We start from the raw sequence: 57,671 nt of genomic DNA, 5'->3' as shown, positions 1-57,671 counted from the left end.
GCCGAGGCCATAAATAGATGCCCCCTCTGACCGCATCATTAGCATCATTAAACGAAACCGCAATCATATTAATAAAGGGATACAAGGTGACGATCATTAAGCAGATCATGGCAATCATATTGCAGGTATCAAACACACGATCCCCCAAGCTGACATGACGGGAACGTCTCTTTTTTACTCCTTTCATTGTTCAGGGCCTCCTTGTTAAAATAATCTATTTTCACCCATCTTTTTAGCGATCGTATTGGCTGAGAATAGAAAGATAAAGCTGACTACCGTTTTAAATATACCTGCGGCGGTCCCCAAGGAATAATTGCCCATCCCCAAACCATACTTCAATACAAAAATATCTAGGTTTTCGGAGTAATCCAGATTCATGCCGTTGCCTAACAGGTATTGTGGTTCAAAGCCTGATTCCAAAATGCTGCCCATATTCATAATTAACAAAATAATGATGACCGGCTTGAGCCCTGGCAATGTAATTTTTAACATTCGTTGAAAACGATTTGCACCGTCAATTTCTGCCGCCTCGTATTGAGCAGGATCAATGGACGTAATAGCCGCCAAATAAATAATCGTATTCCACCCGACATTTTTCCACACCTCAGTGAGCCCGAGAATACCCCAAAAATATTCTCCTTTGCCCATCCACAAAATTGGCTTATCCAAAATACCAAGCTTTAATAGTAATAAATTAATGATGCCGTCAGGAGATAATACCGTAAGCACGATGCTTGATGCGACTACCCAAGAAATAAAGTGTGGTAAATAGCTAATCGTTTGCACCACGCGCTTAAAAATAATATTTTTTAACTCATTTAACAGAAGTGCTAGCGTAATTGCAGTCACAAAACCTAAAACAAGGTTAATCATACTCATTACTAACGTATTTCTTAATACCCGATAAAACGTATTGTCTTCAAATAAAATGTTAAAATGCTGCAAGCCTACCCATTCCTGTTCAAAAAAGCTTCTGGAGGGCTTAAATTTTTGAAAGGCCATGCTCCAGCCCCATAAAGGGAGATATTTAAAAACAAATGCCCAGATAACAAACGGAATACACATAAATGCTAATGCTTTTTGACCTCTTAATCGTTTAAAAAATAGTTTTCTCTTCTCTGCTTTTGTTATAGCATAGCTAACCTTCGTGCCTGCAGGATTTAGTTGTTGTTTCATTTCACATGCTCATCCTCCTCTCCGACAACAAAATTACCATTTCCCTTGCACACGATCCTTCACTGCCTTTGTAATCGTATCTTCATACGTTTGTTTATCTAAGCGATTAAATTCAGCGATATACTGATCCCACACCTTTTCAAAATTAGCGGGGGGCTCCATAATCATTAACGGTAAATATTTTCGTTGTAAATCGTCCGATTTCGTAATAAAGATTTGCTCTGGTGAGCCTTGCTCTAATGCAATTGACCAAGCTGGGAACCATGGACGTGGATCAGGCTTACTAAAAAATTCACTGAACACGTTGTGCTTATATTTTTCTAGTAATATTTTATCGCCTTCGGTATAACCAAAGGTGGCAATCTCAGGCTGGTTACCAGGTCCATAAGCATTCCCATCTGACAATAACGATGAGCTACCATAGCGAGGCCAACTGTAAACAAAGTAGTCAAATCCGAATTTTTTGCTTAAATCAGGGTCATCATGCATTTTCCGTTGGTCATCATTAGCATAATGAAACCGACCTTGCTCATTTACCGCATACGTTTTGTCCTTAATGCCCCACTGCACCAAAATTTGATTTTCTTCCTTGAGCAAGTTATCAATGTATTTCACTATCCGCACAGGATCTTTGGCTTTAACGGTAATCCCTACGCCATAATTGTTAACAAAACCTGGGGGATCGATATATTGATCCTTGATGTCCTTATCAAAAACAATCGGCATGGCGATATAACGCTTATCATCGATACCTGCTTTCTTTAAGTTGTTGGTGGCATCCCCAACCTGCCAAGAATAGCTAAAATAACCTAACACACGCCCCGACGTTAATTTCGCTAAATATTGATCTCGATTCATTGTAAAGGATTCAGGGTCAAGCAAACCTTCGGCATTAACTTCATTTAGCTTTTGCACCCATCTTTTTTGGTTGTCTGATCCCGCGACCAATTTTGCCTCATGGGTATTCATATCTACGGTAACAGCACCATCATTAGGGTAACCTGCTAAATGCATCGCTGGGTTTTGTAACGTAAAGAAGCTCCCTTGCTCTCCTGCAAGTGTGGCAAAACCAATCGTGTCCTTTCCATCCACCTGTGGATATTTTTGTTTGTATTGCTTAATCAAATCAAAATATTCGTCAAGTGTTCTAATCTGTGGATAATTAAACTCCTTCAATACGGAACGTTGAATATAAAATCCTGTAGAGGCGTTAGGCTCTGGTGTATAACCTTGGTTGGCATCATAAGGTAGGAAGTAGATTTTCCCATCCTTTTGTCTGAATTTATCCATATAGGGACCATAAACCCGTTTAATATTAGGACCATATTTTTCAATATAATCATCTAAAGGAATAAAGGCATCTCCTTCAAGCAATTTCGCCATCTGACCACTAGAGTCAATAATATCGGGATAATCACCACTGGCGATCATTACACCTGCTTTGGTTGCCCCATCTCCCACTAGAAATTCCATTTTCCAGTCCACACCCGTTTGGCGTTGAAGCTCCTTACCGATATCTGTATCGCTTGCAAGGATATCCTTTTTACCACCACCAAATGTAAAATATTTGAAGGTTACAGGTGAAGTATCATTTTCATTTGCAGCTGAGTTTTTCTTTGTATCATCACCTTTTCCACATCCTGCTAACGCCGCAATGAGTACAAAAACCATACCAAGCAATAACATCTTTCGTTTTAGCATTTTCATTTGTTCCCCCTTTAAAGTTGCTCAACTTATTTAGCAATTTCAATATATCAGGAAAACGCTTTCAAAATTACCCAACAAAGCATACCTTTTACTTTGAAAAACATATTCCTTCTTTAATTATCCTCTAATTTCCCTTGTGCTAATGGAATTGTAATTTGAATCCTTGTTCCTTCCCCCTCTTGGCTATGGATCGAAAAGGTAAAGCTTTGGTGATAACTTAACTTCAGCCGATTCAGCGCATTTTTCATCCCTACTTTTTCTCCCATGTCATCATTCTCCTGTAAATAGCGCTTTAGCTCCTCTAATTTTTTAGGGGTAATGCCAATCCCATTGTCCTCTACGGTAAAATGAAGCCGCTCCTGCTGCTGCGATACATGGATGGTAATGATGCCCTTAGTTGGACTCGATTCCACTCCATGTATACTTGCATTTTCGATAAACGGTAAAAAGATCATTTTCGGAATCTTGTGCTGTAAAATTGCAGGGTCTGCGACAATGCTAAACGTCAGCTTATCACCAAAACGATATTGCTGAATATCTAAAAAGGTGCTAATTAGCTCCAATTCCTCCTGAACAGTTACAACATTGCGATTCCAAGAAATCGACTTACGAAAAACTGTCGCCATATTTTGAATAATTTTAGCCGTTTCCTTTTCCCCCTTGATGATACTTCTCATTCGAATCGATTCTAGTACATTAAATAAAAAATGAGGATTAATTTGGCTATACAAGGCATGAAGCTGTGCCTGCTGTTGCTTAAGCTCCAAATCCTTTTTTTGAATATCCGCGACATACACTTCGTTAATCAAATTTTTGATCGTTTCCGTCATTCGATTGAACTCGATCGTTAATTGACCAATTTCATCTCTAACATCCTCAGCGGGAATCACTTGAAAGTCTTGATTTTTCACTTTTTTCATATATTTCAAAATACGGACAAGGCGGACATTTAAGGATCTAGATACGTAAGCGATAATAAGAGTAGGAACGATAAAATTAATACAGGCGAGCCAAACGACAAAGGCGCGTGATTTTTGCACCTCTTTCAGTACGATACTTTCATCCAAAATCCCTTGTAGCTTCCACCCCTCTAAATAATTAATGTCAGTATAAGGGACTTCTAATAGTAAGGCATTTTTAGGGAGATTTTGTGCGTCAAATTGCATGGCAGGCTCTAGCTCTGCGCCCTCCACATTATTTACAAATTGAATGTTCCCCCTTGGGTCAACGAGATAAACTTTTCCGTTAAAATTGCTGTTCCTCAGTTTTTGCTCAATTAAATCCATATTAAGATCAATTTTAATGAGTTGTTCAATGCCACTGGTTGGATAATTATTTAACCATTGAATAAGACTTAATTTTTGATCGGAGTACACAAATGCGGGGTAAGGGGCAAAGGATGCCTTTGACTGAACATACCAATCTGCTTGCCGTATCTCATCACTTAAGCGATCGATGTAACCTGAAGTGAGTAGCGTAGCATTGTCGCTATAAATTTGATACCAGCGTATGCCTTGCTCATTAGAATCTCTTAGTGCACCTCGCAGATAAGAATTATATGTATCCACGTATTCTCTCTGACTGCCAAACCGTCTTGAAATCGTTTTATTGAATACGGGATCGGCATAAAGGGAGTAGGATAAGCCAACCGCTTGGTCGATCGTCACACGTAGATCATTTTTAATATTGTCTAATGCCATTTTTGCGTCACGAATTTTTTGATTCCGGATATTGTCTGTAGTGACATTGTAAAAAATAATATTGGTCGCCACAATCGGGATAAATACTGAAAATATATACATAAATAATAGCTTGTCGCGAAGCTTCATATAATTAAGTCGGCTTTTCAGTTTCATCTAATCCCCTCGCTTTTCCTTGTCGATTAGCATGTGTCGATATTCTGTAGGTGACTTGTGTTCAAGCTTTTCGAATTGCGTCACGAAATAATCTACGTTTTGAAAACCAATTTTCGCGGCAATCTCATACATTCGCAAATCAGTTTGCCTGAGCAGCTTTTTCGCTTCCTCCACCCTTATTTTTAATAAATATTCATTGAAATACATGCCGTAGCTCTTACGAAACAATCGTCCAAGATAAACGGCATTCATATAAAAGTCAGCTGCTATGCTTTTAAGGCTAATATTATCTCCATAATGTGCATCGATATATTTTTTGACTCGCTGAATTCCTCCCTTAAGCTGATCCCTCCGTAATGAAGTAATATATTGCTCCGCTTCACTCATTGCCCCTAGAAACTGTTGTTTGAGCATTTTTAAGCTACAGTGGTCATAATCTTGTTCAACAAATGCCTTTAGGCTTTTAATTTCATCCTCCAACCCTTCCATATTTTTAATCACTTTGATCACCTCTGTCACACACCTAGTCAAAGAGCGAATAACAGCTTGGGGCGCAAAGCGTTGAGACTGAAACATATCAAATATACTATCTACCGTTTGAACATAACCTGAATGCTTCCCCTCTTCTAATTGGAGGATCAATGTGTTAATTAAAGCAGGATCGATGTCAAACAAATACAGGGGTTTCTCTTTCGTTTGTTCAAATAAAATAATGTTATTGTGCTCCGCATATTTATGTTTTGCTGCTTCATTTGCTTCCATATAAGATTGATGAAGAAGATGTAGACTCTGGACTACACTTCCTGCATATAGGCTAAATTCAAACTCGAAATGGCATGCAAGGGTTGTACGAATTTCTTCTATTTGATGTAAAAAGCACGCTGTCTTCTTTATCTCCTTTTCCTCACTAAGCAACATACCAACCATACTCTGAGTCTGCTCAAAAAATAACACATCACAATCAGCCTCATAATTACAATCAAAAATCTGCTGTAGCTGTTCAATATTAACTGGTTGCATGGGGATAATTCTCTGTTCACGAATGTAGGTGTGAATCTCCAGCAAGACCACTAAAAAACTTGATTTTTGTTTAAGCTCTAGCTGATGTGCGTATTGTTCCACTTTGTCCAAGTGGACATTTTGCTGTAACAGAGTCTCTAACACGAGGCTATTTGATTGTAGCTTGTTTAAAAGGGTTATCGCTTTATTATCATTAAGCTTGCATACTAAATTGCGTAATGCCTCAGTCATTTCTTCCTCATCTATCGGTTTCAAAATATAATCATACACGCCGTATCTTAATGCCTGCTGCGCATACTTAAAATCATGAAATCCGCTAATTACGACAAAAACGGGAGTGCTGTCACTATTTTCATTGACCACGCTTTGAATGAGTCCTAGTCCATCTAAAATCGGCATACGAATATCAGTAATAACGATATCTGGCTCAAGTTGCTTGATCATAGCTTGGGCTTCCTGTCCATTGTCCGCTTCACCCACGATGGTCAAATTTAAATCACACCAAGGAATAATTTCTAACAATCCTTTACGCACAAAAATTTCATCATCTACGATTAACACTTTAAACGTCAAACTCATCGTTGTACCCACATCCTTCATTAGAAAAATATTAAGCTCTTATCTATCATTTTAAAACGCTTTCATATTTGGTTTAACATAGGTTACAACTTGACGATAAAATTGGATTTCGTTAACATATTGAGTTATAGTCATCCACCCTTCTCCAAACATTAATGCTTAAAGTGCATTTTTAGCTATTTTACTAGATACGAAAAAGGAGATATTTCATGGATTTTATAAAAAAAACTCTTGAAGATTTTGGCGTTCAAGCACCGGTTGGAGATTATTTATCCACAATCATTTTTGTTACATTCGTCATTGTAGTGAGTCTTGTTGCAAAATACATTGCAAAAAAAATTACACTAAAATTCGCTACTCGATATGTTAGTAAAGGTTCAAATCGGTGGAGTCGCTACTTTTTACAACGTAAAATATTTCAACGGCTTACCCACTATGTTCCTGCAATTATCCTTTATTATTTTTCATATAGTTTTCCTTCATATCAGGGGCTAATCATTAAGCTTGTTATTATGTATATGATTATCGTGACCATAATTATTTTAGATGCGCTTCTTAATGTAGCCAATGACATTTATACAACCTTTGAAGTTTCAAAAGTGAGACCCATACGGGGATATATTCAAGTCATAAAAATTTTCATTTTCATGATTGGTGGCATCCTTGTTATTTCTAACCTAATGGGGCAAAGTCCTGTCATATTACTGAGTGGGATTGGTGCATTATCGGCTGTAGTTATGTTAGTATTTAAGGATTCGATTTTGGGCTTAGTCGCAGGGATTCAATTAACCTCAAATGACATGCTGCGGGTTGGGGATTGGATTGAAATGCCGAAATATGATGCAGATGGAAGTATCACTGATATTTCTTTAAATACAGTTAAGATTCAAAACTGGGATAAAACGATTACGACGATCCCAACTTACGCAATGATCTCAGACTCATTTAAAAATTGGCGGGGGATGCAAAATTCCGGCGGGCGACGGATCAAACGTTCTATTCATATCGATACAAATAGCATAAGCTTCTGTACCCCAGAAATGCTCGAGGAGTTTAAAAAAATTCAATACCTACAAAGCTATATTTCAACAAAACAAAAAGAAATTGAGGACTATAACTTTAGGTATGAAGTTGATCGTTCTAGTCTTGTAAATGGTCGAGCGCTAACTAATATCGGGGTATTTCGTGCGTATATTCAGGCTTATCTTGAAAAGCATCCTGGTATTCATAAAGAGATGACCTTAATGGTCAGACAGCTAGCCCCTGGGGAGACAGGGTTGCCTATAGAGATCTATGCCTTTACCAATAAAACCGAATGGGCAGTTTACGAGGGAATTCAAGCGGATATTTTTGATCATATTTTAGCGATTGCACCAAGCTTTGGATTACGTATTTTCCAGAATCCCACTGGGCATGATTTTAGGTCGGAAAATAGAAGCGACAGTGCTTCGTTCAACAGACGAATTTAACATAGCCACCAATAAAAAAGTGACTTGTCTTATTGAACAGCATCTCATCTCTACTGTCCAATGTACAAGTCACCATTAAATTTAATAAAAATTACTATAGGCGCAATCTTGAAATCAGTGCTTGACCGCTAACCCACACTAGTGAAGAGACAGAGCGATTCTGACGATTGTCTTTTAAAAAGGAATATGATTTTAACACAATCGCAACAACGCTCTGGATCGTAGCTACCACTTTCTAGTCACTGTCAAGTACTGATTTATAAATAGAGCCATAATTTAATTCTTTAAATTTTTTTATATAACACAACTATTAAGCTTGTGACACAATATACCCTTCTGCTTTTAACAGTTCAGCAATTAAGACCGCACCACCTGCAGCACCTCTTAACGTGTTGTGAGACAATCCAACAAATTTATAATCATATAAGGAATCCTCACGCAAACGCCCTACTGATACACCCATCCCTTTTTCCATATCACGATCAAGTCTTGTTTGAGGTCTGTTTTCCTCTTCAAAATACGTAATAAATTGTTTAGGCGCACTTGGCAAATCAAGCTCTTGAGGACGTCCTTTAAAATTACTCCATAATTCTAATATTTCTTCCTTCGATGGTTTTTGTTCAAAGGAAACAAATACAGCAGCCATATGTCCATCCTTCACAGGGACACGAATACATTGTGTTGTAATGTGAGGTTCAGAAGCTTTAACGATTTTACCCTCTACAGCATCTCCCCAAATACGAAGTGGCTCCTGCTCACTTTTTTCCTCTTCGCCACCAATGTATGGGATCACGTTATCTAGCATTTCAGGCCAATCATCAAAGTTTTTACCTGCACCAGAAATCGCTTGATACGTTGTAGCTACGACAGTTTTAGGCTTAAATTTTAACAAAGGATGAAGCGCTGGGACATAGCTCTGAATAGAACAGTTTGGCTTTACTGCGATAAAGCCTGTAGATGTGCCAAGACGCTTACGTTGCTGTTCAATTACCTTAATATGATCTGGGTTCAACTCAGGCACAACCATTGGGATATCTGGCGTCCAACGATGCGCAGAGTTGTTAGAGATCACTGGAATCCCTGCTGAAGCATAAGCTTCCTCTAGGGCTTGGATTTCTTCTTTTTTCATATCTACGGCACAAAAAATTAAATCTACATTAGATGCAACTTCCTCTACCTTAGATGCATCTTGTACAATAATGGACTTCACGCCTTCAGGCAGTGGAGTTTCTAATTTCCATCTTCCTTTAACTGACTCTTCATAGGTAACGCCTGCGGAACGTGAACTTGCTGCAATTGAAGTCACTTCAAACCAAGGATGATTCTCCAAAAGCGCAATAAACCGCTGACCTACCATGCCGGTTCCACCGACAATTCCTGCTCTAAGCTTTCCTGACATTGCGATTCATTTCCTTTCACATCTCGAACCTTGCTCCGGTATGTTCTGACAGGCCTCCTGAGAAACGGACCTTCTGAATAACCTCAACAAGTCGATTTATATTATACCGATTATATAGGATATGTAAGTACCAAGCAATATGATTAAACAAGGTTTTTATCGTATTTGTGTTGCATGATATTGACAAACCCTAGGGAAATATATGAAAATATGTTTAGCACTCATTTAACCAGAGTGCTAACACTACAATTAATATAACTATATATGGTTTACAGACTCAATTTCTAAATTGGCGTTCTCGCTTCTATAAAATACAAAATCAAGTTCAGAGCAATAGTGGAACATTGAAATGGACGCCTTAAAATTAGTGGTTGACAACCCACTCCAAATAGCGAAGGAACAGAGGGATGGTGGAAAAGCGAAGAGCGTCCGCCTTTAAGGTCCCATTTCTATCACATATAAACAAGTTAAATAAGAAAATGGGACCTTAACAGCGGTTTAAACCACCCTCTGTTTCGTAGCTTCCACCACCAATGTTGTCAACCACTAAACAACGACATATTTAGTTTGAGTCTTTAACCTTATGCTCACGAGGAGGATTATTTGCATGGCTAAGAAACAGTTTAAAGCTGAATCGAAACGATTGCTGGAGATGATGATTAACTCCATCTATACTCAAAAGGAAATTTTTTTAAGAGAGCTTATTTCTAATGCGAGTGATGCCATTGACAAAATTTACTATAAGGCATTAACCGATGATACGCTTGTATTTAACAAAGAAGATTATTTCATTAAAGTAGCTGTAGACAAAAACAACAGAACCTTAACGATCACCGATACCGGAATTGGGATGTCCCAAGAGGATTTAGAAAACAACCTAGGTATTATTGCAAAAAGTGGATCTTATGCTTTTAAAAATGAAAATGAAGCAAAAGATGGACACAACATTATCGGACAATTTGGTGTTGGCTTCTATTCTGCGTTTATGGTTGCGGATACAGTAACCGTGGTTACAAAACCGCTTGGAAGTGATGAAGCTTATAAGTGGGAATCTACAGGTGCAGACGGCTATACGATTACACCTTGTCAAAAAGATAGTGTGGGCACAGAAATTACGCTTCATATTAAAGAAAATACAGAAGATGAGCAATACGATGATTATTTAAACGAATATACGTTAAGAACGATCATCAAAAAATATTCTGACTTTATTCGTTATCCGATCAAAATGGATGTAACAGGTCAACGTCCTAAGGAAGATAATGCGGAAGAGTTTGAATCCTACGTTGAGGAACAAACGATTAACAGCATGGTTCCAATCTGGCGTAAAAATAAAAATGAGCTGACAGATGAAGACTACAAATCGTTTTATTTTGAAAAACGTTATGGCTTTGACGAACCATTGAAGCATATTCATATTAGTGCAGATGGTGCTGTTGTATACAACGCGATTTTGTATATTCCTGAAAAAACACCATTTGACTACTACACGAAGGAATATGAAAAAGGACTAGAGCTTTATTCCAATGGCGTTTTAATTATGAATAAATGTGGTGACCTTTTACCAGATTACTTTAGCTTTGTGAAAGGGCTAGTAGATTCAGAGGATCTATCTCTTAATATTTCAAGAGAGCTATTACAGCATGATCGCCAGCTTAAATTGATTGCGAAAAATATTAAAAACAAAATTAAGAGCCAATTACAAGCTCTTCTTAAAGATGAGAGAGAACAATATGAGAAGTTCTATGAGTCCTTTGGTCGCCAATTAAAATATGGTGTATATAGCGATTATGGCGCAAACAAAAATGATCTACAGGATTTACTCCTATTCCACTCCTCTACGGAAGACAAGCTTGTCACTTTGGACGAGTATGTCGCTCGCATGAAGGAAGATCAAAAGTTCATTTATTACGCAACAGGTGAATCAATTGAACGTATTAAGAAATTACCGCAAACTGAGCTTGTTGCTGATAAAGGTTATGAAATTTTGTACTTCACAGATGACATTGATGAATTCGCAATTAAGATGATTATGAATTACAAAGAAAAAGAATTCAAAAATGTGTCTAGTGGCGACCTTGGCATTGAGGCTGATGAAAATGATAAAAATGCAGAAGCAGAGCTAAATGAGCACAAAGATTTATTTGAACATATGAACGAGCTGCTTGTAGGTAAGGTGAAAAAGGTTAAAGCTTCCAAACGGTTAAAAACTCACCCTGTATGTCTATCTACAGAAGGTGAAGTAACCATCGAAATGGAAAAAATATTAAATGCGATGCCTAACAATCAAGAGGTAAAAGCAGATAAAGTGCTTGAAATCAATGTGAACCATGATATTTTCACATCTTTACAACAAGCATTTGAAAATGATAAGGAAAAATTAAACTTGTATACTAACCTGTTATACAATCAAGCATTACTGATTGAAGGCTTGCCTGTACAGGACCCCGTACAATTTACTAATGATATTTGTAAAATAATGAAATAATTTAGAACCTCGCTATGCATCAAGCCAGAGCAATTTAAGCTCAGTTTGATCCAGCGAGGTTTTTTATTCATTACAATTACCATTTAATCCCATGTCATTATCTTATTATTATACATTTGTAAAGGATAAAAATCTTATTATTTTTTACTTTAAAATATTATTTTTTCTCTATTTTTTCCAAAATATCTACTTTTTTTCGAAGAATCGACTGGTATATAATTAGCTCCTTTGGTATATTATGGTTAGGACCAATTTTTAACATATTATGTAACAAAGTTGTCCTTAACTACTTTATAGAAATGAGGTGATCACTTATTAATTGAGAATAAAACAAAGAAATTTAAGTAATTCTACGAATTTACACCCAGAAAATGCTATTGTGATAACTTTCCACTACGAATAGTTACTTACACGTTTAAGAAGCCAGGGTCGTTTGTAGTACAGTCTGACAACTCCTCTTGATAGAAACTTAAAATCTAATCTGTAAAGGAGCAACGTTACTGATATGAACAAATGGTTAAAGAAAAGCGGAATATTACTCATGAGTTTTATGTTGACGCTTACAAGCTATTCAGGACTGGTCTCCTCCCCTACTGCCGAAGCAGCATCAAACGATTTTAACTATGCTGAGGCACTGCAAAAATCAATTTATTTCTATGAAGCACAACGCTCCGGTAAGCTACCTGATAATAATCGCGTGGAATGGCGTGGAGATTCAGGTCTACAGGACGGCGCCGATGTAGGACATGATTTAACAGGAGGTTGGTATGACGCAGGAGATCACGTCAAATTTGGCTTCCCTATGGCTGCCTCCGCAACGATGTTAGCATGGTCTGTTTATGAATACAAAGAAGGCTATGAACAAGCTGGCCAATTAGATTACATTCTTGATAACCTTCGTTATGTTAATGACTATTTCATTAAGGCGCACACAGCACCTAATGAGTTATACGGCCAAGTTGGGAACGGGAATGCAGATCATAATTGGTGGGGCCCTGCCGAAGTAATGCCTATGGCAAGACCTGCTTATAAAATTGATGCACAAAACCCTGGATCTGATCTTGCTGCAGAAACTGCTGCTGCATTAGCTTCTGCTTCTATCGTATTTAAAGATGTTGATCCTGCCTATTCTACTAAATTGTTAACGCATGCAAAGCAATTATACGATTTTGCTGATAAATACCGTGGTAAATATAGCGATGTCATTACAGATGCGCAAGCCTTTTACAACTCTTGGAGTGGTTATGCGGATGAGTTAAGCTGGGGTGGCATTTGGTTATATTTAGCTACTAATGATGAAACTTATTTAGATAAAGCGATTGCAGCAAGTGAGTTATGGGGTACAGACCAAGATGGTAGTTGGGGACAAAAATGGACACATGCTTGGGACGATAAGCATTATGGCGCCCAACTTCTACTTGCTAGAATTACAGGAGAAAAGCGTTTCGTAGATGCTACCAAACGTAATATGGAATTCTGGACAACAGGCATAAATGGTAGTGGTGAAAGAGTTACCTATACTCCAGGTGGTTTAGCTCACCTTGATCAATGGGGTGCACTTCGTTACGCTGCTAACCAATCCTTCCTTGCTTTTGTATATTCGGATTGGGTAACTGATCCTGTAATGAAACAAGTTACAAAGGATTTTGCAGTTAGCCAAATTCGTTATATGTTAGGCGATAATCCACGCAACAGCAGTTATGTTGTTGGTTTTGGAAATAATGCTCCAGAACATCCTCATCATCGTACCTCACATGGTTCTTGGGCAGATAGTCAAACTGTACCAGCGAATCACCGTCATATTTTGTATGGTGCATTAGTTGGAGGTCCTTCTAAGACGGATGCTTATACAGATTCAATTGCAGATTATGTTTCTAATGAAGTAGCTACCGATTATAATGCAGGTTTTACAGGTGCTTTGGCAAAAATGAATATCCTGTTTGGAGAAGGTCAACAGCCTCTTGCTAACTTCCCTGCTCCAGAAGTGAAGGATGATGAATTTTTTGTAGAAGCAGCTATCAATGCTAGTGGTAGTAACTTTGTTGAAATCAAAGCGGTCCTTAATAACCGTTCCGCTTGGCCAGCACGTGCGACTAGCGATCTATCTTTCAATTATTATATCGATCTAAGTGAAGCGGTTGCAGCTGGCTATGGGCCTGAGGATATTACGGTTAAAGCTGGTGGCTACAATCAAGGTGCTACTGTATCACCTTTAAAAGTGCATGATGCCGCCAACCACATTTACTACACTACAATTGATTTCACAGGTACTAACATTTATCCAGGTGGTCAATCTGCTCACCGTAAAGAAATCCAATTCAGAATGTCAGGACCTGAGGCTACAAGCTTCTGGGATAACACAAATGACTTTTCATTCCAAGGAATTGGTACTACAGGCTCTACTCCTTTAAAAGCTGTTAACATTCCTGTGTATGATAAAGGCGTTCATGTATTTGGTCAGTTACCAGATGGTGGAGGTCCAGTTGAACCAACCGTACCTTCTCAACCAAAGGGCTTAAAAGCGGTTACTGGAAATGAGAGCGTTACGTTGACCTGGAATAAAGTAGCAGGTGCAACAAAATATGTTGTAGAACGTGCAACAACTAGCGGTGGGCCTTACACTGTTGTAGACGAAACGACGGAAGCTAAATTCCAAGATACAGGGCTTGTTAACGATACAACCTACTATTATATCGTTACAGCAAGCAATGCAATTGGAAATGGAGCTCCATCCGCTGAAATAAGTGCAAAACCAACTGAGCCAGTAACTCCAGTTGAAGATGGACTTAAGGTGCAATACAAATCAAATGATTCTAGTTCAAACGATAATCAAATTCGCCCTAGCTTCAAATTAGTGAATACTTCTGATCAACCTATTTCTTTATCAGACATTACACTACGTTATTACTATACGATTGATGGTGAACAACCACAGCAATTTAATTGCGATTATGCTGCAGTTGGAAGCGCTAATATTATTGGTAATTTCGTGAAGCTTGCACAGCCTGTTGAAGGGGCCGATCATTATTTAGAAATCTCCTTCTCCTCTGCTGCTGGAGATCTTGCACCAGGCGCGGATACAGGTGACATTCAAGTTCGAATTAATAAAGCGAACTGGACCAACTATAACAAAACTAATGACTACTCCTTTAGTGCAACCCAAACAAGCTACGCAGATTGGGGTAAAGTAACAGCTTACCACAATAGTGTACTCTTGTATGGAGTTGAACCAAACTAATAATTCCTAAAAGGACGGTGCGAATGCATGAAACTAAAAACTGTGAAAAAGCGATTTTCGATTGTCATTACTATGGCATTGTTATTTTCACTAACCACTGGCTTCATTGGCTCTAACACCACCAAGGCAGCAACAACATCACCAGAGGAAACAAGATTCCTCACACTTTACAATCAGATTAAGGATCCTGCTAATGGATATTTTTCTCCAGAGGGAATTCCTTATCACTCTGTAGAAACGTTAATCAGTGAAGCACCAGATTATGGTCATATGACAACCTCTGAAGCCTATAGCTACTGGATGTGGTTAGAAGCATTATACGGCCATTACACTGGTAATTGGAGTACACTTGAAGCGGCTTGGGACAACATGGAGAAATTCATCATCCCAGTGAACGAAGGTGACGGTAAAGAGGAACAACCTACGATGAGCTATTATAATCCTAATAGCCCTGCAACTTATGCTGCTGAATACAATCAACCAGACAAATATCCAAGTGAACTAAACGGAAAATATGCTGCAGGTAAAGACCCGATAGATGCAGAGCTTAAAGCGACGTATGGCAACAACCAAACGTATTTAATGCATTGGCTCGTTGACGTAGATAACTGGTATGGCTTTGGTAACTTACTCAATAGCAGTCATACCGCAACTTATGTAAATACGTTCCAACGTGGGGAACAAGAGTCTGTATGGGAAGCGATCCCACATCCATCCCAAGATGACAAATCTTTTGGTAAAACGGGCGAAGGCTTTATGAGCATCTTCACGAAGGAAGCACAAGCACCTGCAGCACAATGGCGTTATACTAACGCTACTGATGCAGACGCTCGTGCCGTGCAAGCAATGTTCTGGGCTAAAGAGCTAGGATATAACAATCAAGTTTATTTGCAGAAAGCTGAGAAGATGGGCGACTACCTTCGTTATGGTATGTACGATAAATATTTCCAAAAAATCGGAAGTGGAGCTAATGGCTCCCCAGCGACTGGAACAGGTAAAGACGCAGCGCACTACTTGATGGGATGGTACACGTCATGGGGTGGCGGTCTTGGCCAAACTGGCAACTGGGCATGGAGAATTGGTTCTAGCCACACACATCAAGGTTACCAAAACGTAATGGCTGCATACGCTTTATCCGATCCTAATGGTGGACTTATCCCTGCTTCTCCTACTGCCAAGCAAGACTGGGAGAAATCGTTAAAACGTCAGTTAGAATTCTATACTTGGCTTCAATCCGCTGAAGGTGCAATTGCTGGTGGAGCATCTAACAGCTTCAAAGGTGATTATAGCGCTTATCCTGCTGGTTCCAGTACGTTCTATGGCTTAGTTTATGATGAGGCACCTGTGTACCGTGATCCACCATCCAACAACTGGTTTGGTATGCAAGCATGGGGCGTAGAGCGTATTGCTGAGTTGTATTACACTCTTGCTCAAAAAGGTGATACAACCTCTGAAAACTTTAAAATGGCAAAACAAGTCATTACAAATTGGGTAGACTGGTCTAAAGATTATGTATTTGCTAATGAACGCCCTGTACAAGATGCAGCAGGCTATTACTTAAATAGCCAAGGTCAACGTATTTTAGGCGGAAAAAATGCTCAAGTTGCAACAACAGCAGCTCCAGGTGAATTCTGGGTGCCTGGTAATTTGGAATGGAGTGGCCAACCAAATACATGGAATGGCTTCGCAAGCTCAACAACTAACAGCAACTTAAAGGCAGTGACTAAAGACCCTACACAAGATACTGGTGTGTTAGGAAGCTATATTAAAGCTTTAGCGTTCTTTGCTGCAGGAACTAAGGCAGAAACAGGCAGCTACACTCCACTTGGCGATCATGCAAAAACTTTATCTAAAGACTTGCTTGATACCGCTTGGAATTACAACAACGGTAAAGGTATTGTAACGAAGGAAGCACGGAATGACTACTTCCGTTACTTTGAAAAGGAAATTTTCTTCCCTGCAGGTTGGTCTGGTTTATTTGGTCAAGGTAACGTAATTCCTGGCAATAACGGTATCCCTTCTGACCCTGCTAAAGGCGGTAATGGAGTTTACATCGGATATTCTGATTTACGTCCAAACATTACAAACGATCCAGATTGGCAATACCTTGTTGACAAATACAATGATTCTTGGAATCCTGTAACTAAGAAATGGGAAAATGGTGCACCTGAGTTCACTTATCACCGTTTCTGGTCACAAGTAGATATGGCAACTGCTTATGCTGAATTTGATCGTTTGATTAACAATGGTGGTGAAACACCAGTTGATGTTGCTCCACTAGCTCCTACTAATGTTAAAGCTAAAGCAGGAGATGCTAAAGTAGAGCTCTCTTGGAACAAATCTGCTGGTGCAGATAACTATGTTGTACACCGTAGCACTACAGATGGTGGTCCTTACACAGCTGTAGATACAGTAACTACTCCATCCTATACGGATACTAATGTTGTAAACGGAACCACTTACTATTATGTCATTACTGCCGTGAATGCAGTGGGATCAAGTCCAAACTCACTACAAGTAAGTGCGACTCCAACAGCAGAACCAGAACCAGTACTTGGTGACCTTGTATTGAAATATCGTAGCAATGATTCAAGTGATAATGACAATCAGATTAGACCTGTATTCCAACTCGTGAATACTGGCTCAGAAAGTATTGATTTAGAAGATGTTACCTTACGTTACTATTACACGATTGATGGGGAAGCAACACAAGAATTCCACATTGATTATGCAGTTTTAGGTTCCAGTAATGTAAATGGAAAATTCGTTAAGCTAACAACCCCAGTAAATGGAGCTGACTATTATTTAGAAGTTTCATTTACAGCAGGAGCAGGTTCACTTGCTCCAGGAGCAAGCACTGGCGAAATCCAAGCTCGCTTCAACAAAGCAAACTGGACTAATTACGATAAAACAAATGACTACTCGTTTGATATTACAAAAACAAGCTTCACAGATTGGGAAAAGGTTCCTGTATACTTGAACGGAACATTAATTTCTGGACTTGAGCCTTAAGTTAGTTTCTAAGTTTCCTTTAATTTAGGTCTGCTTTATAAATTTAGGTCTGTATCGCAAAATCCCCCTACTCCGTATAAACGGTGGAAGGGGGATTTTTAACTTATCAAATATAACCATCAATTTGATGCTCTTCCTCTAAGGATGGCTTGTCCTCAACGATCTCAACAAAAACGCGATTGGGCAAGCATATAATAACTTGACTAGGTTTAGATATAAACCCCATTTTCATCGAAATTTTTTTGGGACAATCCGAATATACCATTTGGATACCATGATCATAAATCTTTAAAATATTGTGACCATAATCCGTTTGAATCTCAATTTCTTTTTGTACATCTTGCTTCAAAGAAACCTTCTCATATTCCTTTCCATCCACAGTAATAACTGCGCTTAGCTTAGTTGCAGTATCTACACTATTTTGTTCCCAATGCTGATAGGCTATCCATCCTCCTGCAATGAGCAAAATAACACCAATAACGATGATGTCACCTATTTTTAGTTTAATCATTGTTTTCACTCTTTATCATTTACATAGCTCCGTTATCTAAAAGTTGCTATTCATAGCTGATTTTAAAGTATAATAGAATTTAAAACATTAATTATAGCTCAATCTTGAAATTAGTGCTTGACTACTAACCCAAACTAGCGAAGAGACAAAGCGATTCTGAAGATTGTCTCTTAAAATCAAATTCCATCCATAAATAGACTTTAATTAATCGGAATATGATTTTAACAACAATCGCAAGAACGCTCTGGAGCGTAGCTATCAGACTCCTATCGTTGAAGCACTAATTTCTAAATAGAGCTTTAATTATAAAATGTAAATACTTTTATAAGGAGTTTATAACATGTCAAATATCATTTTAATTGGTCCGATTGGAACTGGAAAATCAACACTTGCTGATATTATCTCTACAAAGCTTTCTTATCCAAGATGCTGTGTGGATGATGTACGTTGGGATTATTATCAAAAGCTTGGTTATAGCAAAGAAAAAGAACAAGCACTTCGAGCAATTAGCTTTGAAGAGGTATATAAATATTGGAAGCCTTTTGAAGCTCAAACTATAATTCAAATTTTAAAAGACTATCAAAACCATATCATAGACTTTGGTGGGGGCCATTCTGTGTATGAAGACGAACAATTATTTTCAGAAGTAGCCAATGCAATGTTACACGAAAGCAACGTATTTCTTATCCTGCCTTCAGAAAACAAAGAGGAATCTTTACGTATTCTAGACGAACGAGAAAAGATAGCTATTAATGCCCATTTTATTGAACATAAATCTAATTATGAGCTTGCCAAACATATTATTTATACGAAGGGCAAAACACCACTAGAAACAGCAGAAGAGATTATTCAACTTATTAAATAAGTTTTAGACAGTATTCTCACTCATTTCCTCGGAAATAGTATGGTATTAAACTATTATTGCTTCACTTTATTTTATCTTGTCTCTCTGTGAATCGTGTATTTTTTTAATCTTGGGCTGTATTTTCTTAACTCTAAGCGTTCTGGGTGGTTTCTCTTATTTTTAGTTGTCGTGTAATTACGATCTCCACATTCAGTACATGCCAAAGTAACGACTACTCGCATTAAATTTCCTCCTAAAAAATCAATTTATGTTTAATAGTAATATTTACGATTAACAAAAATAATATACTTTCTTGTTCTTATTGTCAACCATTCAAACACTGTATATTTTCAAAACATAAAAAAAGATTGTGCCCACAAGAGACACAATCTTTTTTAACTCTTTACAGTTTTTTTAAATTTCTTTACTAATCTATATGCTTTGCGCTGAGTCACGCTTAATTACGGGTAATCGTAATCCAACCACCGCTATCAATATGCAAGCTTCCACCAAGCGCCTCTGCTAAAAATCTTAAAGGCACATAAGTAGAGCCGTCCTTGTGTACAAATACAGGTCCAGCTAGTTGCACTGTTTCTCCTCCAACTACAGCCTCATTAGAGCCTACAGTCAGCACAATTTCTTTTTGCGTAATATCATCAATAATCGTGATGACTTTAGAGCCTTTTGTCCACTTCACTTCCGCATCTAATGGATTCGTCACTTCACGTAGAGCTATAAATATTGTTCCTTGCTTCTTAATAATATTATAATAATCACTTTCTGAATCAATCATAAATGTTTGATTCGTAATTTTAAGTTTATTTTTTAGTAAGTTGTACACGTCTGAATTAGGTTCAAAGTTACGTAAAACAGTCCCTGGTGTCAAGTTAGCTCCTAAATCATAGCTATATTCTACAGCACCACCAGATAGATCTACTTTATCTGCTTTTACATCACTGCCGACATTCCAGACCTCAGTATCACTGGTCACTTTAAATGACTTTACAGGAACGTAATCACCTGCTGGGAGCATAACCTTTAACTCAACATGCTGTTTACGAATCTTCAAGCTATTATCGAAATAAACATCTGCTTTTAATACTGTATCCTTCCCGAGCACTGTATTTAATTGTGGCATTTGTTTAAATACTGTAGCCATTTGCTCATCATAATTAGCTAAAAATTTAGTTAGCGCAGGTTGAATCATCCCATAAGCCATCGCAACCGTTGTTTCTTTATTGCCTAAATTCGGTATAGCAGCGCCTGCCCCCTCCTCCATGCTATCAAGGAAATCAAAAAACACACCAATTAATTCCTTCAAACCTGCTTCATCTTTAACTAAACTTGTTAAAAACGGCTTAATTAGGCTTACAATCTCTTCCCCATTTAATTCAACATGCAGTTGAGTTAAGTTAGTAGATTGCCCATTGATATTTTCCTGAGCGGATTTGACTGAAATATTTTTAGGATTTGGAGTATGCTTTAAAATAACTTCATAAAATTTTGCAGATAAGGCCTGAACCTGTTCCTCATACTTTTTAAAATCTAAATTTGCTGTGTTACTATTTTGCAGCGACATGTAAAAAGGCTTTTTGGCTCCTTCAAGCTGAATCGCCATTCCTTTTTCATCCATGGATAAATGGAAAGGCAACTTTTTGCCTAAATAGCTAATATCGCCTTTGATAGACATTTCTTTAGCACTTTGTACCTTTGCGCTGTCAATATGAAGCTCGGTAGAATTAATAAGTGCAATCATATCTTTATCTTCTTTAGTGAGCTTATCTGATGCTGGCTCAAGTTCAAATTTGATACTTTGCTTAGATTCGCTGGATGTTGTTTTCAGGTTTGCTTGAATTGCTTTTTGAATATCTAATCCTCCCACCGCAGTACATCCAGAAATGATTAGTAAAGCAATTAAAGGAAGTGCCAACCATTTAGCTACTGATTTCATTTCAAAACAAGTCTCCTCTCAATTTAAATTTTTACATAATATAGATCATTTGTATCTGCTACTTATGACTCTATACATATATGTAAAACCCTTTCACATTATTATCTGATACCCTCTACTCTTTGTAAATGAGTATATTGGTATAATTCGCCTTGTACAAAAGTTGAATCTTCAATCCGATTGTGTGTTCATCCCTCTTTTTTGATAAAATAATATAGTGAATTAAATAACTTGAACGATTTAGTCATATTTTGTAATTAGACAAAGGAGTTATGTCCCATGAAACCCTATGTAGTGATCACAAAAAAAATTCCTCAGCATGTAGAGACATTTATTGCCGACCATTGTCGTTATATAAAGTGGGAGGATCAAGGCACTATGCCAATGGATATGATTTTAGAGCATTTACCTAAAGCTGATGGACTGCTGACCGCAAGTCATACCATTAATGAAAAATTACTTGCTCACGCCCCTCAACTAAAGGTGGTGAGCACCTTAAGCGTAGGTTATAACCATTTTGATATCGAAGCAATGAGAGCTAGAAATGTGTTAGGAACCAATACTCCTGGTGTTCTAAATGAAACTGTCGCTGACTTAATTTTTTCTCTTATGTTAGCAACTGCCCGCCGTATACCTGAAATGGATCAATACATCAGACAAGGAAAATGGACAAGTAGCTTGCCAGAATCCATGTTTGGGCTTGATGTCCATCATAAAACTTTAGGTATTGTTGGACTGGGCGGCATCGGAGAAGCTGTAGCACATCGAGCAAAATGGGGATTTGACATGAATATTTTGTATCATAATCGAAGCCGTAAACCAGAACTAGAAGACAAGTTAGATGCAAAATATTGTACATTAGAGCAACTACTAATTGAGGCAGATTTTATCGTATTAATGACACCTTTAACTAAAGATACGTATCATCTGATTGGCAAGGAGCAATTTGCTTTAATGAAACCGACCTCCATATTTATTAATGCATCCCGCGGAGCGACGGTAGATGAAGACGCATTAGTTGAAGCATTGCAAACCAAACAAATCTATGCAGCAGGACTTGATGTTTTTAAGAAAGAACCGATTGATCCAAGTCATCCTTTGCTTACACTCCCTAATGTTGTCCTTTTACCACATATCGGTTCGGCTACACAAGAAACTAGAGACGCCATGGCGTTACTAGCCGCACAAAATTTAGTCACTGCTTTGCAGGGAAAATGTCCTCCTAACCTTGTAAAAGAGCTTTACGATTTATTTGAACATCATTAGGATACTTTTACCTTACGTTTAATAACTATATTATTTTAGTGGAAATGGAAAGGATGGCATAATCAATGAATTTTAAGTGGCACAATTTAGAAAAGAAAATGTCTGAGATGGGGATACACACGCTCCTCATTACTAATCCCAAGCATGTTTATTATTTAACTGGCTTTCTAAGCAACCCACATGAACGTTTTTTAGGTGTAATTCTTCAACCTGGCAATGATCCTTTTATGATGGTTCCAGCTTTAGACGAGACTGCAGCACGTGAGTCTTCTACCATTCGCGAGATCATTACACATCAAGATACAGATAACCCTTATCATTTACTCAAACAACGAATTAAAGGACCTTTAGGAACAATAGGACTGGAAAAGGAGCATATGACTTTAGCTGTATTTGAACATCTTCAGTCTAGCTTATCCTTCGCTAGATATCTTGACGTTGGTCCATGGCTGAGAGATTTACGTGTTCGCAAATGTGAAGATGAAGTCGCTAAAATTCGTCATGCTGTAGACTTGATTGAACAAGTGTTAGGCAATGCAATCCCCCACATCGCTGAAGGTGTGACTGAAAATGAGCTAGTAGCAGAAGTAGAATACCAAATTCGTAAGCTTGGTGCGGATGGTCCCTCCTTTGACTCCATGGTCCTATCTGGCGAAAAAACAGCACTACCACATGGTGTGCCAGGAACTCGTAAGCTTCAGCAAGGCGATCTAGTCATGTTTGATATTGGTGTTTACGCTAATGGTTATGCTTCTGATATTACGCGTACCTTTGCGTTAGGAGAGCCTTCAGCAGAATGCAAAAAAATTTATGATATTGTGTTAGCAGCAAATGAAGCCGCTATACAAGCAGTAAAGCCAGGCGTGACCTTTGCTTCAATCGATAAAGCAGCACGTGATGTTATTGAGCAAGCCGGTTATGGGCAATACTTTATTCACCGATTAGGGCATGGTTTAGGGATTGATGTACATGAGTTCCCTTCTGTGCATGGTAATAATGAAGTTTTGCTAGCCGAAGGAAATGTTTTTACAATTGAGCCTGGAATCTACGTTCCAGGTGTGGGTGGCGTACGAATTGAAGATGATGTGCTTGTAACCAAAGACGGTGTAGAAGTATTAACTTCTTATCCAAAAGAGCTGATCCAATTGTAATTTGAAATTGAATACAGAAAAAGAGAGTTATATCAGCTGAAGCGCTGACTATAGCTCTCTTTTCTATCATCTATCTTTCATTAATCTATTATCCTTCTATCATCTAACAATAATCTTTTTATATTTATCTAATTCAGTACTACATACCCTTATATCCTTTAATCGTGTGCTTGTACATCCTTATCATGAAAACCTCTTGCAATGTACAAGAAGGGTGTACCTACTGCGGTTAGCACAAATTTAATGATATAGGTTGTAAACAAAATTTCTAACCAAACCGAAAAGCTATACTCTCCAATAAATGCAATTGAACAAAATATTAATGTATCTACAAAAGCACTTAGCATCGAGCTACCATTATTTCTAATCCAGAGCTGGTGTGGCTTAGGATAAAATTTTCTGATCCACGAATACAATCTTACGTCTAAAAATTGACTAACAAAATACGCTGTTAAGCTACCTAATGCAAGCCTTGGCATTAATCCAAAAATCGAATTTAAAGAGGTTTGTGCTAAATCACCAGGCTGAGGCTGAAATACTAATACCATTTGCATTAACACTGTAGTCATAATTAACGTAAAAAAGCCAAACCATATTGCTTTCTTCGCTTCTTTCCGACCATACTTTTCATTAAGTAAATCACTAGTTAAATATAAGCTAACATAAAGCGTATTTCCTAGTGTCATAACTATGCCAAACATATCTATAGTTTTCACGACTTGTATGTTCGCAATGACTGTAGCTATACCAATCCAGGCATATAATCCTTTTTTCCCAAACCACCAATAGCATGCTAGAAAAAAGCAAAAATTTACTAATACAAATAAAATTCCCCAACCAAAATTAAACACTCTTATGTCCTCCTAGTTTTGATTACGCGGGATGGTTACGAACCGCGGCTATTCATAGCAAATCCTAGAATATCACACCATACGTCAGGAATCTACAGTTTATTTCATAAATCCTCACAAAAGTAATAGGCAAGATTGGTTTTTTCTTGTAAACTAGTGCTTATAAACCATTGGTAAAATAGAACAAGAGAGAAAAGAGAGAAATTTTTAGGGAGATTGGAGTGGATTCCATGTTCAAAATTAAGCCGTTTAAATTTTTAAAACTGAAAAGGCCTAAAATCAAACAGTCCATTAGTCACAAATTCATGACTACCTTCACCGTTGTTCTTGTATTATCTTCACTTTTATTTAGTATTAGCTTTTATTATGTTGCAATGGGGATTATTTCCGAAAATGTTTTACCACAGTTTGATAATGTTCTGGCTACTAGCTCCAAAGACATTTACAAAAATTTAGACACAACAGCGGCACAGCAGCTTTCCAGTGGCAGTGAAAACTCTCGATTTAAAGTGGAATCCTATTTAACTAAAAGTGTTGAAAGCTTTGGACTTGATACCGCTTATATAATTCAATATCAAGATGATGTCGCTACTGTAATTGCAAAGGATGAAAAGTCTGTCATGAAGCCTGGGGACAAGCTTGAGATTCAAAATGCATTAAAAAGCTCACTCAAAGGCAAATTGCAAATCAGTCCGTTATACAGGGATGATTTTGGCTCTCATAAAACATCTTATACTGCAATTCCTGGCAGTTCTCTTATTTTAGCTGTAGGAATGGACGGTACCTTTATTGAAAAGAAACAGGATTTAATTTTTTCAATCTGCTTATGGATTACAATTTTAATTGTTGTCATTGGGATGGTTATTGCATATTTCAGCAGTAATCGAATTACAAAATCAATTAAAAAGCTAGTTACTGTAACGGAGCAAATGGCTACGGGGGATTTCAGCAATACAATAGAAGTAAAAGGAAAAGATGAAATCGCTCAGCTAGGACAAAGCTTTATTGTCATGACAGAACAGCTTAAAAATATGATCGCACAGGTTCGTAATACCTCTCACGCTGTAGCAGAGGGAGCTCATGAATTATCTCAATCCACCAATACATTTACAGCGGCCTTAGCACACTCTAATGAATTAGCACAACGTGTAGAGCAAGGAAGCACTACAATTGCATCAGCTTCTGTAGACAACGCTAGGGCGATGGAAGAGATCTCTCAAGGGATTCAAAGCATTGCAGTGGCATGTACCGATGTTACTGAGCAAATCGCAACCGCTTCAAGCGAAGCCATAACAGGCAATGAATTATCTGCAACAGCCATTACACAAATGCAACATGTCAAACAATCTGCGGATATCTCCCTAAACTTCATCTCTGTTTTAGGTGAGCGGGCGAATTCTATTGCTCAGGTTGTGTATAAGATTAGTGAAATTACGAAACAAATTAACATTTTAGCACTTAATGCGGCGATCGAAGCAGTTCGTGCGGGTGAGCATGGCAAAGGTTTTTCTGTTGTTGCAGAGGAAGTTCGAGTACTTGCAGCACAATCTCGTCAAGCGACCAATGAAATTGGAGAATACCTTGCTAGCATTCAAGAGGAATCATTGCAAAGCGTTTCAGCGATGAAAAATGTAACCGAAGAGGTTGATGAAGGTGCTCAGTTAGTAGAACAAGCAGGACATGCATTTGAGAAATTAGCCGGTCTGATTGAAAGCATAAATTCGGCTATACATGCTGTCTCCGCTTCCACGCAGCAGGTGTCCGCAGGAAGTCAGGAGGTTACTGCTTCTGTAGAAGAATCTGCAACGATTACCTCGCAATCCTTGGATGGAATGCAGGAAATTACTGAAAACTCTAATCGCCAATTGGCTGAAATGGAGCTGCACGCACAAACTGTAGCTATGCTACAAAAACAAGCTGCTTCGTTAAATGAAGCAATTCTTAAATTTAAAGTTTAGTTTGTTAGTTATAAAAAAGAAAACTTAGAATCACCAAGCATTGATTTATGTTTGTTGAATAGATCAAAAGAGGAGCCCTTCAAGGCTCCTCTTACTTTAATTTTCATGTGGCACTAAATCCTGAGTAGTAATCGTTAAACATAAATTTAGTCCTTACCCTGTTTCCTATTTAACATAATCTGAGGTAATTGATATTTAGGATGTATAGCAACAAGTGATGAGACATCAAAAATAGATTGAACAACTTCCGGCGAAAGGACTTCAGCAGGTGTGCCTTGCGCATAGATTTCACCTTGAGACAACAAAAGTAATTGATTGCAAAATAGGGAAGCCAAATTTAAATCATGCATGACCGCAATTACAGTCAATCCTTGCTCCTGTTGCCACTTAGCAACTAATTCCATAAACTGCATCTGGTAACGAAGATCTAAAAATGTAGTGGGTTCATCTAACAGTACTAACTTCGGCTCTTGTGCCATAACCTTGCCAAGTGCAACCCGTTGTCGTTGTCCCCCACTTAACAGGTGTAAAGGGACTGAAGCAAGCTCTTTCAAATCAAGCAAATGCAAAATTTCCTCAACGACGTCATTTTTTTGCTGTTGTTTCTCTTTTCCAAGCCAGCTTTGGAATGGAAACCTTCCCATTTCTATTACTTCTCTAACTGTATAGGACATGGGAGGAATCCCATCCTGCTTCAACACTGCCAGTTTTTGCGCTAAGCTTTTCCTGCTATATTTATGAACCGATTGTCCTTCAAGCAAAATTTGACCCTCATCCAACTTTTCCACACCTGAAATTAGATGTAGTAATGTAGTTTTACCGCAGCCATTTGGCCCAATAATACCCCAAAACTGTCCACGCTCAACAGTCCAATTCAAATTACGAAATATTTTGTTTTGCGCATATGATTTACTTATGTGCTGAACATCAAGGATAAGCTTATCTTTATATTTAACTGTAGCTTTAGCTTTGTTACCTTTATGAGTCATGGCTGAGTCAACCTTTGTTGTTTTTTATTACTGTATAATAAATAAGCGAAAAATGGCGCACCAAAAAAGGCAGTAACTACCCCTAAAGGAATTTCAGTTGGGGCCAGTAATGCGCGAGCAGCAAGGTCACTCCACATCATAAAGACTCCACCTCCTATTGCAGATAGCGGAATAATGAGCCTATAGTCCGGTCCAATCAGCAATCTTAGCATATGTGGCACAACAAGACCAACAAAGCCGATAATACCAGATACAGAAACAGCCGCCGCTGTTAACAGTGTAGCCGCAAATAGAATTTGCCATTTGGTACGCTCTACGTCAAGACCTGTGAATGCAGCTTGCTGTTCTCCGAGCGACATTAAATTCATCATACGTGCCTTACTCCACAAAAACAATCCACATACAATCAGATAGGGTAGCAAAATATAGACGTAAGACCAACCCCGCAAGCTCAAGCTGCCCATGGTCCAATATAATATTTCATTTACTGTTTTTTTGGACATGACCGTAAGGAAGGAGACGATGGCTCCTAAAAAAGCCTGCATAACTACCCCTGCTAAAATTAAACTATGAATCGGTATTTTTCCGTTGTCTTTCGCTAACCACATAACGACCCACAAGGTGCCTGCCCCCATAACAAAAGCGACGAGTGGCAATGTAAATATACCTGCAACCGAAAATTGCCAACCAAAAAATATTAAGATAGCAGCACCAGCAGCAGAACCTGAGGACACCCCGAGTGTAAATGGATCAGCTAACGGATTTTGTAACACACCTTGAAAAGAGGCTCCTGCGATAGCAAGTGAAGCCCCTACAATTAATCCCAATATTACGCGAGGCAATCGTACCTGAAGTACAATTTGTTCTGATGCAATGTCCCAGTTAGGAGTTATATAAGATCCTAACCAAGCAATGCGATGCAGTAGGATAGAAATAATTTCACTTGCGGGCACATGTATTGTACCAAAAGCAACACAAAGGGTAAAAGAAAAAAGGAGTATAACTACTCCAATTATTCCGTAAGCCGCAAATTTGTTTCTCATGTTCCTCATTGGTTTGTGACTCATGTTCCCCATTAGCTTATCACTCATGGCTGTAACAGTTGTGGATAAATAGCTTTTGTCATCTCAATTAAGCCTTGCGTAACACGTGGGCCTGGGCGACTAAGTAAATTATCATCTAAACCAACAATGCGATTTTCCTTGATCGCAGTAATTGCCTTCCAGCCGCTACGGGCTTTTATAATATCAGCTAATGATTTGTTATTTTCATCCACTGAATTTTTAGCATATAAAATGACATCAGGATTGGCCTTAATAATACTTTCCTCATTAATCTCAGCCCAACCTTCAATATCCGACGCCACATTTTCACCGCCAGCTAGTGATAAAATTTCACTCATAAAGACACCTTTACCAACGGTCCAGCCTTTTGAAAATTCAATATATACCTTTTTAACTTCCTCTGGCTTAAGACTTTTTACCGCAGCAGCAACCTCATCACGTTCTTTTTCCATTTGCTTCACCACTTCATTTGCCTGCTGCTGACGATCTGTAATTTCACCAACCGTCTTAATATTAGCTAACACCTCTGCCAATGAATTTGTACTGGATTGATATACTTTAATATTTAAATCAGTTAAGCTTTTTACCGTTGCTGGGTCAACCAAATCTCCTGCTAATACCAGGTCGGGTTGTGCAGCAACTACAGCTTCAACATTGACTGGCCAGCCTCCCATTTTAGGCTTGCTTTTTGCAGCCTCTGGGTAGTCATCGTTATCCGATACGCCCACAATTTGCTCATCTAATCCTATAGCAAACAAGCCTTCAGTTTCCGAAGGAGCTAAAGAAACAATTTTTTGTGGTGCAGCATCAAATGTTAAACTTGTGCCTTTTGCATCCTTGACGGTGATTGGATACGTCGTTTTTATTTGATCGCTTTGATTTGCTTCTTTATTTTGAGTAGCTTTATTTAAATTTTGTTGTTGCTCCTGAGCAGTTTTATTTTGGTTGTCTGGTTTTGCCCCAGGCTTACTTGTCCCACAGCCTGCTGTCACTGTAAGCACCAAGATTACGAGCCAAATTCCCCATTTTTGTTTAAAACCTTTCATTATTCCTCTCCCTTTCAACTTTCGTTCTCTTTGTATTCCTCACTTATTTTACCGAAATTGTAGGTCAAAAGCGACTGATATACAACCTAGTCAAAGACTACATCCTAGCCATGGGGTCACAACACAACCATACCGATCGAACAAACGACCCTTTCCTCACTGTACATTTCTTCTGAATATGTCCTCCTGCCTGAACAATATCTAACTCTAACTGCTCAGAAGACACAATCACTGTACGATCACTGAAGCGAAACACCGCCTTTAGCATTTGCTGACGCGTTTCTATGGACATGACAGAACACAGATTATAAGGCATATCTACAATTGCCGCATCATATTTTGCAGTAATATCACGTAAATCTCCAAGCTCTACTATTAATGAATCTCCATAACCAAAATGGTACAAATTTGTCCTTGCCCCACGAATCGCTAATGGATTAATGTCTCTACCTACAATATTCATTCCCATGGATAAGCCTTCAATCACAACATTGCCCATACCACAACATGGATCAATCACTCTAACCCCCTCAATCCGAGGTGCAGCGATATTCACTAACGCTCTAGCCACTACTGTACTTAATCCTGTAGAATAATTTTGGGGCTTGTGCTTATGAGTAAGCCAAGGTGAGGTTGCTTCCACACACTTTCCAAAATACCAGCGTTCAGGCTCTGACGCAGAGAGCACTCCAAACAGGATGTCTGGGGACTTCATGCTTGCTTTACCTTGAATAACGGCTCCAAGTCTGCGCTCTATATTACGCCGTTGATCATACTCCTTGACTTCACCTTGCTTCAAATAATGCACCTTAAAGGTCTGATGCTCCGCAAGCTCCAATGTCTGGATCACATTCAACAGTTCCTCTAGTGAAGAGGTTTCATACAAAATTTCCATTTTTGCCGAAATAAAAGGACTACGGTTATCCTCAAGGTTGATGTCAGAAAAAATATAGGAACGACTATTCTCTTTACTGGAATCCTTACTAATGCCTATCCCAACTCCTAGCAAGCTTTCTAATTCCATGTTGCATAATTCCTGCTCAGTTTCATGACAGGCATACATATAAATAAATTTAGGCACTGTATTCCTTGACTTGATTGTTTTCATTGCTATGCTCCCTTTGTAAATGGTGAGGCCAAATAATTGTATTGAATACGACACCTAGCAGTCCAATACATAAAACAAGTAATCCTAACGCAACAAATATGTTTTGTGCACCGTTAAGCTGAACTAACCCCCCACCTAATAAAGGTGCTAATAACATAACCATACTTAGTAAAGTACTTTGTATCCCAAATACACGACCAATCATACTAGAGTGGGTTTCCTTCTGTAGACAATAACTAAATGTAATAAAAAATATCCCATTTCCTATTCCTAGCACTAGACCTAATAGCAGAATCAATAATAAAGATTGTCCTACACTCAGCATACCTAAACCTACTATTGAAATGCCAATTAAAATATACCCAGTTCCTAATCGCCAGCCATAATTTAACGTCGTATTCATCTTATTCATTTTATTCATCATCAAAATACTGCCTACAGCACCAAGTCCTGAGGCCGCTACCATCCAGCCTAAAAATGACTCTTGTGTTGGTGCAATAGTTCGAAATAAACTTGTAAATTGGTAATCAATCATTTGGATCGTAATTGTGCCTATGAACCCAAATAAAAGTGTATTTCTTAATAATTTATTACCAAATATGAATGTCCAGCCTTCACGCCACATTACCCGAAAAGAGTTTTTTTGTTCAACCAAGGCATCACTATGATCATTTATTTGTACTTGTGGCTCTACTTCTGGCCCTACTACTAGATATGCTGGTGGTTTTACTAAAAATAACATTAAAAAGCAAACAAACCTTACACAGGCATTAAACAAAATACACCATTCTGGACTAAGTAAAAGTAGGGCAAATCCACCTAGCAAAGGTCCTGCTATCTTTGAACCCTGATTGACTAGACCATTAAAGGAGGTAGCCTGTAAAATTTGATCCTCCCTTACAATTACTCTCGTAAGTGCTTGTTGTGCAGGAACGTAAATTGTTGAGATCGCTGCACGCACAGCTAACAAACCAAGTAACCAGATCATATTAGGCGCAACAAATATGGTTAACGACAATACCGCAGTTAGCAGATTACAAACCCGCATTATTTTCACTTGAGAAATTCGATCTGCAACAACTCCAGCTACTGAACTAAGTAATACTCCTGGCAATGCTATTGCAATTGGAATCAACGCTAACATTAAGGGACTAACCCCCCAGCGATAACCTACAATAACCTGAATCGCTAACGCATCAAACCAATCCCCAAAGGTAGTAAGCATGTACACAATAAAAACTTTTCTAAAGGTCTGATTTTTTAATAAACCTCTATTTTTCGGTTTACCCTTCTTACCCTCTTCAGACTTTTCATAATCTTTGTACTTTTTGGGCTCTTCATAATTTTCATGCTCTTCATTCTGCTTTTCATTGTTTCCACTCTTTTCATCCATATCTTCTCCTCCATCACGACACTAAAATTACTATCGTATGAAGTGTACTTATGGATTGTCAGAGTAATATCAGAGGGTAACCAACATCCTGTGTATTTTTTCTTCAAGTTGGAGGAATAGCGCAGTGTAATCCCTTTTAACCTTCGCAGCTTCATATAGTCCAATATACTTCTTTTGTAGACTACCCTTCACTGAAAATCTCATTGTGTAGTGATATACACGATATAATGCAAAATAATATAAAGGTACAAAACCTGAAAGCTCCATAATCTGTAACCCTTTATCAACCAATAACTGTCCTGTTTCCCATTGCTTTTGCTTGAATAAGCTCAATCCTTTAATCACCTGAAAACTGCCAGTTTCTCGTAAGTATGGTTTTTCTAATAAAAGGTGCTCGATCTCTTCTGCTAGTTGGCTCAATCTTAGTTCATTTGGGTGTTCATATAATAAATGTACATACATTTCAGTGATTGCAGTCGATAAATAAAAGTTGCTCATCTCAGGTTGCTCACAATAGCTGTATGTAAGTTCAAGTCGTTTTAACGCTTCATCTTTTTTCCCACTTAAGGCATACAGATCAATAATATTTAAGATTTCCAGCTCTAAATGTTGGGAAGGCACTAATACATTCTTTTTCAAGGCAAGCTCACAATAATAAAGTGCTTTTTTAGGCTCACTTAGATACATATAATTTAACAATAGCCAATACAACCGCTCTTCAATTGCGACATCCTTAGTATACAATAACCACTGCAAATCACCTTGTACAAAGTGAATATATACAGCATAAAATTTATCAACCTCATACCCTAATAAGTCCTGTTGATCCGCGAGCACTAACATTGATTTTCCTTGACCATACTGATGATATTTCACAAAAACATCCCGCATGGCTGCATTTAACTCAGAATCTTGCAAAGTAGGCTTTAAATTTTGTGCTTTATGTAATGTATGAACTCTTAGGGAATATCCAAAGCCTCGAATCGTTACAATTTCTATTCCAGACAAAAGGCTCAATTTTTTCCGCAATCGATAAATATGATCGTCCACTGTTCGATCTGTTGGATGTTCGCCTTGCCATACTTTATCTAACAATTGCTCCCGGCTAAATGCATGTCCTTGGTTAAGATACAGAAATTGTAACAGTGCAAACTCTTTAGCAAACAACTGAATCGTCGTTCCCTCAGCAGTCAATGAAAATTCACTTTCGTTAAGCTTTAGATACATTGGGGTAATTCCTTTCCTTAAATGAATCCTGAACAAACATATGTTATTTTTATATTATCACAAATTTGGACGAGTTTATTTTAGAGAATTAATTAAAAAGTAACCCTTAACGATCAACTAATCTATTGAAATAGATGGTTTGAGTCGTTAAGGGTTATATGCGTCTTTTATAAACAATCTATGATTTATATATATGCATTTTATAAGTAATTCATGGTGTACATTACACTTTCTTCATAAAATATTAGTTTAATCAAATCAGTGAGTAATATACGAACCAAAATCATCCCGGCTTGATTTGTTTCCATGATAGAAAACAGTATCGCCCTCAATTAAGTTGAAATGGTTTCCATATGCATCTACAATTTTATTTTGGAAGCCCTCCATTAACCATTGATTTAGATATTTCTCTTTGTTTGCACCTTCTCCCACTGTCTGATTCATCATCGGTGCATGAATATATTGCAAATGAGGTTCCTTTAGATTGCCATCTCGAATCGATTCAATATTAAAGTTAACGATAATAAAACCATCTGGATCACTGTTTTGCAAAAATACCGTTGACTTATCATCTAAAGTCCCATATCGTCCAAGGTTTGTCCCCTTTTTTACGATATACGGAGCAGCAGGCAAGCTATATTCCCCATACCAACGCTGTACAGCGACATTGGCTCTCATTTGATTGACAGAGGCAGGCATTGCACCATTTAAATACCAATCTTTTGGACCAATCATTGTTCCAAGCTGTCTTGGCAATAACAACAAGCTATAGCTTCCAATTGGTGTTTTTTGTTTGCTTTGTTTATTAATAAAACGATCGATATAGGCCTCTTTCGTTAACCCTGCTGCTTTACCTCCCTGCTTAATTTCAGTTTCGTATTGATATTCATATTTAGCACTATCTATCAATTCTTGTACTGGAACATTTCTTAATCGCTCATTTAAAATGGTATATCTTTGTACAACATCTTGCTTGGAACCTATTTTCACAAAAGGCTTCTGATCAGTGCTATAATATAAATCTACGTCACCATAGTCCTTCCCTGTTTTGCTGACATAACGAAATTGCGGCGTGATCCGTATTCCATCCTGTTGTCCATACATATTTCCTTTTGTTTTTAGATCAAATTTAAAGTGATACCCTGTTTTAATGACTGCATTTTTATAACCTTGTAATGGATGACTACCAGGATAAATGGACAACATGTAAGGACTACTATTCCCTCTACGATCTCCATCAATATTTTTATCACCAATCCAATACGATACCCCGGTTGGTTGACTACTTCCCTCCGCTACTCTGAATACACGCTCCCAATTATAATCAGCAACATCTGTAATGTGAAAATCATATAGTCGCCCGATGACCTCAACGGCCACCTCATCTGCCGCAACATGATTGACTAAATCTAGGTTGGCATCATATTGATAAGGTAAATCATCCGGTGCATTTTCTGCAATATTGCGGAAGTAAACCTGATAATCTCCTTCATCTACCCATACAGGTAAGAAAAAGGTAGTTTCTAGTTGCTCGACTGGAATATCAATCCATGTATCTTTAGGATGAAAGATAGTTTGGGTTGCATCATACACATCAAATGGGAATTTAACCTGCTTCGTTCTGAAATATTTTTCATAATCACGATTCCCATAACCAGGATAACTACTTTCAGGTAGATGTTGCCCTGAGGTTGGGATTCTTACCACAAACGGTCGTTCTAAAATTAATGCTGAGCGCTTTAAATTTGGATTACTTTTCTGGTTATGTCGTTGATCATCAGAAACGGCCGAATAATTAACAACTGGCGTATGCACTGTCACTGGATTTACATTTGGAATCGGAAAAGTTGTATCTTCCCCTCCCCCTACATTATCTGGTAACAACTCGTAATTAATTTCGCCTGTTGTGGGTTGATTTGCTTCATTAGTAAGTGATCTACTAATTGTAAGTTGATTCTCATAGAGTACATCTTGATCTATGATAGACGGTCTTGGGATGGAAGTTGGTGTAGGACCTGTAGTCTCCATTTCCTCATCGTCCATAATTGTATCTCCATTAAAATTGACATAATCATTTTTGACTATATTTTCTTTAATCGACGCTTCGGCTTCTGCTTTAAATTCTGACATGTAGTCGGGTAAGGAAGGTTCTGAAGTTTCTCCTTCTCCGCCTATGTCCTCTTCTCCTAGGTCGATTTCATCACAGGGTGACGGGATGACATGGTCTTCTACATCGTCACTATGCATTGAAGCTACTCTTGGTGGGTAATACCCATAGGGATTTAATGTTACACTTCCACCCATCCCACCTAAAGCGTAATTTGATAGAATCGCATTATTTATCCCGTATACTTCTAAATTGTCAATTTGCCAATAAGCATAATCCCTTGTTACTGTAATCGTTTCTTTTACAGGTTCAGGAACTCTCATAGGTATATCTGGAGTTCCAGGGTCTGTGTCAGTAGCTTCTTCTCCTTCTATCGTCCACACTTTATTAAAAGTTTTTATTACATCAACATCATACGTGACATTCCCTCTCATGTTTGCCCACTGTTGTTTAAACAAATATTCATTAGCAAGCACATTTGCGTATAAATCCTCAGACGTGGGAATTCCCATAAGAACATTAAACTGTTCATTCCCTCGCATATCCGCTCTGAGTTTCCCACTCACAGAAGGGTCCATGACCTGGTCTGTCATGGTTTGTCCTTTAGTTGGGGAATTGATTTTAATTACACACTTGCCTGGTGGTGGAGGAGGATTATCTTCCAGTAAATACGTGATAACTAAATCGGACCCACCGGGAGGAAGAGCAAAATTCCAATTTCTGTCGTCGGCCTTTTTGACTTTTGTGTTGTCCTTTGTAGGATTCTTCTTAGGACTTAAAGAGGATTCAACCAACTGTAATTGTTTACCGTTATATTCCATAGTTTGCTCAACGACATAATTGATTTTTATAAACAATTTCTCGCTCATTTGTCCATTAACTCTTTTTAATTTCTTTGGTACTATTATTTTTCCGTTTTTATCAATAATCTGATTGTAAATGGTAAGTGGGTGTTTTCCATCTGGAACTTTTCTATCAAAATAGTTTTTAAAATCCCCTTTATGTCTCCATCCTTCTGCACCTTTAATCCCATTTAACGTATCAAATGGTCCTTTTCTTTTTTTTCCTGTTTGAGCATCATAGGATTCAAGATAGCCATGAAAATAAAAATAGTCCGTTCGATTTTTGAAGCCTTCAAACATGTTAATAACATCTTCGTACTTAAGTCTAAATACAGTGGTAAACTCTTGTCCAGGTTTGGGATTAGTAGGTATTGTTGTCGTTTTCCCCTTAGATTGATAACCAACCATTTTATAGTTCAAAGGCTTACAATCGCCTCCTTTACAAGATGGATTGGTTGTGACCATCCAATCTACAGTTCTAAATCTAATCCCAGCTTGCGCTTTATGGGAGTCAACGTAAATAAGTAAATCCCCTGTCCCTTGTTCAAATTCAATTATTGTCCCTTTTGCTGCCTTAACATCTAAACTGAAATTTTGACTACCTAACTGAAATACAATAAAAACTAATAATATATAAAATGATTGCCTTAATATCTTCATGAAGCTCTCCTTAAAATAAGTAAGCCTTTAGTACTTTATTTTATTTAGGTCGATATGTTGCTTCTTTGAACAAAGATGCTAAATTCGAAACACTAGTATAAGAATAATCATCTGCAGCAACACCAAAAGCAATTGTAGAAAGTGGTATATTAGAGTATCCGATATACTCTATATTTTTTTTGATATTAATTTTACTTTTCCAAAAATCATAAAATATAGGTTTCTTTTGATCTTTAAAACTGGTTACCTTAAAAGAAAAATATATACGCATATAAGTAGAGCCATCTATAAAAATAATTGAAGGCTCTGCTTTTACAGTTCCCTGTATTTTCACCTTGTTCGCTTTTACATCCTTAATATATTCAGCAACATCTTCTTTAAGATCATCTGTAGGATTCATAACAGCTATTAACTTATCAGCCCAATTCTGATTTAATGTTGTATAGTCTACATTTACAATTTGATTTACAAATTGCTCTACATACTCTGCCAATTTATCGATGCCATCTTTATTATAACTATCCGATTGAAAAAATTGATTTGGAGTTCTTAAATTCTCTGGAAAGGGAGACTCATGGTTCAAATCATACAATTCATTCGGCGCATCGGCTAATATATACGGGAAATCCTTATAATTTTTAGGTAAATTAGTTGTTCTAATCGCTCTCCCCCATGGGTCTTTGGGTGCGTTTTTTACTTGCTCTGCTGTTGATAATGCCTTATCATCAACAGGGAGTTTTTCACCTTCGCTTATTTTCAAAACACGCTCTATAATCGTAATCGCTTGTGCACGAGTTGTTTTTCCCTCTGGACTTAACTTCCCATTTCCAGTTCCACTTATCAGCCCTTTTTGCACTGCAACATACATCTCATCGTTATCTTTGTCCTCAGACCCAATGGCTCTAACTGCCATTCTAGCCATTTCTTGACGTGTAATTGAACTTGTCCATTGCATAGCTTTAAATTCTCCTGATTTATAAATCCCTTTATTTTCGCCTGCTGTAACATAAGGAATATACCAAGCTTCACCTTGATTAGTGGACTCCACCGTTATGTTCTGTGCTACAATCAACATTTTCAAAAATTCAGCGCGTGTCACAAACTGATTGGGATTGAATTTCCCATTTGCTGAAGCACTTATGTATCCTTGTGTAAAAGCCTGCTTAATATTTGCTTCTGCCCAGTGACCTTGAATATCTGTAAAGGGAGATTCTTGCATTTTAGGTTCTTGTTTAACACTCTCACTTGCTTCTGTGGCCACTTGTTGATCTGTACCTGATTCAGCCAATGCCATAGGTATACCTGTACTACTTAAGAGTAAAGAAGCCACCATAATAGCTGGCAAACTGCGTTTTTTCATTTTATTCTCTCCTATTCTCTGTATCATACTGTTGAACCATATCTAGGAAAATATTATCATATTTAAACTGCTTATTTTGTCGAAATTTGTAAGTATTCATATTTTTAGCAGATGCAAATAAATTTCTGTTCCTTTGGCTGTCTTCACATTTGAAATAAAAAATTGACTAGTTAGCTGTAGTATGATGAATCCTAATACTATATAAAATAAATATCTTATTATCTTCATGAAACCTCTCCTTAAGGAAGGTATAGCTTAAGCTTCTATTTTATCTAGGTCGATATGTTGCTTCTTCGAACAAAGATGCAAAAAGCGATACAACAGTATAAGAATAATCGCCTTCGGCAACACCAAAAGCAGGTGTGGAAAGTGCAATGTTAGAGTATCCAACATACTCTATATTTTTTTTGATATTAATCTTGGTTGAATCATAAAAAATTGGTTTGTTTTTATTCTTGAAATCAGTAACTTTAAAAGTAAAATATATCCGCATATAAGTAGATCCATCTATAAAAACAATCGAAGGCTCAGCTTTTACAGTTCCCTGTATTTTCACCTTATTCGCTTTGGCGTCCTTAATATATTTGGCAACCTCTTCTTTTACAGCTCTTGCATTATTTGTGGTATTCATGACAGCAATTAACTTATCAGCCCAAGCCTGATTCAATGTTGTATAGTCTACATTAACAATTTGATTTACATATTGTTCTACATGCTCTACAAGACCATCAATACCAGCTTTATTGAAGCCATCGGATTCAAAAAATTGAACTGGAGTCTTTAATTTCTCAGGAAAGGCAGACTCATGATTCAAATCATACATCTCATTCGGCGCATCGGCTAATATATACGGGAAATCCTTATAGTTTTTAGGTAAATTAGTTGTTCTGATCGCTCTACCCCATGGGTCTTTGGGTGCGTTTTTTACTTGCTCTGCTGTTGATAATGCTTTATCATCAACGGGGAGTTTTTCGCCTTCGCTTATTTTCAAAACACGCTCAATAATCGTAATCGCTTGTGCACGAGTGGTTTTTCCCTCTGGACTTAACTTTCCATTTCCAGTTCCACTAATCAGCCCTTTTTGCACTGCAACATACATCTCATCGTTATCTTTGTCCTCAGACCCAATGGCTCTAACTGCCATTCTAGCCATTTCTTGACGAGTAATTGAACTTGTCCATTGCCCAGCTTTAAATTCTCCTGATTTATAAATCCCTTTATTTTCGCCTGCTGTAACATAAGGGCTATACCAAGCTTCACCTTGATTAGCGGACTCCACCGTTATGTTCTGTGCTACAATCAACATTTTCAAAAATTCAGCACGTGTCACAAACTGATTGGGATTGAATTTCCCATTTGCTGAAGCACTTATGTATCCTTGTGTAAAAGCCTGCTTAATATTTGCTTCTGCCCAGTGACCTTGAATATCTGTAAAGGGAGATTCTTGCATTTTAGGTTCTTGTTTAACACTCTCACTTGCTTCAGTAGCCACTTGTTGATCTGTACCTGATTCAGCCAATGCCATAGGTATACCTGGATTACTTAAGAGCAAAGAAACTACGATAATAGCAGACATACTACGTTTTTTCATTTTATTCTCTCCTATTCTCTGTATCATACTGTTGAACCATATATAGGAAAATACTATCATATTTGAAGTGATTATTTTGTCGGAATTTGTAAGCATTCATGAATTTCATTAAACTTTTCTATATTTGAACAAAAAAAAAGATCGAATGCTAGTACTTTGTACTCTGCGTTCGACCTTTTAAATCTAAACGATTAGCTTCCAATTTAGTTGGTCATTCTTCCTTAACAATCAACTAATCCTAATTAGAAACAGTTCTAATCGTTAAGGGAAAATTAGGAGTGATGACGATTTAAAATTAACTTATAAGTTACTTATAAGTTAATTGTAAGTTGAAATCAGTTAGTTATTGTCTAATGTTAAATTAGTGAGTAATATACGAACCAAAATCATCCCGGTTTGATTTGTTTCCATGATAGAAAACAGTATCGCCCTCAATTAAGTTGAAATGGTTTCCATATGCATCTACAATTTTATTTTGGAAGCCTTCCATTAACCATTGATTTAGATATTTCTCTTTGTTTGCACCTTCTCCCACTGTCTGATTCATCATCGGTGCATGAATATATTGCAAATGAGGTTCCTTTAGATTGCCATCTCGAATCGATTCAATATTAAAATTAACAATAATAAAACCATCTGGATCACTGTTTTGCAAAAATACCGTTGACTTATCATCTAAAGTCCCATATCGTCCAAGGTTTGTCCCCTTTTTTACGATATACGGAGCAGCAGGCAAGCTATATTCCCCATACCAACGCTGTACAGCGACATTGGCTCTCATTTGATTGACTGAGGCTGGCATCGTGTTATTCAAATACCAATCTTTAGGACCTATCATCGTTCCAAGCTGTCTTGGCAATAACAACAAGCTATAGCTTCCAATTGGTGTTTTTTGTTTGCTTTGTTTATTAATAAAACGATCGATATAGGACTCTTTTGTTAATCCTGCTACTTTACCTCCCTGCTTAATTTCAGTTTCGTATTGATATTCATATTTAGCACTATCTATCAATTCTTGTACTGGAACATTTCTTAGTCGCTCATTCAAAATCGTATATCTTTGTACAACATCTTGCTTAGAGCCTATTTTCACAAAAGGCTTCTGATCAGTGCTATAATATAAATCTACGTCACCATAGTCCTTCCCTGTTTTACTGGCATAACGGAATTGCGGCGTGATCAGTATTCCATCCTGTTGGCCAAACATATTTCCTTTTGTTTTTAGATCAAATTTAAAGTGATACCCTGTTTTAATGACTGCATTTTTATAACCTTGTAATGGATGACTACCAGGATAAATGGACAACATGTAAGGACTACTATTCCCTCTACGATCTCCATCAATATTTTTATCACCAATCCAATAGGAAATCCCTGTTCGTTCACTGCTTCCCACTGCGACTCTGAATACACGCTCCCAGTTATAATCAGCAACATCTGTAATGTGAAAATCATATAGTCGCCCAATGACCTCAACTGCCACCTCATCTGCCGCAACATGATTGACTAAATCTAGGTTGGCATCATATTGATAAGGTAAATGATCTGGTGCATTTTCAGCAATATTGCGGAAGTAAACCTGATAATCTCCTTCATCTACCCATACAGGTAAGAAAAAGGTAGTTTCTAGTTGCTCCACTGGAATATCAATCCATGTATCTTTAGGATGAAAGATAGTTTGGGTTGCATCATACACATCAAATGGAAACCGAACCTGCTTCGTTTTAAAATATTTAGCGTAATCACGATTCCCATAACCAGGATAACTACTTTCCGGTAAATGTTGTCCTGAGGTTGGGATTCTTACCACAAACGGTCGTTCTAAAATTAAAGCTGAGCGCTTTAAATTTGGATTACTTTTCTGGTTATGACGTTGGTCATCAGAAACGGCCGAAAAATTCACAACAGGTGTATGCATTGTCACTGGATTTATATTTGGAATGGAAAAGGATTCATTTTTCCCTCCCCCAATATTACCTGATAATAAGTTATAGCTTATGATCCCCGTTGTAGGTTGATTTGCTTTATTAGTAAGTGAATTGCTAATTGTGAGTTGATTTTGATAAAGTACGTCTTGATGAATGATAGACGGTTTGGGGATGGAGCTTGGTGTAGGTGTTGTAGTGGTGGCTTCCTGATCGTCCATAATCGTATCGCCATTAAAATTAACATAGTCATTTTTCACTTTGTTTTCTTCAATGGATTCCTCAGCTTTAGCTTTAAATTCAGGCATATAGTTAGGTAATGGGGGTTCGTTATATCCACCTGGCACATCTTGTTCACCTAAATCAATTTGATCACATGGTGAAGGAATAACATGATCTTCTACTTTTTTACTATGCAGTGAGGCTACTCTTGGTGGATCATACCCCTCAGGACTCAGTGTAACGCTTCCACCCATCCCACCTAGAGCATAATTGGAAAGAATCGCATTATTTATCCCATATACTTCTAAATTGTCAATTTGCCAATAGCGATAATCTCTTTTTACTTTGATTGTTTCTTTTTTATGTTCGATTTTTGTCCTTGGAATATCTGGAGTTCCATGATCATCTTTTGTTGGTGGCTTCCCTTTTCTAGTCCATGTCTTAATAAATGTTTTTAGTACATCTATATCATAAGAGACGTCTCCCCTCATATTTACCCAGTTTTGTCGAAATAAATATTCATTAGCGAATACATTACCATACAGATTCTCCGAGGTTGGTATCCCCATAAGGACATTAAACTGCTCACTACCTCGAATATCCGCTTTTAGTACCGCTGTAGCAGAAGGGTCCATTACTTTGTCTGGCATGGTCTGACCTTTAGTTGGTGTGTTAATTTTGATTTGACATTTTCCTGGAGGTTTATTAGGTGGTGGCACTTCTCCAAGAATATATGTCATAACTATATCTGTACCACCTGGATAGATCATAAAGTTCCAATCTCTATGTTGAGCATCCTTAAAAAGGATCTCTGTTTCATTATTGTATATTGTTGGTTTTAAAAAGGATTCCAGAAGGGGCACTTTTTGTCCATTATAATCAAACTCCGCTGGTACCTCGTAATTAATGTCAACAAATAGCTTATACTTTTTTATCTCTTTTGAATCTATATATACTTCTTGACCATTTCTATCTAACACACGTGTAATAATATTAAATGGATGGTCTTCATTATCTGGAATGTCAATGTCATAATAATTTTCAAGATCCTTAGGATTAGCCCAGCTCTCAGCGCCTTTTATGCACGATAATTTATAGCATGGCCCTTTCCTTAATGTACCAGCAGGGTAATTATATGATTCTAATACTGCATGGAAGTAAAAAGATGGGGTTCGATCCTGTAATGTCTTAAAAATTTCATTAACAACAGCACGTTCAAGTGTATATGTTGACATGAATTCTTCGCCTGGTTTTGGATTTGGAGGATCCTTATCTACCCTTCCTTTAGTATCATAACCAACCTTTATATAATTTGTTGGCTCACATTCAGTTTTGTTAGGTGAACAAGATGATCTTGTGGTAACCATCCAATCCACTGTACGGAATCTAATTTTTGATGAGGCCTTATGAGACATAACTTCAATTTTTAAGTTTCCAGTTCCGTCTTCAAAGTAGATATTAGCCTTTTCAGCATAGGCTTTCAAATTAAGATTAAAGCTTACAATAAGAAATAAAACAAAGCTTACAACAACAAATTTAACTGCTTTTTTTATCTTCATTTAACAGTAATAGCTCCTTTTTAGAAGATATATTAGTTACTGTCATTGTTTTGGTTTATAGCTTGCTTCCTTGAATAAAGAGGCTAGTACCGCTACTTTAGCACGAGATAAATCTCCAACTGCCCCATATTCAGCGGTAGTTAATGATATATTCGAATATCCTTCATATTCAACATTTTTTTTAATTTTTATTTTACTTTTCCAGTCTTCATAAAATATCGCTTTTTTGGGATCTTCAAAGCTGGAAACTTTAAATGTAAAATGTACACGCATATAACTAGGCCCATCCAAGAATACGATTGAAGGTTCTGCCTTTACAGTACCAACAATTTTAACCTTATTCTCTTTTGCTTCTTTAATATAATTAGCTACATCCTTACTCAGTGCAGCTGATTTATTCATCACAGAAGTCAATTTGTTTCCCCACTGTTCATCTAGTGTTGTATAGTCTACATTTACTATCTGATAAACGAATTGTTCTACATATTCTGCCCATTTATCTATATCTTCCTTTTTATAGCCGTCTAGTTTTAAAAACTGAATTGGAGTGAGATTTGAATTATAGCTTTTGTAATCATGCTTCAAATCATATAACTCATTAGGTGCATCGGCTAATATATAAGGAAAATCTTTATAGTTTTTAGGTAAATTAGTTGTTCTAATTGCTCTACCCCATGGGTCTTTAGGTGCGTTTTTTACTTGCTCTGCTGTTGATAATGCTTTATCATCAACGGGGAGTTTTTCGCCTTCGCTTATTTTCAACACTCGCTCTATAATTGTGATGGCTTGTGCACGAGTGGTTTTTCCTTCTGGACTTAGCTTCCCATCCCCAGTTCCGCTAATCAGCCCTTTTTGCACTGCAACGTACATCTCATCGTTATCATTGCTCTCTGTACTAATCGCTCTAACAGCCATTTTAGCCATTTCTTGACGTGTGATCGGCCCTGTCCATTGTTCAGCTTTATACTCTCCTGATTTATAAATTCCTTTATTTTCTGCTACCGTAATATATGGGCTATACCACGCTTGGCCTTGCCCAGCAGACTCAACCGTTTCCTTCTGTGCTAAAATTAACATTTTTAAAAATTCAGCTCTTGTTACAAATTGATTGGGATTAAACTTGCCATTAGATGAAGCACTTATGTATCCTTGTTCAAAGGCTTGCTTAATACTTACTTCCCCCCAATGACCTTGAATATCTGTAAAGGGCGATTCTTGAGCTTTAGATTCTTGAGTTTTTACACTCTCACTAGCTTCAGTAGTTGCTTGTTGATCTGTAACTGATTCTGCCAATGCCATCGGTATTCCTGAACCGCTTAGTAATAAAGAAGCTATCATGATGGCTGATATACTACGTTTATTCATTTTATACACTCCTGTTCTATTCTCTTTATCATACTGAGGAACCATATATAGGAAAATATTATCATATTCAAAGTGTTTATTTTGTCGATTTATGTAAATAATTATTATTTTTATGTAATTGTTTAAAAATGTACAAAAAAGATCGAACACTAGTACTTTGTACTCTACATTCGACCTTTTAAAATTTTATTATTGATCTCATTTCTTAATTTACTGAGTTGAGTTCAAATCATTTTCTATGTCGTTGTGCTTCTCTTGCCGCTCGCTTCTGATCTCTTCTTTCTTGTTCCTCTCTTGCTCTACGACGATCCTCCTCCATATCTGCTTGACGAAATGCTTCTGCAATTCGTTCTAATTGCTCCGCAAAACCCACTAATTTCTGTACCGCTTTTGTCATCTTTTCCTCTGTTGGCTTAAACTCCATCTTAAATCGATCAGATGCTTTACCCTTCCACACGAATCCTTCCATCTTGCTTTGAATTTTTTGAGATTCCCTTGCAATGGCTTGACTATTTGAACGGACTTTTCTAGCCAAGTTTTTTAACTCATATACATCTGCTTGAATTGGCATCATTTACCCCTCCCTTGCACTACTAAAATTCTTACAGGCTATGTCCTTACTTTACGTGTTCTAATTAATTGAAGTTACATGAGCACCCATCAGCCTAGCTTACTCATTTATCCTGAATATGTGCTCTCATCTACAACCTTAAATCGCTCTGCAATGGCATTAAGCTCTTCACCAACCTGCTGTAGTACTGTAGAGACACTGGTTAATTGCTGATCTGCATCTTGATAAGCTTGATGGAACCGCTCTTTCGTATTCCCTTCCCACTGACCATTGAGTCCTTCAATAAGTCCTTTTAATTCTTCCGCCATGGCTATGTTTTTCTCACTACAAGCTATAAACTTTTTACCGATATCATTTAAATGATCAGGATCAATTTTGATTCGTTTGCTCATTTCTACACCCCCTCTACAACTAGATCAAATTGTGCTGCAAACTTCACTAATCTGTCCCATATCAAATCAGGATTGTATGCGGATAGCTCCATCTTTGTTTCCTTGTCTACATCAAGCTTGGTTTCTCTAGCTAAGTACAACTCCTCGCCACATTGAACATAGTGATACCCCTCATGCTCCCATGCTTCACCACACACATTCCAAAAGATCATACTGCCTATACGCTCTCTCTCTGCAAAGACTTGTACCACACGCTCTGCTTCTACTTGATTTAAACTCGTTCCCCCTTGGGATTGCAGCAAAGCCAATTGCTTTTCTTCCCCTAACCCTTTCCAATGTGTCCAGTTACACTTAGTTAATGTTTGTTTAAATGTACGATTAGAGCGTAAGGTTAAAGGGAAAAAGCCACGTAACGCATCCATTGTTCCAAGTGGATCAGATACTGGCGTTACCTGTACTTCACCTGATTCGCCATAAAGTACTTCCACAACTAATTTAGGATGAAAATATAAGAAACCTGTATAGTCATCTCCGCCTACAACCTGCTTACTCAATTGCACTACCTGCGAGCTCCCTGTGATCGCTAAGCATAATGCTAACGCTTCATTCATATCGGTGTAGTTAGCTTTTTCCTCTTGTTTCTCTTTATTTTCTTGACCTTGGTTCATCTTCAGCCAACCCTTGTTCACTAAGCCGGCTTGAATTTCACTATATTCCTCCTCAAGCTCTTCCATTAAATAGCCTTTATAAGGGTCGCTATACCCTGCGATCTTTGATAACCCTAACATTTGTGTTAAAAAGAAAAATTCCTTATTTGTCATTTCATACGTTAAACTTTCTGTTTCCATTCTCCTTCACTCCTTATAATCTAGCCATCAATATCACGACATTAGGATAATACTTATATTGTTAAGTAAAACATGCAAATATTTACTTAGATTAATAGATTTTAAAAATAGTAAAAAAAGACTAAACCACTCTTCTGGTCTAGTCTTTATCGATGAAAATATAAAATTAGCTTTGTTGGTCTGCCATTCTAAAGCGTTCAGCAATTTTCTTCAAATCTTCTCCAACTGTCTTTAGCATCTCAATATATTGCTCTATTTTTTTCTTATCTTCTTCATAACGTTGGAAAAAGCTTTGTTGAGTCATCCCTTCCCATTGCCCTTGCATATTATTAATTGCGTTAGTAAGACTATTTGAAATTTCTTGACTTTGCTGTGCACCTGATGTAAATTGACCTGCTATTCTGTCCATTTCCTCTGGAGTAATTAAAATTTTAGCCATGATAATAACCTCCTAAATTAGAAAAAAATAACTTTTATAGTCTTATAGTAATAGACATATAGTTTTAAATCAATGTGCACATTTGAACTTTTTGTAACTTTTTACACTATTATCAAAATTCCCAAATCTAAATTGAAACTTTTGTAGCATATTGAATATTTTCTATATCACTAATTTGTAATGATAATTGATCAGCACCATTTGCAAAGGCATGGGCCACCTTCACCTTGGTCAGCTTACGCTTAATATAAAACCCTTGTCCTGAAGGTAACACCTTCCCACTTTGATCATAAGGAATTTTAATATTAAATAACTGTGCCTCATTTAAATCAGTTGTTCCCAGCAACCAACCAATTTGAGCAGCTTTAATTTCCTTCATCCATGCATCCCAGTTTTGATTTAGTTCATTTGCACCACCAGCAGCAACGATAACAACACCACATTCTTGTCCATATCGAGTAATATACTCAAGATGCTCCGTTAAAGTATAAGCACCTGATATTCGTTTAGCCATCACATCTGTATCATCAATTAACAGCAACAAAGTCGAGGCTTCTTCTCCAGTAATACGTTCTTGTGTTCTTCGTTGCACTTCATTTCGCAGCTGTTGAAGCATATTTTCTAGTGATGTATCATCAGTCGCATACCCTTTAACATGAGGCACCTCACTAAGTAAACCTAAACCTGGTGTTGAGCGACGATAGTCACACATATAGATTTCTAGTTGATCCGGCGAATAATTTTTTGCAGACATTAAAGCAATCGTCATTAGCAAGGAGGTTTTACCCGATTCCATTCTACCTCCAATCATGAAATACGGACCATCCTCATAGTTCCAGTTAAATACAGCTAGTTCATCTACAGTAAGACCCACAGGAATGCTCGTCTCATCAACTTGCTCAGCCAACTCCAAGTCCCACATTTCCTGTAAAGGAACGACATCAGGCAAAATACGAATTTCTTTTGGCTTATTTCCATGCCAACGTTCATCCATACTTTGAAAATCAATGCGTAGCTGACGTGCACGTGCAGACTCACTTTCGGCTGCAATCGGTAGAGCTGTATGGAACTCAAACGGAGGAAGATTTCCTTTTACATACCCTCTTCCCTCTGGAAGTTGTCCAGGCACAGCACCTAAACGACCAACAGCATAATGGTAATCTCCACTATCAGCTAGCTGATAAGATATCGCATTGGGGAAGTTACTTTTTATCTTATCCATAATATCTGATACTCTATTAACGGTTAGAATAAAATAGATGCCCATACTTGCGCCTTCACGCATCAAAATTTCTGCTTTTTCATGTGCAAGTTCATATTGATTTTTAAAGCTTAAGTAACCATCAATAATAATCACAATCGCAGGAAGCTTTGATTTTGTTTCTTCACAATAGGAAAGTCTTGATTTAACCCCAATCTCAGCAAATAAACCTTTGCGATAACGGAGTTGCTCTTCTAGGAAGTGGAACAATCTACCAACCTTTTCTTCTTGGTCATCCTGAATGACATCTCCAACATGTGGAAGTAAAGCATAGTCTCTTAGCATGCGGCCAAAGTCTAATGCATAAATGTGCACATCATCCGGTGTTGTAGAATGAGTTAAGGAATATAACAAGGTTTGAATAAAGGTGGTTTTTCCAGTACCTGGCATACCAAATACGATCCAGTGCCCTGATTCAATATCTATATACAATGGGAATTGAGTTTGATTAGCAACATCATCCACAAGTCCTACCTTCGGATAAAGGATTTTTGTAGGCATGGAAGATAGCGGACTAAAATCACCATCTCCAAGCTCATCCAAAATAAGCTCACGAGGTAATGGCTCCAACCAAGGACCAGGCAATCTGTGTATCCCTCTCATTTGAGCTTGCTGTGCAATATGCTTAATTAGCACACCTAACTGCTTTTCTTCTAACCCATCATCATTACTTTTCTTCACAAGTTGAGGGGCAAGTGGATCTTTTAATTTCACCTTTGATCCATCCAGTTCAATTGTGTATAAATTAATATCATCACTGATTTGAGCTTGTCCAGGACGATATGGCGCACCACTCCATGCAAACTGCACAGCTTCAAACAATTCATTACTCCCCACCTGTAAATAACCTCGTCCAGGGTTAGTAATATAAGCGGCATCAGGAATTTTTAACATTTCTCTACTATCTGCTTCATCCTGTACACGTAGACATACACGATATCTGGAGTTACTCCAAATTTTATCATCCACGACTCCACCTGGCTTTTGTGTAGCTAGTAATAAGTGAACACCTAATGTACGGCCAATAGCAGCAATACTAACTAGCTCACTCATAAATTCAGGCTGATCCTTTTTAAGCTGCGCAAACTCGTCAATGACGATAAATAAATGAGGAAGTGGTTCCTTATCGCGCCATGCTGTTTTGTAATACTCATCAATATGCTGGACATTACCAGCTGCAACAAACAATTTTTGACGACGTTTTAGTTCTGCTTTTAAGGACACTTTAGAACGCTCTATCAAGCCTTCTTCTTCTAGATTCGTGATAGTAGCAATTACATGGGGTAAATCCGCGAACGTATTGGACATCCCACCACCCTTATAGTCAATTAACATAAGTGCTAAATCATGTGGGTGATATTGCACCGCAAGCGAAGCAATCATTGATTGAATTACTTCACTTTTACCTGAACCCGTCGTACCTGCCATCAAACCATGTGGTCCATGACCTTTTCTCTCAATTTTGTCATGAAGGTTTAAATATACTGGCTTGCTCCCCCCACGTACACCTACTGGGAATGGGAGTGTATTAGGATAACGATGTTCTTGCCATAGCTCTGTTATTTTAAGTTCGTTCGTGGTTTCAATATTAAAAAGTTGGAATAAAGTCAGTACATTAATAATTTCATCTGCCGCATGTGATTTTACCCGATAAGGGGCCATGCTTCTAGCAAAATGCTGTGCTTGGGTTAAGCTCATCACATCACTTTGAAAACGTTGAACATAGTTTGTTTTCTTTTTGCTATCTTCCTGTGATAAACCAGTTACACTCGTAGAACGCATAATACCTTCACCGTCTTTTAACTCCACGACAAGCTGACATTCCTTAGGTAACTCGTCTCGACTTTGAGCCATTACAAACGTACAAGTATCTACCATATGTGCTTGCTTAAGTAACAACGGTAAAATTGGCTCGTACTCTAGCATCTCAGCATGAGGAAGGAAAGTAACATAAAAAGGCAAACTACGTTCCCGCTTATTTTCTGTCCGCCACATTCTACGCTGGAGAATTGTAAACAATTGTTCAAGCATTGCGGCATGATCAGAGCCCTCTGTAAAAATACTTCTACGCTTCCTACCCTCATCCCAAATATGAGGAAGCCATCTTACCCAATCCCACATCGGATGCTGCATCCGATTTAAAAACACGGCAAGCTTAACCTCATCTGGAGAATGCCCTGTACAAATTTGTGTAATTACACTCCTACAGAAGCTTTGTATCTCCTCTTCTTCACCCACGATGCCAACAACGCGATAACGATCCAAATCCATCAATGCAGGAACGTTAGCAATGGTTGAAAAACGATCAGCTAATTCAATCGCCTTTGCAACTAAAGGGTCCTTATCTAATCCCTCTTGCTTGGGTGCCTTAATATCAAAACCACTTGGAACTGTTCCAATCCCTGTGCGAACAGCTAAAAAGTCATCATCTTGAGGAATACGCTCCCATATAGAGGCGGCACGATCCTTCAGCATTTGAATACAAAATTGAGGCTCCATATGGCTTCGATGCCAGTTAAGTACTTGCTCGTTTTTCCAAGCTTGCATTTGGGTACGTTTTTCATCAAGATGCTCATCATATTGTCTTGCTCTTTTCTTAAGTTTAGCTCGGTGTTTATTTTTTTGTTGAAAATGCACCAATACTGGAATGAAATATGACGCTACCATTGTGCACAATGAAATAATCTGTACTGTCGCATAGCGGCTATTACCAGTGCTACTATAGAAGGACATCATTGCTACTGAACCTGCAACTGTGACCATAATAGGCACCATAATCGATATTAAATTTAATGCAGGGGGTTCCGGTACAGAAGGAGGACGAATCAATTCTACTGTTTCATGAGCAGGGTCCTCTAAAATTCTAGGTGATCTTTTGTAATAAAAAAATGACACATCCATCACTCACTTCCAAAGTACATTAAACTATCATTTGAACTATCATTTGAACAATCATTAAACTGTCATAGAATTATTATGGTTTTACGCATTCCGCGGGAAAATAACCAGCTTTTGCTGCATCCTTTTTATGATCAAAAATTTCTACAGGCTGATACGGAACAGTACACCGTGATTGATAATAATACTTATAACCTGTTGCAGGATCGACTCCTCCATGGATCGATGATTTCTTAACAAGCCTCCCCCCACCAAATGCATAATTGTTATAAATCTGATCGCCTACTGGAATTCCTTGTATAAAGGCAAATATACCAACATCATTAATAGTATTAACCCACTCCTCTTCAGGAATGAGCGGCAGTTTAAAATTGTAATGTACCCCATAGTGGGTGTTGTACTCATTATGTTTATTAATATAGTAGGCTAAATCTTTCTGAATACTTTTTACAATGGTGCTTCTGCGCTGTGTTTCAAAATTGCTAGAATTTTTTAATAATGCAATATTGGTTGTATCTTTAATATCCTTTAAAAGTCCCTTTACCCACTTTTTACTGGTCGCATCATAAGCAAATAAATAGTCATCTAATGTAAAGTTAATACTATTGCCTTGTTCATCCGCAAAGGCATAAGGTTTCTTAGGTCCCCACATATGCTTATAATTCAGTTGTCCCTGTGCATCTCTATATTCCGTTACCGCATAAATATAGTATCCGTCATAATCAAGCACTAAAATAGCAGGTACATAACTCGCTAAAGCTCCTTGCCCTACGCGATTATGGGTAACATCAAAGCTCAAATATAACGTTCTAAAGAAAGCATCAATCGCCATGTCTTTATTGGCTTTCACATATTTAAAAGATTCATAGCTTGATTCATATTGCTGCATCTCATTTGAGCTTAGTGCAATTCCAGCATCCTGTACTGCTGTGCGAAGGGCAAATGTATATTCCCGATTCAATGTCTCAGCAACCTTAGCCTGAGAAGTATGGAAATCTAAAATCAAAAAAAATGGAATGAAAATACATACAAATAAAATTGCCCAATTAGTCATCCTCATTAATAATCATTCCCCCGTAAGGGATATACAGTGTTGTATTGCTCCCTGTATTGCCACCTGTAAAAAAGTCTCGTAAAATTGTTGCCATGGTACGATTAATATTTTTAACCTTTACTGTAAAAAAGTCACCTACTGACATTGGATCTGCTTTTATGCCTGAATAATTTGTGCCTATTGTCGGGTATCTGCCTGCTGAATTTTTGTCACTAGGAAAAAGAGCATTCATAATCTCTTCCGTATAATGTCCGTTAAAATAAATATCAAAGTTATTATCGAATGTTGAGCTCGGATTACTAGGGTCAGCATATAGCGGATTATATCTTTTATGCATATGCTCCATTTGCACATCATATTGATTTCCCGTTGCGCCAAGCTTACGATTAAATTCATTGTACATTTGTGGCGTAATATAGCCTTTAGTACGAACTGCATCAACAAACTCAGTCACAGCGCCATGAACGACTAACTCTGTTAATTCATCCTGACGCTGTGCCTGCTGATACAGAGGGTAACCAAACAATAAAACAACGGCAATTAGCACTGCGATGACTTTGGATAAGGAAAATTCCATTTGTCCACCTTCTAGGAAAAAACAATAGTTTGCAAAACACCTTTTTGATCACGTAAATAAGAAACTTTATACAGTCTCTTTAAATCAATGCCAGTTACATCTGTTGTTTCAATATCTAAATAACGATTAAAAACCTGAGCATCTACCTTAATATCTACATTTAATCTGTTAATTTGATAAATGCTCTGTAATACCTCAGCCCCTGTATAATACTCTTCTTGATTCACCTCAAGACTAGTATATATACGACGTTCTTCTAATTGAGAAGCTTTATAATAGACTTCCAGCGTCTTTTCTTGACTAGTTATACTTTGTACCGCAAAAATGCTAGCTACTACGAAAATAAAAATTTCCGCTGTGAGGAACCACATATTTTCTAAATTTTCGTTCATAATGTGCTCCTATTTAGTAGAATTACTGTTATTGTTGTTCAAAAATTATACCGCGAATCATACTATTTTGATCTCTGACAATAGTTGATTTAAATTTTCCACTAGGGTTAATATATTCTGGTTCAGATTGATTCTCAGCCTTAGTTAAAATTAAATTCTTTTTATCATCAGCATTACTGATTTGCCAATTATCTCCATTTTTACTGAACTCATTACCATAAAATGAAGTTGCTTTTTTTCCTGTTGTCACTCTAATCCCAAATTGTTCTAAATTCATATATTGTCTTACTGCATTCAACACCTGACTTCCAGATAATGTTGTATTGTTATACGTATTAAATTCTGTATCAGATAGCTGTGTAGTAATGGATGCCATCTTTGTTTGCCCTTGCTTGGCTGCATCTTGAGAAGATATTGTAATAATCACCACAATTGTTATTAACATGATGGTTAAAAAGATACCTGCTGCTACTCGAATACCAACGCCAGTATTTTCTTCCATACTTATTCATCTCCCTTAAATATTCATATTTTATAATTTAATTTTTAACCTCGTCCCTATAGCTTAAGTGATAAAACTTTATATGCTTTGCATTTGGATTGATAGCTGACCAAGCTGATTAAATGACATATATAGAAATGGAAATACTAAATATAATCCAATTAACAATGCAGCTGGTGTCCAGCCTATCAGTTTACCCCAAGAAACCTTTTTGCGGATAAGTCGCTCTAAGCGTTCCTTTTTTTGCTCGCTAAAATACTCACGTTCCATTTCCAAATCATCAAACGCTTCATGAATCGTAATTTTATCCACTGCTTGTCCTAGTCTTCTAACAATTCGCACAAAAGAATCAAAAGGCGCTTCAATCATCAAGTTACTTAGTGCTTCTTCAGACCCACTATCAAAGTTTAGCAAGCAGCGTTGTAATGCCGGTTTGAAAATAATACCGTAACGCTCCATCCATTCTAAAATCGTCTCTACTGAAATTCGTTCGAATTCTGATAAAATTGAAATAAGAACATGGAATTGATCAACTTCATTTTGCATTTCCAATGCACGCATACGTCTCTGAAATTGTAAAATCCATAGCGGCAAATAATAGCCAGTAACAGCTAGCGCAATTGCGAAAGCTAATTCATACCAGTTAAAATATTCGCCATTAATCTGTTTGATTTTCCCATCAATCCGATTAACTGTAGCAATGTGGGCGACATCGGTTAATGGAACCTCAGCATGTTGTCGAACATACTTACTAATAGCATCCCAGCTTGTATCTCCCTCCTTCTTTACCTCCTCCATTACCTTGTTATCAAACTCAGTTAGCTTGTTTGCTTCCTTAAGTTCTGCCTCATTCATATATCCAAGAATGCTAACCTGTTCCTTCGTTGGATTATGATAAACGTTATATACTGCCTGAAAATGAAGAAATACAGAGAGCACAATAACCGCTATAAATCCAGCTATACATACAAAAATTCGATGAATGTAAAACCACTCTATACGTAACGGTGAATTCGCCTCCTTAAGTAGCAAATTCATCCGATAATGCTTACTTGTTTGTACAGCAGGTACGATCTGATCAATAATCCACTTGACTGGCCGCCACGTATACACTTTTTTTTCCCATTGCCGCTTTGGCGCTTTTGGAACATATTTAGCTTCATCATTTTCAGCTAGCTTACGAATCAATACGTAACTAATAACAGAAATAGCATATATGCCAAGTCTGATTAGAAAACCAAGCTTACTCTGATAAAACTCTTTTGTAATCGGGAAATAATTTTCAGCCCAACGTACCAATGGAAATGAGATCAGAATCGGTGATAAAGCGATCATCGTCATCCCACCTAAGCGATAACGCAACTTTTGTCTGCGCATTAAGTCATATCTAATCTCTTGGACAAGCTTGTTAATAGAATTCAGGTAAATCGATCCTTTATTAATAGTTCGATCACCATACTCTAGGATTAGATGAGCGATACCCGAAAAAACCTTTAAATATCGATTGGGAGCTACTGCATAATAGCTTTCTAATTCTTTTTCAGGTTCATGTGAGATTAATATTTCATGAATACGCTCAACCTGTAGTTTAATTTCATGTGGTGAAGCTTCCGCAGCTTGATAAACGGCCTCATCTACCATTTTTAGCTCTTGATAACAATGTCGGTGATCCTCTAGAAATTGTGCAAATTGTTTTAAGAGCTTATCTTCGATTCGATTTACGAATATATCGATAATTAATTCATTTAAAACTAAAGCAGCCAAAATCCCAAAAAATACTGCCATCCAGCTTTGGCTTAATATACCTAATAAAATGATTGATCCACTAGCAAGACCTAATGACCAAAGTGTAATCCGTATTGTTTCTTTGCGAAGTGTAAATTCATCATACGTATTAACGGCAATTAAGCGTTTGCGAATTGTTAAAATTTGTTTTTTAAAGATAGGGACCTTGATAAGCTGAATATAACATTTTTGATAAAAAACCATTACCGCAGCAGGGACTTTTCGTTTAGTGCTTCCAATCGTCCACACACTGCCAAAATTTCTACGTCGCTTTCGCTCTTTTGCAATCATGTAGATTAAAAAAGAACCAGAGAGCAGGATTGCTGAACCACATAATAGCAATACCCATAACCACTTATCCATGGCGTTCACCCCAATACTGCTCTAAAAAGCCTTTAAATTGAATACGATCCTCTTCATTCATATTAAAAAGCATGGCCTCAATCTTTTGCTTAGAAATTGGCTTAGCAACAACATATTTGCCTTCACGATATTCAATAATATTGTGTGCAACCCAAACTCTACCATTACTTCGCCGATAGGCTTCCCTTTGTAGATGAATTAATGCATCTAGCTTATGCTCCAAAGTATCTCCTGCTGCAATATCTGCATCACCTTCAAGCAATGCGGATTCATAAGTAACAGGAATGATTTCTGTTATTCTTTCAATATATCGTCTACCATCCTGCTCTTTACGCATATGAATATCCCATTTTACTGCATTCACAACCTGCTCTTCTGCTATACGTTCATTTTGGAATACACCTGTTTTTAGCAAAGAGTTACGTAATGACCATATTAATTCCCTGACTGATGTTGCATGGTGTGTAAAAATCGTAAATAAGCTTGCTACCTGAGACATTTGGATCATCCAAGCCGCAACAGGATCTGTTGCAACCTCACCTAAAATGTTCACTGCACCATCTGTTTTTTTCTGTAGATCTAGACCAGCTTGCCCCGAAATCGTATCCGTTTCTCGAAATGCTAACGAGTTTCTTTCCGGATATAAACGCCTTAAATGAAGCTCAAAGGTCATTTCCTGAATACGCAATGTCAATGTAGCGTATATATATTTGACTGCCGCCATAATAAGCGAGGTTTTACCTGAACCCTGTGGGCCTGTAAAGGCGACAACTTGAGCCCCTTTCATTAAATACTTAATCATTTCACGGGGGATTTCCGCATTTTCTCCACTTGAAGGTGAAATTAATTTTTCCAGCGTCATATTAGGCAAATCAAACTTACGAACAAAAAAAGCCCAGCTTTCCGAAAATGGGGGTCTCACAACAACAACCCGAGAACCATCCTTCATTTCGTTGACAATAAATCCATTACTTTCAGTTAATTGCCCAGGATTGTTGTATTTATAAATGTTTTGACATACCCGCTTTAACTCAAGTTCTGTTTCAAAACTAAGGAAGGACAGATGAATGGATTTTCCTCGAAAAAATATCCATATGCTTTGGTGCCCGGCAAATCTAGATTGCTTCATGCCCTGCATTAATTCCATTTCGTCTTCAACAATTTGCATTGAAGCAGGAATGCCTGATACTCCACCCGATACACCATCAATTGCCATATCTCGAATTTCATCAATCACACCAAAACCCTTATATTTGGAATAAATACGCTGAACGATAATCATAAGCTTATCTCTAAATTCAAGTGTGTTATGTATTTCTTTGTTGTAAATTTTATCGATTTCTTCAGCAGTAATGACGTAGGAGTTTGTTGTACCTTCTTCAATATATGTTTTAGTCACATCAAGATTATATTTATCAATTAACTTTGTTAGGGCCTGAAAGCCATGTTGCTGTTTATAGTAATGTAGCAAAATATCAAATTTATCTCTGGAAGTTAACCGATCGGCATCATGAAACGGGATAATATAATCGATATTTTTTGCATTTAACTCATATTTACGCTCCAGCAAATCATAGATATATTGCTTTAAAAATATTTTTTCCTTAATGTCACCATTTGTTGCGTTTTTCATTGCATTGCGTAAATCAGCAACT

Annotated in this window: 41 protein-coding genes (2 of these 41 cut by a window edge); 8 read left to right on the top strand and 33 right to left on the bottom strand. The window is 37.5% G+C overall.

Annotation, left to right across the window (positions count from 1 at the left end; all coding sequences use genetic code 11):
• The 5 genes from ABE099_RS02560 to ABE099_RS02540 all read right to left on the bottom strand — a co-directional run.
• Positions 1 to 187: the 5' portion of a carbohydrate ABC transporter permease gene (locus tag ABE099_RS02560; RefSeq protein ID WP_430027069.1), read on the bottom strand. Its footprint begins 734 nt before the window's first position; the window shows 187 of its 921 coding nt (coding positions 1-187); it begins with the start codon at positions 185 to 187; its stop codon lies off the left edge, out of view.
• Between the two features lie 17 nt (positions 188 to 204).
• Positions 205 to 1,176 (bottom strand): ABC transporter permease, encoded by a 972-nt coding sequence (locus ABE099_RS02555; protein ID WP_430027067.1) that lies wholly within the window; start codon positions 1,174 to 1,176, stop codon positions 205 to 207.
• Positions 1,177 to 1,209: 33 nt separating this feature from the next.
• Positions 1,210 to 2,877: an ABC transporter substrate-binding protein gene (locus tag ABE099_RS02550; RefSeq protein WP_430027065.1), complete on the bottom strand. Its 1,668-nt coding sequence runs from the start codon at positions 2,875 to 2,877 to the stop codon at positions 1,210 to 1,212.
• 119 nt (positions 2,878 to 2,996) lie between these two features.
• Complete coding sequence (locus ABE099_RS02545) at positions 2,997 to 4,739, bottom strand: sensor histidine kinase (protein ID WP_430027063.1); 1,743 nt, start codon at positions 4,737 to 4,739, stop codon at positions 2,997 to 2,999.
• Positions 4,740 to 6,338 carry a response regulator gene (locus tag ABE099_RS02540; protein WP_430027061.1) on the bottom strand — a complete coding sequence of 533 codons (1,599 nt, stop codon included), beginning with the start codon at positions 6,336 to 6,338 and terminating at the stop codon, positions 4,740 to 4,742.
• A 209-nt stretch (positions 6,339 to 6,547) separates the two neighbouring features.
• Here ABE099_RS02540 and ABE099_RS02535 point away from each other — a divergent pair, with 209 nt between their 5' ends.
• Entirely contained in the window at positions 6,548 to 7,807 is a 1,260-nt protein-coding gene (locus ABE099_RS02535; protein WP_430027059.1) for a mechanosensitive ion channel family protein, read from the top strand.
• A gap of 310 nt (positions 7,808 to 8,117) precedes the next feature.
• On the opposite strand, the gene asd is transcribed toward ABE099_RS02535, so the two are convergent.
• Positions 8,118 to 9,206, bottom strand: a complete 1,089-nt coding sequence (gene asd, locus ABE099_RS02530; RefSeq protein WP_430027057.1) for an aspartate-semialdehyde dehydrogenase — start codon at positions 9,204 to 9,206, stop codon at positions 8,118 to 8,120.
• Positions 9,207 to 9,813: 607 nt separating this feature from the next.
• Here asd and htpG point away from each other — a divergent pair.
• The 3 genes from htpG to ABE099_RS02515 all read left to right on the top strand — a co-directional run bounded on the left by htpG (position 9,814) and on the right by ABE099_RS02515 (position 17,944).
• Complete coding sequence (htpG, locus tag ABE099_RS02525; RefSeq protein ID WP_430027055.1) at positions 9,814 to 11,694, top strand: molecular chaperone HtpG; 1,881 nt, start codon at positions 9,814 to 9,816, stop codon at positions 11,692 to 11,694.
• A 505-nt stretch (positions 11,695 to 12,199) separates the two neighbouring features.
• Positions 12,200 to 14,932, top strand: coding sequence for a glycoside hydrolase family 9 protein (locus tag ABE099_RS02520; protein WP_430027053.1), 2,733 nt, complete (start codon positions 12,200 to 12,202; stop codon positions 14,930 to 14,932).
• Positions 14,933 to 14,959: 27 nt separating this feature from the next.
• Positions 14,960 to 17,944 carry a glycoside hydrolase family 48 protein gene (locus tag ABE099_RS02515; protein ID WP_430027051.1) on the top strand — a complete coding sequence of 995 codons (2,985 nt, stop codon included), beginning with the start codon at positions 14,960 to 14,962 and terminating at the stop codon, positions 17,942 to 17,944.
• Positions 17,945 to 18,050: 106 nt separating this feature from the next.
• On the opposite strand, the gene ABE099_RS02510 is transcribed toward ABE099_RS02515, so the two are convergent.
• Entirely contained in the window at positions 18,051 to 18,455 is a 405-nt protein-coding gene (locus tag ABE099_RS02510; RefSeq protein WP_430027049.1) for a NusG domain II-containing protein, read from the bottom strand.
• 340 nt (positions 18,456 to 18,795) lie between these two features.
• Between ABE099_RS02510 and ABE099_RS02505 the strand changes: the two genes are divergently transcribed.
• On the top strand, positions 18,796 to 19,320 hold the full coding sequence (locus ABE099_RS02505) for a shikimate kinase (protein WP_430027047.1): 525 nt from the start codon (positions 18,796 to 18,798) through the stop codon (positions 19,318 to 19,320).
• 71 nt (positions 19,321 to 19,391) lie between these two features.
• Here ABE099_RS02505 and rpmG read toward each other — a convergent pair whose 3' ends face one another.
• Together rpmG and ABE099_RS02495 are read right to left on the bottom strand one after the other, a co-directional pair.
• On the bottom strand, positions 19,392 to 19,541 hold the full coding sequence (gene rpmG / locus ABE099_RS02500) for a 50S ribosomal protein L33 (RefSeq protein WP_210088766.1): 150 nt from the start codon (positions 19,539 to 19,541) through the stop codon (positions 19,392 to 19,394).
• Positions 19,542 to 19,756: 215 nt separating this feature from the next.
• The gene (locus tag ABE099_RS02495; protein WP_430027045.1) at positions 19,757 to 21,250 is read right to left on the bottom strand and encodes a copper amine oxidase N-terminal domain-containing protein; all 1,494 of its coding nucleotides are present in this window, start codon (positions 21,248 to 21,250) and stop codon (positions 19,757 to 19,759) included.
• A gap of 279 nt (positions 21,251 to 21,529) precedes the next feature.
• Between ABE099_RS02495 and ABE099_RS02490 the strand changes: the two genes are divergently transcribed.
• Complete coding sequence (locus ABE099_RS02490; protein ID WP_430027043.1) at positions 21,530 to 22,516, top strand: 2-hydroxyacid dehydrogenase; 987 nt, start codon at positions 21,530 to 21,532, stop codon at positions 22,514 to 22,516.
• Positions 22,517 to 22,581: 65 nt separating this feature from the next.
• Positions 22,582 to 23,667, top strand: coding sequence for a M24 family metallopeptidase (locus ABE099_RS02485; protein WP_430027042.1), 1,086 nt, complete (start codon positions 22,582 to 22,584; stop codon positions 23,665 to 23,667).
• 158 nt (positions 23,668 to 23,825) lie between these two features.
• Here the strand turns inward: ABE099_RS02485 and ABE099_RS02480 are convergent, their stop codons facing one another.
• On the bottom strand, positions 23,826 to 24,518 hold the full coding sequence (locus ABE099_RS02480; protein WP_430027041.1) for a queuosine precursor transporter: 693 nt from the start codon (positions 24,516 to 24,518) through the stop codon (positions 23,826 to 23,828).
• Between the two features lie 230 nt (positions 24,519 to 24,748).
• Here ABE099_RS02480 and ABE099_RS02475 point away from each other — a divergent pair, with 230 nt between their 5' ends.
• Positions 24,749 to 26,476 (top strand): methyl-accepting chemotaxis protein, encoded by a 1,728-nt coding sequence (locus tag ABE099_RS02475; RefSeq protein WP_430027040.1) that lies wholly within the window; start codon positions 24,749 to 24,751, stop codon positions 26,474 to 26,476.
• 146 nt (positions 26,477 to 26,622) lie between these two features.
• Here the strand turns inward: ABE099_RS02475 and ABE099_RS02470 are convergent, their stop codons facing one another.
• The 23 genes from ABE099_RS02470 to ABE099_RS02360 form a co-directional block, all read right to left on the bottom strand.
• Positions 26,623 to 27,465, bottom strand: coding sequence for an ABC transporter ATP-binding protein (locus ABE099_RS02470; RefSeq protein ID WP_430027039.1), 843 nt, complete (start codon positions 27,463 to 27,465; stop codon positions 26,623 to 26,625).
• Complete coding sequence (locus ABE099_RS02465) at positions 27,462 to 28,508, bottom strand: FecCD family ABC transporter permease (RefSeq protein WP_430027038.1); 1,047 nt, start codon at positions 28,506 to 28,508, stop codon at positions 27,462 to 27,464. Before ABE099_RS02465 ends, ABE099_RS02470 begins: the two co-directional genes overlap by 4 nt.
• A gap of 44 nt (positions 28,509 to 28,552) precedes the next feature.
• A complete protein-coding gene (locus ABE099_RS02460) occupies positions 28,553 to 29,575 on the bottom strand; it encodes an ABC transporter substrate-binding protein (protein WP_430027036.1) in 1,023 nt (340 codons plus the stop codon).
• A 97-nt stretch (positions 29,576 to 29,672) separates the two neighbouring features.
• Complete coding sequence (locus ABE099_RS02455) at positions 29,673 to 30,683, bottom strand: TRM11 family SAM-dependent methyltransferase (RefSeq protein ID WP_430027034.1); 1,011 nt, start codon at positions 30,681 to 30,683, stop codon at positions 29,673 to 29,675.
• Positions 30,649 to 32,076 (bottom strand): MFS transporter, encoded by a 1,428-nt coding sequence (locus ABE099_RS02450; RefSeq protein ID WP_430027032.1) that lies wholly within the window; start codon positions 32,074 to 32,076, stop codon positions 30,649 to 30,651. Before ABE099_RS02450 ends, ABE099_RS02455 begins: the two co-directional genes overlap by 35 nt.
• Before the next feature lie 69 nt (positions 32,077 to 32,145).
• Positions 32,146 to 33,303: a winged helix-turn-helix domain-containing protein gene (locus ABE099_RS02445; RefSeq protein ID WP_430027030.1), complete on the bottom strand. Its 1,158-nt coding sequence runs from the start codon at positions 33,301 to 33,303 to the stop codon at positions 32,146 to 32,148.
• Between the two features lie 258 nt (positions 33,304 to 33,561).
• Positions 33,562 to 36,912, bottom strand: coding sequence for a DUF5704 domain-containing protein (locus ABE099_RS02440; RefSeq protein ID WP_430027028.1), 3,351 nt, complete (start codon positions 36,910 to 36,912; stop codon positions 33,562 to 33,564).
• Between the two features lie 40 nt (positions 36,913 to 36,952).
• Positions 36,953 to 38,272, bottom strand: a complete 1,320-nt coding sequence (locus tag ABE099_RS02435) for an S-layer homology domain-containing protein (RefSeq protein WP_430027026.1) — start codon at positions 38,270 to 38,272, stop codon at positions 36,953 to 36,955.
• A 96-nt stretch (positions 38,273 to 38,368) separates the two neighbouring features.
• A complete protein-coding gene (locus ABE099_RS02430; RefSeq protein WP_430027024.1) occupies positions 38,369 to 38,500 on the bottom strand; it encodes a hypothetical protein in 132 nt (43 codons plus the stop codon).
• Between the two features lie 40 nt (positions 38,501 to 38,540).
• On the bottom strand, positions 38,541 to 39,863 hold the full coding sequence (locus ABE099_RS02425; protein ID WP_430027022.1) for an S-layer homology domain-containing protein: 1,323 nt from the start codon (positions 39,861 to 39,863) through the stop codon (positions 38,541 to 38,543).
• A 361-nt stretch (positions 39,864 to 40,224) separates the two neighbouring features.
• Positions 40,225 to 43,569 (bottom strand): DUF5704 domain-containing protein, encoded by a 3,345-nt coding sequence (locus tag ABE099_RS02420; protein ID WP_430027020.1) that lies wholly within the window; start codon positions 43,567 to 43,569, stop codon positions 40,225 to 40,227.
• Positions 43,570 to 43,611: 42 nt separating this feature from the next.
• Positions 43,612 to 45,084 (bottom strand): S-layer homology domain-containing protein, encoded by a 1,473-nt coding sequence (locus ABE099_RS02415; RefSeq protein ID WP_430027018.1) that lies wholly within the window; start codon positions 45,082 to 45,084, stop codon positions 43,612 to 43,614.
• Positions 45,085 to 45,163: 79 nt separating this feature from the next.
• The gene (locus ABE099_RS02410) at positions 45,164 to 45,505 is read right to left on the bottom strand and encodes a WXG100 family type VII secretion target (RefSeq protein ID WP_430027016.1); all 342 of its coding nucleotides are present in this window, start codon (positions 45,503 to 45,505) and stop codon (positions 45,164 to 45,166) included.
• Positions 45,506 to 45,612: 107 nt separating this feature from the next.
• Positions 45,613 to 45,897, bottom strand: a complete 285-nt coding sequence (locus ABE099_RS02405; protein ID WP_430027014.1) for a WXG100 family type VII secretion target — start codon at positions 45,895 to 45,897, stop codon at positions 45,613 to 45,615.
• A 2-nt stretch (positions 45,898 to 45,899) separates the two neighbouring features.
• Positions 45,900 to 46,745: a hypothetical protein gene (locus ABE099_RS02400; protein ID WP_430027012.1), complete on the bottom strand. Its 846-nt coding sequence runs from the start codon at positions 46,743 to 46,745 to the stop codon at positions 45,900 to 45,902.
• A 166-nt stretch (positions 46,746 to 46,911) separates the two neighbouring features.
• Positions 46,912 to 47,184: a WXG100 family type VII secretion target gene (locus ABE099_RS02395; RefSeq protein WP_210087114.1), complete on the bottom strand. Its 273-nt coding sequence runs from the start codon at positions 47,182 to 47,184 to the stop codon at positions 46,912 to 46,914.
• Between the two features lie 127 nt (positions 47,185 to 47,311).
• Positions 47,312 to 51,346 carry a type VII secretion protein EssC gene (essC, locus tag ABE099_RS02390; protein ID WP_430027009.1) on the bottom strand — a complete coding sequence of 1,345 codons (4,035 nt, stop codon included), beginning with the start codon at positions 51,344 to 51,346 and terminating at the stop codon, positions 47,312 to 47,314.
• Between the two features lie 73 nt (positions 51,347 to 51,419).
• Complete coding sequence (locus tag ABE099_RS02385; protein ID WP_430027007.1) at positions 51,420 to 52,397, bottom strand: hypothetical protein; 978 nt, start codon at positions 52,395 to 52,397, stop codon at positions 51,420 to 51,422.
• Entirely contained in the window at positions 52,390 to 52,974 is a 585-nt protein-coding gene (locus tag ABE099_RS02380) for a hypothetical protein (RefSeq protein ID WP_430027005.1), read from the bottom strand. The genes ABE099_RS02385 and ABE099_RS02380 overlap by 8 nt, the downstream gene beginning before the upstream one ends.
• Before the next feature lie 11 nt (positions 52,975 to 52,985).
• The gene (locus ABE099_RS02375) at positions 52,986 to 53,366 is read right to left on the bottom strand and encodes a hypothetical protein (RefSeq protein WP_430027003.1); all 381 of its coding nucleotides are present in this window, start codon (positions 53,364 to 53,366) and stop codon (positions 52,986 to 52,988) included.
• 28 nt (positions 53,367 to 53,394) lie between these two features.
• Positions 53,395 to 53,868: an ABC transporter permease gene (locus ABE099_RS02370; protein ID WP_430027001.1), complete on the bottom strand. Its 474-nt coding sequence runs from the start codon at positions 53,866 to 53,868 to the stop codon at positions 53,395 to 53,397.
• A 78-nt stretch (positions 53,869 to 53,946) separates the two neighbouring features.
• A complete protein-coding gene (locus ABE099_RS02365) occupies positions 53,947 to 56,016 on the bottom strand; it encodes a hypothetical protein (RefSeq protein WP_430026999.1) in 2,070 nt (689 codons plus the stop codon).
• A protein-coding gene (locus ABE099_RS02360; RefSeq protein WP_430026997.1) for an ATPase, T2SS/T4P/T4SS family crosses the window boundary here: on the bottom strand, positions 56,009 to 57,671 show its 3' portion. It continues 245 nt past the right edge of the window; the window shows 1,663 of its 1,908 coding nt (coding positions 246-1,908); its start codon lies beyond the right edge, outside the window; the stop codon is at positions 56,009 to 56,011. The genes ABE099_RS02365 and ABE099_RS02360 overlap by 8 nt, the downstream gene beginning before the upstream one ends.

This window comes from Paenibacillus turicensis, from assembly GCF_050461185.1.
Lineage (GTDB): Bacteria > Bacillota > Bacilli > Paenibacillales > Paenibacillaceae > Fontibacillus > Fontibacillus turicensis_A.
This window is presented reverse-complemented; position numbering and strand designations above follow the sequence as displayed.

Bases quoted from the DNA above. Each gene is read 5' to 3' on its own strand.
- ABE099_RS02420 (WP_430027020.1), bottom strand. From the start codon at position 43,569: ATGAAGATAAAAAAAGCAGTTAAATTTGTTGTTGTAAGCTTTGTTTTA.
- ABE099_RS02450 (WP_430027032.1), bottom strand. From the start codon at position 32,076: ATGGATGAAAAGAGTGGAAACAATGAAAAGCAGAATGAAGAGCATGAA.
- ABE099_RS02410 (WP_430027016.1), bottom strand. From the start codon at position 45,505: ATGCCAATTCAAGCAGATGTATATGAGTTAAAAAACTTGGCTAGAAAA.
- ABE099_RS02485 (WP_430027042.1), top strand. From the start codon at position 22,582: ATGAATTTTAAGTGGCACAATTTAGAAAAGAAAATGTCTGAGATGGGG.
- ABE099_RS02555 (WP_430027067.1), bottom strand. From the start codon at position 1,176: ATGAAACAACAACTAAATCCTGCAGGCACGAAGGTTAGCTATGCTATA.
- ABE099_RS02440 (WP_430027028.1), bottom strand. From the start codon at position 36,912: ATGAAGATATTAAGGCAATCATTTTATATATTATTAGTTTTTATTGTA.
- rpmG (WP_210088766.1), bottom strand. From the start codon at position 19,541: ATGCGAGTAGTCGTTACTTTGGCATGTACTGAATGTGGAGATCGTAAT.
- htpG (WP_430027055.1), top strand. From the start codon at position 9,814: ATGGCTAAGAAACAGTTTAAAGCTGAATCGAAACGATTGCTGGAGATG.
- ABE099_RS02510 (WP_430027049.1), bottom strand. From the start codon at position 18,455: ATGATTAAACTAAAAATAGGTGACATCATCGTTATTGGTGTTATTTTG.
- ABE099_RS02455 (WP_430027034.1), bottom strand. From the start codon at position 30,683: ATGAAAACAATCAAGTCAAGGAATACAGTGCCTAAATTTATTTATATG.
- ABE099_RS02490 (WP_430027043.1), top strand. From the start codon at position 21,530: ATGAAACCCTATGTAGTGATCACAAAAAAAATTCCTCAGCATGTAGAG.
- ABE099_RS02400 (WP_430027012.1), bottom strand. From the start codon at position 46,745: ATGGAAACAGAAAGTTTAACGTATGAAATGACAAATAAGGAATTTTTC.
- ABE099_RS02470 (WP_430027039.1), bottom strand. From the start codon at position 27,465: ATGACTCATAAAGGTAACAAAGCTAAAGCTACAGTTAAATATAAAGAT.
- ABE099_RS02535 (WP_430027059.1), top strand. From the start codon at position 6,548: ATGGATTTTATAAAAAAAACTCTTGAAGATTTTGGCGTTCAAGCACCG.
- ABE099_RS02540 (WP_430027061.1), bottom strand. From the start codon at position 6,338: ATGAGTTTGACGTTTAAAGTGTTAATCGTAGATGATGAAATTTTTGTG.
- ABE099_RS02495 (WP_430027045.1), bottom strand. From the start codon at position 21,250: ATGAAATCAGTAGCTAAATGGTTGGCACTTCCTTTAATTGCTTTACTA.
- ABE099_RS02365 (WP_430026999.1), bottom strand. From the start codon at position 56,016: ATGGATAAGTGGTTATGGGTATTGCTATTATGTGGTTCAGCAATCCTG.
- ABE099_RS02375 (WP_430027003.1), bottom strand. From the start codon at position 53,366: ATGAACGAAAATTTAGAAAATATGTGGTTCCTCACAGCGGAAATTTTT.
- asd (WP_430027057.1), bottom strand. From the start codon at position 9,206: ATGTCAGGAAAGCTTAGAGCAGGAATTGTCGGTGGAACCGGCATGGTA.
- ABE099_RS02425 (WP_430027022.1), bottom strand. From the start codon at position 39,863: ATGAAAAAACGTAGTATGTCTGCTATTATCGTAGTTTCTTTGCTCTTA.
- ABE099_RS02385 (WP_430027007.1), bottom strand. From the start codon at position 52,397: ATGACTAATTGGGCAATTTTATTTGTATGTATTTTCATTCCATTTTTT.
- ABE099_RS02370 (WP_430027001.1), bottom strand. From the start codon at position 53,868: ATGGAAGAAAATACTGGCGTTGGTATTCGAGTAGCAGCAGGTATCTTT.
- ABE099_RS02515 (WP_430027051.1), top strand. From the start codon at position 14,960: ATGAAACTAAAAACTGTGAAAAAGCGATTTTCGATTGTCATTACTATG.
- ABE099_RS02435 (WP_430027026.1), bottom strand. From the start codon at position 38,272: ATGAAAAAACGCAGTTTGCCAGCTATTATGGTGGCTTCTTTACTCTTA.
- ABE099_RS02430 (WP_430027024.1), bottom strand. From the start codon at position 38,500: ATGAAGATAATAAGATATTTATTTTATATAGTATTAGGATTCATCATA.
- ABE099_RS02445 (WP_430027030.1), bottom strand. From the start codon at position 33,303: ATGTATCTAAAGCTTAACGAAAGTGAATTTTCATTGACTGCTGAGGGA.
- ABE099_RS02520 (WP_430027053.1), top strand. From the start codon at position 12,200: ATGAACAAATGGTTAAAGAAAAGCGGAATATTACTCATGAGTTTTATG.
- ABE099_RS02460 (WP_430027036.1), bottom strand. From the start codon at position 29,575: ATGAAAGGTTTTAAACAAAAATGGGGAATTTGGCTCGTAATCTTGGTG.
- ABE099_RS02550 (WP_430027065.1), bottom strand. From the start codon at position 2,877: ATGCTAAAACGAAAGATGTTATTGCTTGGTATGGTTTTTGTACTCATT.
- ABE099_RS02475 (WP_430027040.1), top strand. From the start codon at position 24,749: ATGTTCAAAATTAAGCCGTTTAAATTTTTAAAACTGAAAAGGCCTAAA.
- ABE099_RS02465 (WP_430027038.1), bottom strand. From the start codon at position 28,508: ATGAGAAACAAATTTGCGGCTTACGGAATAATTGGAGTAGTTATACTC.
- ABE099_RS02505 (WP_430027047.1), top strand. From the start codon at position 18,796: ATGTCAAATATCATTTTAATTGGTCCGATTGGAACTGGAAAATCAACA.
- ABE099_RS02395 (WP_210087114.1), bottom strand. From the start codon at position 47,184: ATGGCTAAAATTTTAATTACTCCAGAGGAAATGGACAGAATAGCAGGT.
- ABE099_RS02405 (WP_430027014.1), bottom strand. From the start codon at position 45,897: ATGAGCAAACGAATCAAAATTGATCCTGATCATTTAAATGATATCGGT.
- essC (WP_430027009.1), bottom strand. From the start codon at position 51,346: ATGGATGTGTCATTTTTTTATTACAAAAGATCACCTAGAATTTTAGAG.
- ABE099_RS02380 (WP_430027005.1), bottom strand. From the start codon at position 52,974: ATGGAATTTTCCTTATCCAAAGTCATCGCAGTGCTAATTGCCGTTGTT.
- ABE099_RS02545 (WP_430027063.1), bottom strand. From the start codon at position 4,739: ATGAAACTGAAAAGCCGACTTAATTATATGAAGCTTCGCGACAAGCTA.